Below are 57671 nucleotides of genomic sequence, written 5' to 3'. Positions count from 1 at the left end.
AAAAGGAAGTTGAATAAAATGAATGTTTCTGTTGTAACTTCATTCTGAATATAAGGTTTACAAAAATGAAAAAACAAACTGCAGCGCAACTACTTATCAGCAGCGCACAAATGAGTGCCGATATTCGCTATTTGTGCGGCACTGAACCGCCGGAAGCGGCATTGCTCATTAAAACCGGACGCAATATTACACTCATCATATCCGAAATGGAATATAGCCGGATGAAACGCGCTGTAAAAACCGGTGTGCGCGTCGTCTATCCCGAACAGATCGGTTCAACCTGGAAGGCCGGCGCCGGCGACTGGATAAAAAAAACTTCCGGCGCAAGCCGGCTTACGGTGCCGTACGCATTTCCTGCCGGACTCGTAGAAAAACTCCGCACGGGGAAATACACGGTCGAAATACAAACCGCACCGATCTGCCCGCAGCGAGAAATAAAAACCGCCGACGAAATAACGGCGATACAAAACAGCCAGCGCGCCGCTGTTGCCGCCATGAACACCGCCGTTAATTTAATTCATACCGCCATACCGGATAACAATGGAATACTCAAAATCGGGGGGAAAATTTTAACCGCCAAAACCGTCCGCTGGGAAATCATCCAGATACTGCTCGACCGTGATTGCACCGCGAACGACACCATTGTCGCCGGCGGCAAACAATCCGCCGATCCGCATGAACGCGGCGACGGACCGCTCTATGCCGGTACACCCATCGTCATCGACATATTTCCGCGTTCCATCAAAACCGGCTACTGGGGTGACATTACCCGCACTGTCTGCCGCGGACCCGCCGCGCCGGAACTCAAAAAACTCTATAACGCTGTCCGCGCAGCGCAAACGATTGCTCTCAACGCCGTGTGTGCCGGTGCGTGGACCGATGATATGCACAACGCTGCTGCCAAAGAAATGCAGCGCCGCGGCTATAAAACCGGCGCCGTTAACGGAACACCGCAAGGATTTATACACGGACTCGGACATGGCGTCGGTCTCGAAATTCACGAAGCTCCGCGCGTTTCATCCGCCGTTCATCAAAAACTGCGCGCCGGGCAAATCATCACCATCGAGCCCGGACTTTATTATCCTGGACTCGGCGGCGTCCGCATTGAAGACACCGTCCTCGTCACTCAAACCGGGTGCAAAATTTTAGCGGCGTGTCCGAAAAAATTTGAACTAATGGGATGAACCGCTCCCACGGGCTGAAGCCCGCGGCTGCCGGTCCTCTGCATAATTATTCCGTAAAAGAAAGCCCGGCGCGGATCGCCCACTATTTGTGATAGCGAACGGCGTGTTGCAGGCGCTCAACCATTGCGGCGTCCGGTTTCCGGCACATGCCCGCATGAATTCAATGGCATCATCTGTATAAACATCCGAGCCGTAGCGAACGGGGTCAAACGGCATTGGTTCCGGCAACGAAAAAAACGAGCCCCATTTTTATCTGCCGTTCCGATAATCTTGAGTTCTTAATCTTCAACAATTTACACGTAAATAACGACCAATTTTCTGTCAATCATCTATGCCAGCCCCTTATTTTTTAGTGTAACCACGAATGGACACGAATTGTCGCGAATGTAAACTCAACACATAGCATTGACTCTACGAGTCAATCTCTCAGTCGATGCGCGAAAGAGTGCAAAAAATGAAGGCGCATTTCATACACGGTTGCATGGTGCTCTGGTTGAATGTTTCATGACGGCACGCTCTGGTCGAATAGTCATTTTACACGTTATTTAGACAGCACATTTTAAAAGCCTGTCATGGCCAGGCGGCTTACCAGTGCACAAAAATATAGAGACGGGGGAAAAAGTTTGAAATGCGTGCTAATGCGTCATCACCTGACTGTTTTCCAGTCGGTCGAGTTCTTCGCCGGTCAGGTTCGGTTTCAGGCTGAACACAAATTTATCAATCTGGTAAAACCGCTGCCGGATTTTGACGGTAAATTCAACCGTTTGATTCGGCTTTTGCACGGCGAAGCGGTTGGCGGAACGCTGTTTCAGCCATTGAAATGAATCGGAAATTTTATCGGTCTCGATATTAAATAATTTGAAGTCCACCGACGCCGGATCCACATCAAAACCATCTGAATGAAACGCACTGCGGTGAGCTGTTGTTGCGCCGAGCGCCCGAAAGTACAGGGTATAAAGTCCCGGTGTTGTAAACTGGATTTTATACGTTACATAAGCAGTGGATGATTCAGGTATCGGCGCGCCGCCTGTAACTGCCTTGATAGCGTTTCCATTACCGGCCAACGCATTCGGCACAACCTGCCATTCGGATATGACCGTTGCGGCAATATTTTTATCTTTTTCACTGACAGAAAAATCTTCGGCCTCAAACGCAACAAAGTCCGCTTTTTCCATCTGAATGATTTCCGAAATTCCGGCTGTAGAGAGCAGGGTGGCGGTAGAAATAATGAATGCAATTTTCATATGAACAACTTTCTGTTAATGGGTTACGTAAAGAGGGGGTTATTTGTCATCAGAACATTCGTAATAAAAATTAACAATTATTTAAAAGACCGTTTTTACAGGCGAATGTGCATACGCTGAACCGGTGTCCCATAAAGTTTTCAAGGTGTGCGCTGCGAGTTTCGGCTGGCGGCTTCTGGTGAAAACGCCTTTGCGGTTGAAGATCACGCGCGTGAGGGTTTGCCCAACCCGGAAGTCCGCGAAGTTCCATACATGTGCGCCGATAAACCACGGTTTCCGGCAAAGCGCTTCATATTGAACTTTGATGATTTTTGATTGAAATTCTTCACTGAACATAACTTCCGGAAGATGGTGTTTTCCGCTGACGGCATCGGCGCCGAATTCACTGAGAAGGATCGGTTTCTTAAATGTATCGTAAAAGTCCTGGAGTTTATCAAGAAGCGGCTCCAGTCCGTCCTCAATCCGGGCGGTATAGTCATACCAGCCATAATATTTATTAATACAAAGCACATCAAAAAGGTGTGCCATTGGATTGTCCGCCGGGTCAATATGCATGGCATAAGTTAACGGCCGGGATGTGTCGTGCCGGCGGACTGTTTTTATCAGTGTGTTATAAAAATGGAGGCAGGCATTTTTCTTTTTTTCATTGTCAAGACAGGCCGGTGAGTTCGGTTCATTGGCGAGCGACCACATGATGACTGACGGATGGTTGCGGTCGCGCTTGATGTGTTCTTCAGTAACAGCAACCGCTTTTTCAAGAATGTCTTCACGATAGAGGCGCGGGCCGAGTCCGACCAGCGGGTTTTCAGAGATTACTAAAATCCCATGCTCATCGGCAATGTCCAGCCATTCTTCCGCGTACGGGTAATGCGATGTACGGAATGAATTTGCGCCGACCCATTTCATCAAATCAAAATCTTTGATAATCAGCGGTAAATTAAGCCCTTTCCCAATAACATCGAAATCTTCGTGTTTGCCGAATCCTTTAAAATGGACAGGTTTACCGTTAAGCAGAAACTTGTTTCCAACCACCTCCACATTCCGGATTCCGAACCGGGTGCGGTAACAGTCAATTATTTCACCGTTTTCTTCCAGAATGATTGTTAGATTATAAAGATTTCCGCAACCGATATCCCATAGCTTCGGATTTTTTATCTTAAGTTTAATATCAGCGATTGCAGTATCTTTCAACGGTTCTGAAATTTCCTGCCCGTCAACAACAAGACGGACCGTCCCGGTAAACGGAGCGGCACATTGTATAAAGCAGGTAATGTTTGCCACATTGTTGCTGTGGGATGTTTGAATGTGAATGTCTGTCAGATAATTTTCTTGAACAGCATAAAGATAGACCGACCGGTGAATTCCAGAGAACGGGAAAAAATCATATGCAACCGGCGGGAACGAAGTGCTCCATCCAGTGCGTAAATCTTCTGTGCTCATTGTTGCCGGCGGAAGACTGTCAACATGCAGAGTTCCATCCGCCAGAACAGTGAGTCGATTCGGCTTCCCGAATTTTACGAGCTTCGTAATTTCAAACTCAAACGGCAGATGCGGGCCGGTGTGGCTTCCAACCCAAACTCCGTTTATCCATACATCGGCGTTTTGGCAGACGCTTCCGAGCCAGATAAAAATTTTCCGATGTTTCCATGATTCTGCGACAAAAAAATCTTTCTGATACCACCCTTCAGAAAAGTGATTATAAATATCCAGGTTCTGTTCATTCCAGCTTCCCGGGACGCCCAGTTTTCGAGGAGCCGGAAGACCGGTGAAAAATTTATATTCCCGGCCGGCTCCGTCAGATGTTTGGAAATCCCAGAATCCATCGAGGCTGTTTACTTCACGTATTTCATTCTGTTGAGGACGCAGCATTGCAGTTCCTTATAAGGTTTTAAATTAAGTTTTTACGATCATGGTTATTACAAGCATGGCTTATGCTGATTCCATAAATAAATCGTAATAATGTAGACAGTTGATTTCAAACCGAGCGAGTGGACTAAATCCTGCTGCTGTTTAAAAACATCCGGCAGTGCGCCGGTGCCGAAGCGGTGAAAAATATTCAGGTGAATCATTGTGCGCATTCCTTAATTTCCGGGAATTTTCCGGACGGAAAACAGTCGCCGGTTTTTCCCATCCACTGACTCAGCCGGTGCTCAAGGTCGCGCCGGATTTCCGCCAGTGCCGGATCATGGATCCGGTTACAGGCTTCCTGCGGGTCGAGATACAGATCGAAAAGTTCCGCCGCTTCACGGTTTTCATACCAGCCGATCTCTTCCATGATTTCTTTTAGCGGACCGTCGTGACGCAGCAGCGGGCCGGTTTCCGGGTGCCGGAGAACAAGCTTGTAGCGTTCGGTCCGGATTGCGCGCAGCGGATTGAGCGGCTCGTGATACGTCTGTTCCGTAAAAATTTCATCGTGCAGTTTTTCGGCATCACCGGTTATGAGCGGCAGCAGACTTTTTCCTTCCAGCCATGCCGGTTTTTCAGCGTCGAGAATTTCGCAGACGGTGGGATAGATATCGAGCTGTGAGACGAGCGGTTCAATCACTTTACCGCCGGAAAGTCCGCCGGGCCCGCGCAGCATCAGCATGACGCCGGTGCCTTGATCGGACAGCGTTTTTTTGCTGCCGGGAAATTCGATGCCATGATCGGTAGTGAGAATGACGAGCGTGTTTTCTGCAAGGCCGTATTGTTCCAGCGCATATAAAACGCGCCCCATATATTCATCCATAATATTCACGCCTTCGGCATAACTGCGCATATCCTGGCGGACTTCCGGCAGATCGGGCAGCCACGGCGGCGGCGCTGTATAGCGCCAGTCCAGTTTCTCCGGGTCATAGTAACGCGTTTTGCTGAATAGTGCAGATTTATCGTCGATGTTCATTTCCGGCCGCGCGCGATTGTTCCGGTGCGGTTCGTCAATGCCAACAGAAATGAAAAACGGACGATCCTGTCCCCGTTGTTTTTCGGCGAAAAACCGTTCTACATGATCGATTGTTTCCGGATAAAACTGTCCCGACGCTTCGCGGAAACCTGCATTTAAATCCCGCTGATATCCCAGCGGAGACATATCGGCGTGGTGTGCCTCGTGCTGAACACCGGCAAGTACGGTTTCGTAGCCGAGACGATTCAGGAAATGAACCAGGTGTTTATTGTAATCATCAAATATCCAGCCTTGTCCGGGCAGACCGAACATTCCAACCTGATGCGGATATTGCCCGGAGAGCAGGGCGGCGCGGCTTGGTCCGCAGGTTGGTGCCGCCGAAAACGCTTTGCGGAACAGTACGCTCTGTTTCGCAAATCTCATTAGATGCGGCGTTTCTACCGGAACGCCGTACGGCTGCACCCAGCGTCCTGCATCGTGCGCGTGCAGATAAAGAATGTTGATGGACGGGTTTTTTATTTTTTTACTCATATTATTTTTCTACCGGAACAATTTCTATTTCCTGAACAGAGTTCCAGCCGTTGATGTTGTTTCCGTTACCTATCAGACGGACAAAGCGCGCCGGCACCGGATTGAATGAATATTTTTCGAACCCGGCGGTTTTGCCGTCGCTTTCGCCGTTAAAAATTTCTTTCCACGAACTTCCGTCCCGCGAAGTTTCCAGTGAAAAAAATGCTTTCCGGCGCGCACCGTTCTGCCAGGCGATTTTTACCGCCGTGATTTCTGTGGTTTTGCCGAGATCAATCGTCAGTATTGCGCCGATGCCTTCGCCGGCCCAGTAGGTTTTTAAGTCCCCGTCGGCGGCGTATTGCGCTTCCTGTCCAGTACTGCTCCGGTCGGCGGAAATCTGTTCATACCAGAGATATGTGTTGCGTTCAGCCGGATACGGTTTAAGCAAAACAACGTTCTGGCTTTCTTTGATGTACTGCCGTTTTAAAAACGACGCAAGCGCCGGCAGCGGCAGCATTGTTTCCGGCGCGCCGGAGTTTTCCGGCAGAGTAAATGCTTCGCCATTTAAAAAATATTCCGGCGCGCCGGCTTTATAATTCAGCATGCGGCTTCCCGTTCCGGCAGAAAATTCTCTGCCATTCCACGCCGCATCGACCCCGGCGGCTATCAGAATGTTTTCCGGCGCGGTCCACAGCGTTCCGTCGTTCTGTTCATGTAACGAGGTTTGCAGCAGCGCGTTGTCAAGATAAACGCGGTTGTCGGTCATGCTGTGATTTTCCGGCGTCAGCGCCGCTAAATCCGGCGCCGGAATTTCTGCACAGTCTGCCGGCAGGCTGCGCGAAACGGCGTAGTTACCGGAGTTTCCAATCCAGAACAGAGTATCGGAATTTTCATCGATACAATGCTTGATTGCGGTACCGCTGTTGGCGCCGGAAACAAACCAGTCTCCGGTTTTCAGGCCGGTAATTAAAAACCATGTGTTGCCGGATTCTGCCGGAAAAGAAACGGCGAAATCATTCTCAACCGGTTTATTTCCATCCGGAAACAGCACATACCAGTTTTCAATTTTTGCGCCGGTAAATCCGGGTGTCGAAATTTTTTCGACGGGCAGGGGCGCGCCGAAGTCTGCATCCATAATCTGCATCACATTCAGGAAACGGTCGAGTTTCGCCGGTGTCACCGGCGACATCATCAGCCGCCAGCCCTGTGAAAATGAATCGCTGTTTGCATTGGGGATTGTCTGTCCGAAAACGGTGTGCGTCCCTGTTTCACCGCCGGTATTTTCCATTGTAAGATTCCCTGCGCTGGGCAGCAGCGTTGAACAGAAAACTTTTCCGGAGCAGCTGTTGCGCCGGTTTGTAACGGTGAAACCGTCCGCACGGATTTCCGCCGGGTCAAAACTCTGGAACAGCCAGTATTTTTTATGATCCGGATTGGCGGTCTCCATGCGGTCATACACCAGCAGCGCCGCCGGCAGTCCCGGGCGGTTCAGGTTCAGGGTGACGAAGCGCCGCTGATAGGGTTCAATTTTTTTGCTGTATGCTTCCGTCAAATCAACACTCATCGTGCTATAAAACGGACGTTGTTTGTTCGGCCCGAAATCATGCGCCAGCATCCGTCCATTGCGATAATCCGCCAGCAGCGATTCATACGTTTGCGGTTCTTTGGCGTAGTTCAGCAAAGCCTGTCCGCCGTCATTGCCGCCTTTCGGGAATGTTTCGTCCGGGTCATACGCCAGCATGACGTTATGCGCGATGGAGCGGTTGTTAATGCTCCAGTTATATGCCGAGCTGTAACTGCCGCCGCCGTAAATCCCGGTATCAATCGCCAGATGGCCTTTATAATAAATCTGAAAATGTCCGGCATCGACATGATCATGATTACCGAAAAAATATCCGGCGCCGTTCATTTTTATAACGGCACTTTCACTGTCGCTTCCAAAATCCCAGCCGGTACGCACAACCATGCCGCCGAGCGGTTCTGCGAAATATCGCGTCAGTGGCAAATCTGAAAATCCGGTAGCGGTTTCTGCCGCCGGGTCATAAAACAATAGGAAATCAATTGATTTGGTTCGCGCTAATATCGTAACAGAAAGACGCTGCGCCAGATAACGTACATACGGATCATTATAATAATTGGATTCCAGTAGAGCCCGATTTTGAACATTAAACAAGCTTTTGGCCTTCGCGCTGTCACCATCAATAAATATTCTATTATCCGGACACAACGTATAGATCCATTCATACGGGACAAACTGCTGTTCTCTGCTGTAGACATGAGTTCCGTTCATGCGCCCAAAAAGCCATGCCGAGTACATTTCCCAGTGAAACCGGTATGGACCGTAATGACTTCCCTGATGATGCCGGTGTGACTGATAAAAAAAGTTGCGCGGCGGAACCATACGGTTGAAAAACCGGTCGGCACAAATGTTATAAAATTCCGGTTCTTCATCATACAATGCTATTCCGGCCGACAGCAGGTCGCGCAGTAATTGTGCTTCGCCGGCGTGTCCGGTGATGTCACTCTGCTTCTCCGGCGGCCAGCCGATTTCCATAACCGCCGCATTTGTTTTTATCCCCGCGATAAGAGCCGTTTTATCAGCACTCGTAAGCAGGGGGTAGCACCAGTCATATACCAGTGCAGTACAGAAAATGGCATAGCCGTGGGCACGGGTGACGGCTTTTGCTTCCGAAAAAACAACATCATTATGGAATGCACGGATATTTTTAATTGCTGCCAGGCCGTTGATCGAATCCTGTTCAATCGCATACCGCATCGCCTGTGCTGAGATTTGCGTCAACACTGCTTCATTGTAAGCGCCGTCCAAAAGCAGAATATCTGCGCCGTCTGGTGAGGTCATTTCGGTAATCTGTTGCCACGCCGTCGCAAATAGGTCATCACCATGAATCCATTGCTTTAATGCATCGCAGCGTTCTTCTGTCAGCAGGAGGCGGGGATGTGCGTTTGCAGGGACAACGGGAATGCCATCATTTTTTTGCGTATCCGCCGGTATGATGCAAACCATATAGCCCAGCGTTATGCACAATGTTCCTAACTTATAAAAAAACATAAATCATTCCCCTGTTCTGATGCTCAGCTGAATTCGTAACATACGGTAACGTTTCGACAATCGGGTATTCGTTTTAACTGTAAAATACACGTTAAAATTCGAAGCATGATTTGTGAAAGGACTTTGTTATGAAGCGGCAAGAATCAACCTTACCGGAAATTTTTACTGGTTTCTAATGGTCGGCCCCGGGACCCAGTCGGGGTCGATCGTTATGGTACGTGGCGATACCGGAATGCCTTTTTCGTTCTGGTTAATCATACTGCAGACCAATTCGACCGCGATACGTCCAACTTCTTCCGGGCGGCCATCGGCATGAGCTATTGGATAATTTCTGTGAATTCCAAACGGACAGGCGAAACCGATATCGTCCGGGATGCGGTAACCCAGCTTTTCCAGTTGCAGCTGAATGCGGTGCCGTGCACCGATGATTGCATCAAATTTATATCGCTCTATCCATTGTTTTAATTTGACTGGATTTAAATCGAAATCGCGAAAAATTTTCGGAAGTTTTCGCGATTTCGATATCATTTCCCAAGAGGCACAATAGGCACCGGAATAGCGGTTTTGAGTGCGGGTGTCCTGATCGTCAAAAATGATCAGTCCGGGGCGTCGGTAACCGGCGGCCTGCAGTTTTTTCATACAAATCAGCATCGCTTTGAATGTTTCAGTGGCGACGACATTGAAACGCGGTGCTCTCAGTGAAAAGCCATAGGTCACCACGCTGAATTCCGACCAGTCGAATCCTTCAATTACGGTGTTCGATTTTTCCTGCGGCCCAAGGATCAGCCCCTGAATGCCGCGTGCACGTAACACATCCGCCGCGCGCTGAGGGGAAAGCTCCGGTGCCCTCAGCCAGAACTCTTCCACTTTATATCCAAGTGTTGTCGCGCCGGCAGTTGCGCCTGCAAAAATTTTCTGATGATGGGTTTTGCCACGCACCACGGATGGTTTTGTGGAGTTATTTATATAAGCGATCACGCCGGTAAAATTCTTTTTCTGTTTGCCGGTGCGATAGGTGGCCAGAGCTTGCAGTGCAGGGTCAGGCATGAATCCAAGTTTTTTTGCAATGGCTTGAACATTTTCACGCGTTTCAGCGGAAAGGCGCGGCGAGTTGCGCAGCGCCAGCGATACCGTCATGACACTGACGCCCGCTTCTGTTGCAATATCGCGCATAGAAATACGTTTTGAGTTCATCGTTTGCCATTCGGGATTATCTGCTCAGTGATCAGTGTTTTCATAAAGTCTAATATCTTTCTTTGCAACGAAATTAAAATCTCCGGCGGTTTGAATGCTGGCAATATTCCGGAAGAGGTTAAATATGTAAATAAAATAACGTGTTTTACAATTAAAACAACATGGCGCTTCACGGAATAAGTTGAAAATCTAAACTGGCACATAGCTAGAAAGGAATGTTTGATTAGATGAGGGAATCGGAATTCGCACAATAAAGAAAATTAAATTTATTACGCGTGAATAAAAAATCATGGATTCAAGTTTCAGCATTCAATCAACTTTAAATCCGCCGGCATGGTGCCGGCAGGGATAAAACAGGAAAGGACATAGAAATGAAGAAGATAGGATTGGGAATAATTATATTATACTCGGCAGCGATTGCGCTGGCAGACGTTGTAATTGTGCCGTTTGAGGCAGATTTTACAAAAATGGATCCTCAAACAAATGCCGCTGTATTTACTGTCCTCCCTCATGCGGATATCACATTAACCTCAACGTCAACGGGTCTCACAGCAACTACGACGAGCAAACAAAGTTTTGCAATTGCCGTGGACACATCCGGCGCATCCTTGGATGCAAAAGGATTTACAATAGAAGCAACATTTTTTGGCAATCAAGCTTCACAACATCAAATGCGATTGTTTGCCTTAGGCGACAATTTGACCGTTAACGGTGGATCAGTCGGATATCAGGCCAGACTTACTAAAGATATATTATATATATTGAACGGTGCAACCGAAGTTGCCCAATTTACGTGGGATGGAGGGGCCGCCATTAGAAAGACAACACAATTTGATCTTAGCCTGACCGGAACATACGACGCATCCGGCAGCCTGACCCTCTCTTTTACAGCCAAGTGCGGTGAATTAAGTGAAACACTGGTGTGGACCGATACGAATCCGGCCACGCCGACTGGAGATTATTTCGGAGTCAGTGGGCGGTTTTTCAATACGGATGAAGATCTTACAATTTCCGGGTTTTCGGTTGTTCCGGAACCATCATCCGTAACATTATTACTGTTTAGCAGTACCGCATCGCTTTTTATCCGGCGGGCGATGCGCTAAAACTGTAACAAGAACAGTTATCCCCGCGTTTCGACGGATCGTTGCGCGGGGTTTTTTATAGGTGTAAAAACAGCCGGTTTTACAATTAAAGCAGGCGCGTGCTTCCGTTGCCGGAAAAGTTTCATCACCATCAGAAAATAATATGCAGCATTTAAGAAACAGTCTTAAAAAATTGTGGGGCAGAATTGTCACTCCCGTTGGTCGTTGCTTTCGCGAGCAAAAGCCTCTCTTCGAGTCCTGTCTGCCATTTATGCACCGGAATGGGCAGACAGGAATGTCTGCCCCGCTGATTTTCTTCATTCTCTTTGCCGGCGCGGCATTCGGCATGTCGCGCGCGCCGGGAAAAGTGATTGCGGAGACGTTCGATGCGTCGTGGACAAACCGCTGGGCGGTTGAGGGCGACAGTGTTGTTACGGCGGCGGACGGACAGATCAAGGTTGAAAAAAAATTTCCGGAACAGGTGAATACGGCGACGATCTGGCTGAAGCAGAAGATTCCGGCGGATTTTGTGATTGAGCTGACGGCAGAGGTGTTTGAAACAGAGGCGCCGAACGCGGCGAATTTGAATCTGATTTTCAGCGCGCACGAAGCGGACGATTCGCCGGTGCAGTTTACCCGTTCCGGCGATTATCCGGAATATCATAAATTTCCGAATTATATTTTTACGCTGGTCGGCGGCATTCGGCCCGGCCATTCGCGCGTCCGGAGAAATCCGGGATTCAACCTGCTGAGCGACCGGCAGGATATCCGTTCTGAACCGGGACGTGTGTATCGTATTAAAGTCGTCTGCAACGCCGGCCGCATTCAGGCGTTTGTCGATGACATCTACCTTCATGATGTGATTGATCCGCAGCCGCTGCCGGGCGGCCGGCTGGCGCTGCGCACCTGGAATTCGACAGTTGCGTGGCGGGATATAAAAATCCGGCCGTTGAATGGAAATGAAAAAGGAGAAACACTATGTCCTTAACACAGCCGGGAATTATTGAATACATTGTAATTTTCACCTATTTTATCATGCTGCTGGCTGTCGGTTGGGTGATGCGCAAGCTGAACTCTGATGCCAGCGACTATTTCCGCAACGGCTGCCGCGGCACGTGGTATCTGGTCGGCGCCAGTGCATTTATGACGATGTTCAGTGCGTGGACATTTACCGGCGCCGCCGGAGTGGCCTTTGAAAGCGGCTGGTCTGTTGCCATCATTTACATTGCCAATACTATCGGGTTTCTTCTGAACTTTCTTTTTATTGCTCCATGGTTCAGGCAACTGCGGTCCATTACAGCACCGGAAATTATCCGCAAGCGTTTTGATGTTGGGACACAGCAGTTTTACGCCGGCTTCTCCGTCATCACGCAACTGTTGGTCGGCGCACTTCATTTATACGGCCTCGCACTCTTCAGTTCCGCGATTTTCGGATTTGAAATTTACAGCATTATCATTGTTATCGGGCTCGTTGTGCTTTTTTATTCACTAACCGGCGGCAGCTGGGCGGTGATGGCAACGGATTTTCTGCAGGGATTAATACTGGTTCCAATGACGTTATTAGTCTGCTTCCTCTGTCTGCAAAAAACCGGCGGTTTTGGCGGATTCTTAAATATGATTAACGCACAGGGGAGGGGCTCGCGCCGGATTTCCAGATTATCAACCCGCCAGGGCGATTTACGGCCTCGCAGTTCACCTGGATGTGGGCGATTGCCATGCTGCTGAAAACTGCAGTCAGTAGTAACTCGATGCAATCGGCGCCGCGCTACTTTGCTGTAAAAGACGGCCGCGAAGCGCGCAAAGCGGCGCTGTTTGCAGCTGTTTTAATGGCGCTAGGCGCAATTATCTGGGTGATTCCGCCGATGGCGGCGCGGCTGCTGATTGCCGATCAGGTGATGGCGGTGAATATTGCCAAGCCGGCGGAAGCGTCATTCGCGTTAATCAGCCATGCGCTGCTGCCGAACGGGATGGTCGGCTTAATGGTGGTTGCCATTTTTGCGGCGACGATGAGTTCGATGGATACGGGGCTGAATCGTAACGCCGGAATTGTGACGGAAGATATTTATCCTGCGATCTGCCGTCTTTTAAAAAAAGAGCCAATGAGCATGGTCCGGCGATTACGGCTCGGACAGTTCGCTTCCTTTTGCTTCGGTATAGCAATTATCGGGCTCGCTCTCTATTTCGCCGGTCAAGATGGCAAAGGGATCTTTGAATTCATGCTGAACATCGGCGCCATGCTCGGCATTCCGCTGACGGTTCCGATGATGCTCTGCCTGTTCTTCCGTCGCGTGCCGCGCTGGGCAGCAATTGCATCCGTGGTTGCCGCCTTGATTCCGTCGGCGCTCGGTTTTTATAAAATCAGTGTGTTCGGGCTGACCTGGAATTTTCAGCAGCAGGTTTTCGTTAATATCGCCGTTGGGAGCATTGTGTTTTTTGCAACGGCTCCGTTCTGGAAAAAAGAAACACCGGACTATCAAGCACAGGTGGATGAATTTTTTACGGTCATGCACACGCCGGTTGATTTTGAGAAAGAAGTCGGCAAAGCGAACGACGGTATGCAGCTTCGTCTGCTCGGAGGATTTGGAATGGTCATTGCCGGATTTATTGCGCTGCTGGTATTCGTGCCGAACCCGTCGGCCGGACGCCTCGCCATTCTTATTGTGGCCGCATTCATTGGAATTGTTTCCGGATTAATGCTGCGCGGCGCGCGGCGCAATGCCCGCAACGCAACAAACTCTTAACTCCAAACTCTGAACGCTTAACTATGAACCTCGAACACATCGTCTTCAGCAAGCAGTTGTACGGCGCGCCGCTCGAAGAGAGCGCCGTAAAACTCGCCGCCGCCGGTTTTACCGGTTTTGAAATCACCGTGCGCTCCGGCGAAAATATTGAACCGGAGTGCGTGGCGGATGAACTGCCGGCGCTCGCCGGAAAACTGAAAAACACCGGCATGAATATCGCTATGATTACCACGCAGATAAATTCGCCGGACGCGCCGTTTGCTGAAAAAATCCTGCGGACTGCGGCATCGCTCGGCATCCGTCAGTATCGTCTTGGCGAATGGAGATATGAGGGCTTCGGCACACTGCGCCGGCAGCGCGACACCGTTAAAGCACAGCTCAGAGACATTGCAGCGATGAACCGTGCTGTTGGAATTCAGGGCGTATTTCAGAATCACAGCCATAAGTTTTTTGGCGCAGTTCCGGCGGATCTCGATTATGCGCTCGGCGATCTCCCGCCGGCGGACATCGGCGTCTATTACGATCCGGTTCACGGTGTGGTTGAAGGCGGCAGTTCCGGCTGGCTGATGGGAGTGGATATTCTCGCTGACCGCATCGCCGCGCTCGGCGTAAAAGATTTTTACTGGTTCAACGATAAAAGCGGCTATGCCGGCGCGCGCCTGCACAGCATGCGCCTCACCAAACTCGGCACCGGCAATGTGCCGTGGGAGGACATCGTGCAAATTCTGCGCCAGATTCAGTTTGACGGACCATGCTCATTCTACGGCAGCGGCCGCGCAAAAAACGGACAGGGCGCCGCGATGTCGCTTGACGAACTGATTCAAATGCTCGCCGGCGAGCGCCGGATATTCATTGAACTTTGCAATGCAGATACAGAATAGGAACTGATGATGAAGGATCGCCGTAATGTTGTTTTACTGCTGCCGGACAATTCGCGCCGGCATGAGGTCTGGACGCCGGAAGCTGCCGCGCGCGCCGAAGAACTCGGGTTTAATGCAACCTTTGCTCCCGAGCCGTTCAGGCCGGAATCGATCCGTGGCGCCGATGCGGTGATTACCAGCTGGGGCTCGCCGAAATTCGACCAAAGCTGGCTGGATGCCGCCGATAAACTGCAAGTCGTCGGTCACGCCGCCGGTTCGGTGCAGCGGATTGTCACGCCGGAATTTTTTGCCGGCGGCATTCCGATTGTCTCAGCAAATTCGGTGATGGCGGAATGCGTTGCGCAGTGGTCGTTGATGATGACGATGATTGCGGCGCGCCGGATGATCACCTATTGCAACTTCGGCGACCACCGGCATTTAGCCTGGAATCCGCCGCTTGCGCCGCTCGGGTTGCACCGCCTTACTGTTGGCATTTGGGGTTACGGCGAAATTGCACGCTATCTCATCCGCATGCTGAAAAATACCGGCGTAAAAAAAATTCTAGTGGCCAGCCGCTATCTTTCCGTGGAAGAGGCGGAAAACGCCGGCGTGGAAAAAGCAGCGCTTGATGATGTACTGAAATGCAGCGACATGGTGCATCTGCTGACCTCGCTGACCGAAAAAACGCTTGGGCGCATTACCGGCGCGATGCTTTCAACGCTGAAAGACGGTGCTTCGTTAATCAACACCGGCCGGGCACATCTGATCGAAAAAGGTGCGCTGATGAACGAGCTTCGTTCCGGTCGCATCTTTGCGTATATGGATGTGTTTTATGATGAACCGCTGCCGGAAGATGATGAACTTCGTACGCTGCCGAATGTGGTGCTTACCCCGCATAACGCCGGTTCCGGCACGCGCGATCTGCTCGCGCTCACCGTGCTCGACGACATCGACCGCAAATTTAAAGGACTGCCGCTGCTGCACGAAATGACGCAGCAGCGCGCATCCGCGATGACCATCGAATATAAAAGCTTAATTACCGGCGTTCCGGCATAGACAGAAAAAGGAGTTATGAATGTCTGATCAGAATACAACCTTGACGAAGAAGATTGAGGATTCTAAAAAAATTATTCTCGAAGCGTATGAGAAATTTCCGCTGGAAAAAATGCGGATTGCCTATACCGGCGGCAAAGACAGTCTGCTGGTTCTCTGGCTGGTTCATGAGGCGATTAAGGGAACCGGGCTGAAAATGCCGCGCTGTTTCTGTATCGACGAAGGCGATATGTTTGATGAAGTCCGCGAATTCATTGAGGAGAGCAAGGCGCGCTACGGCATCACGGTAGACATGATTCACAATGCCGATGTTTCATCGCACGCCGAAGACGGACTCGGTTCAGAAGTCCGCGTTGCGGATTTAAATGAGCGCAATCAGCGCGAAGTAAAACGGCTCGATTACGAAGAGGAAACATTCACGTATGAGCCGGAATCCTACGTCGGCAATCATTTGATGAAAACTGTGACCTGCATGGTGTATCTGGAAGATAACGAAATCGATGCGTTTTTTGAAGGTATCCGCTGGGATGAGCAGGGCGCGCGCGCCAATGAAATCTATTTCAGCCCGCGTCCGGCAACGGAATTCAACCGCGAGCATACGCGGATTAATCCGATTCTGCATTTTACCGAACGCGATGTATGGGATGCGCTGCGTGAAAACAATGTGCCGTTCTGTAAACTGTATGCTGACGGGTACCGTTCACTCGGTGCACGCGTGACGACGAAAAAAATTACTGAAACACCGGCGTGGGAACAGGATCTGGAAAATACCACCGAGCGCGGCGGGCGCCGGCAGGATAAAGAAAACCTGATGGAAAAGCTGCGCAAGCTCGGATACATGTAAAAGGATTTTTGCAATGGATGACCGTCAAGGAATGCTGGAATTCACGTGCAGCGTGGAACGTCTGCCGAACGGAAATACGCTGATTGCCGACGCCGGCGCGGAGAGCGGCAGCGGCAGCGAAATTATTGAAGTAAATCCCGCCGGCAACGTCGTCTGGCGTTCCGCTCACGGTTACCGTTTCGCGCATACCGCGCGCCGTCTGCCAAACGGCAATACAGTGATTGCCGACACAAGCAACAACCGTATTCTTGAAGTTAATCCGGCGGATGAAATTGTTTGGTCGTCCGACGACTGGACCGGCGGCACCGGAAAAATGTCAAACGGCAGTCCGCTTCATTATCCCAACAACATTTGCATGATGGATGCCGGAAAAATGCTGGTGACAAATCGCAACTCGAACGGTTTTGTCATTGTTGATTGCGCCGGAAATATTTCATTAGAGTCACAGGGCGAATTGAATCATCCGCATAACTGCGAACCGCTGCCGGATGGAAATTTTATTGTGGCGGACAGCGATGAAGACCGCGTACGCATGATCAGCGCCGCCGGCGAAACGCTGTGGGAATATGCCGCCGGATTACGCTGGCCGCGCGATGCAAACCTGCTTGAAAACGGTAATGTTCTGATTGCTGATTCAAAAAACAGCCGCGTGCTTGAAGTGACGCGTGCCGGTGAAACCGTTTGGGAATATCAGCTGCCGTATTTCGCAAATATTTATGAAGTGCAGCGCCTGCCGAACGGCAACACGCTTTTTTCAGATCAGCAGCATCAACGTGTGGTTGAGGTGAATCCCGCCGGCGATGAAGTCTGGCAGTTCCGTAATTACCGGCGCGAAAAACCGGTGTATGAAAAAGTGACGAACGGCTTTTTTAAACAGCGTGATGAAAACGGATTTCCGGCGGACTGGACGCTGGCGACGCGCCTCTCCGAAGGCGGCGGAAAAATGATTTGGGGCGAAAGTGCTTACGGGAAACCGGTGCCGGGACTGGAATATGACCGCGCCGGTGCGCTGTGCTGTCAGCAGTCTGTGAAGGTTGACGCCGGACAGAGTTATCGTGTCGGCTGCCGGCTGAAAACCGAGGGGATCAATTCCGGCATGGGTTGCATTCAGGTTGCCTTCAAAGATGAATTCGACGGACTGCTCGGCGATGTAACGCAGGCACCGAAGGGCGAACTTTTTGCCGGCGATACCGACTGGACACAGGATTCATTTGAAATCACCGTGCCGGAAAGTGCTGCGTTTGCCGACATTCGCATCTTCATTAACGGCGCCGGGAAAATTTTCTTCAACGAAATCCGCATGACGCCGGTTGTATAAAACAAAATGGAGGGTGTTATGAAAAAGCCAAATCTCATTTTTATCATGCCCGATCAGTTCCGCGCCGATTTTTTGCCGGTATACGGCTGCCATGCAATCGCTACGCCGCATCTCAATGAGCTTGCGGCACAGTCCACCCACTGTTTATGATCGGGCGTATTCCAGTGCGCCGATCTGTGTTCCGGCGCGTGCGGCGCTGCTGACGGGATTAACGCCGCTGCGCAGCGGCGTTCTTTCCAACCATCAGTGGCTGCGTCCGGACTTGAAAATGATGGGCATGAAAACGTGGCCGGATGTTTTGCGCGATATCGGCTACCGCACCGCCGCCGTCGGCAAAATGCATTTTCATCCGTTCGCATTGATGGTCGGATTTCCGGGGTCGCAAGAATACTGCCGGAATTTTTTAGAAACACATATGCGCGCATGGCACGCGCTTGATTATACAACCTTTACTGAAGAAGAACGCAAAAATATTCGCGTACAATATGCAGGCAATGTGAAACAGCTCGACGACGAAATCGGACGCATTATTCGTGCATGCAAAGAAAAAGGAATCTGGGATAACACACTTATTATTGTCAGCAGCGATCACGGCGATCATGTCGGCGATCGGGAAATGGTCGGCAAAAGCGATTATTTCGAGGAATCCATTCGCGTGCCGCTGATTTTCAAAGCGCCGGCGCAAACAGAAGGACGACGTCTAAATTCTCTCGTTGAGCTTCAGCAGATTCCGCCGACGCTGATAAAATATGCCGGCGCTGAAATTCCGGCGTGGTGGGACTATGAGCCGCTTTACGAAGATGAGCGCGAAGACGCGTTCAGTTACGGTGTCATTTCCAACTGCTGCATGGTGCGCAAAGGCCCGTGGAAACTTGTTGATTACGACGCAGGTTTCAGCGAGCTGTATCACCTTGATTCCGACCCGCAGGAACTGAACAACCGGATTGACGATCCGGAGTGTCAGCACATCCGCATTGAATACGGCGAAGCGCTGCGCAAGTGGATTCATAAACAATCGTTCCGCGCGCACGAAGACAAATTTCTTATGGCAGATGGAGGACTCAGCGAAGATTTCTCTTTTGCCCGGCGCGGCTGGGTATGGGACTATCCGGATCCGGCATTCAAAGGCTTGTTATAATTTGAAAAATCGTTATATAAGGTAGAAAGGAGAGTTTTATGAGAGCCATTATGGTAATGTTTGATTCGCTGAACCGGCATATGCTGCCGCCGTACGGCTGCGATTGGGTTCACGCGCCGAATTTTCAACGCCTGGCGGAACGGACAGTTGCGTTTGAAACCAGTTTTGTCGGTTCCATGCCGTGCATGCCGGCGCGGCGGGAAATTCACACGGGGCGTTATAATTTTCTGCACCGGAGCTGGGGTCCGCTCGAGCCGTTCGACGATTCGATGCCGGAAATTCTGAAACGCGCCGGAATTTATTCACATCTGTGCAGCGATCATGCTCACTACTGGGAAGAAGGCGGCGCAAACTATCATACCAAATACAGCACGTGGGAAATTGCGCGCGGACAGGAGGGCGATCCATGGATTGCCGACCTTTCCGGTGCAGTAAAACCGCCGGAAAATCTCCATCCGAATCAGGGGGTTGAACTTGGCAGTCCAAAAGAACACGTCGCTCAGGATTGGATCAACCGTCAATTTATCAACAACCGTGAAGAGTATTATCCGCAGAATGTGGTATTTCATCAGGGATTGCGTTTTCTTGAAACCAACCGGGAGGCGGATAACTGGTTTTTGCAGATTGAAACATTCGATCCGCACGAGCCCTATCAGGTTCCGGAACGCTTTAAAAAACTGTACGACGACGACTACACCGGCCCGTTTTACGACTGGCCGCCGTACGCGCCGGCAACAGAAGACGAGGAGACCATCCGGCACATGCGGAAAACAAATGCTGCGCTCATCAGCATGTGCGATGAGTCCCTCGGCCGTGTTCTCGACTTTATGGACACGCACGATATGTGGAACGACACCATGCTGATTGTGAATACCGATCACGGCTTCCTGCTCGGTGAACATGACTGCTGGGCAAAATGCTGGGCGCCGTTCTATAATGAAATCGCCCGGACGCCGCTGTTTATCTGGGATCCGCGTTCCGGAATTTCCGGCGAACGGCGTACATCGCTTGTACAAACCATTGATCTTGCGCCGACGCTGCTCGACTTTTTCAATCTGCCGGTGCCGCCGGACATGCAGGGCAGGCCGCTTCGCGGCGTGATTGAAAACGATACGCCGGTACGTGAAGCCGGACTCTTCGGGATGAACGGCGGACACATTAATGTCACCGACGGCCGCTATGTTTATATGCGCGCGCCGGAAGCAGGCAAACCGAATGCACCGATTTGTCAATACACATTGATGCCGGCACACATGCGCGAACCGTTCACACTGGAAGAATTGCGTACCGCCGAAATGGCACCGCCGCTCAGTTTCAGCAAAGAGTGTCCCGTCATGAAAATATCCAGCGACCGCTGGAAATGCCGGCACAACTTCCGCACCATGCTCTTTGATATTAAAGCCGACCCGCAGCAGCAGCATGAACTCAATGATCCAGCTCTCGAGCAGCGTATGATTGATCTGCTGATTCAGTGTATGCAGTCAAGCGCCGCTCCGCCGGAACAGTATCTGCGGATGGGGCTGGAGTAGAGTGGATTATAGGGAATCGCAGTCACATTTTAGACAGGGCCGCGTAGACGGAATTGTCTGCGTCACGGTAAAAGGCCGGCTAAAAGTTAGGCCGGGACAGCTGAGTTTGATCTGACGTGCTGCCTGAAATTACAGGCCGGGCGGCCTCACGCGGCGCGCCGGTTGAGTCAACCGGCGTACTGATTCAAAATATAATCATTGAATATTTGAATGAGCCCCTGCCGCGCGAGTGCAGTGCGATAGAGTTTCGGCGAGTGATCGGGTCCGAAAAGTGTATAGGCGGTTTCGCGAATGATGCTGTTCGCCGGTTCCGCCGGAAGTGTGTTGAGCGCAGTGGAATCACCTTTAGCTAGCCGGAACGGGATGATGACGTTGAGCTCGATAGCATTTAACCGGCTTTCCCCGACGAGTTCCGCAGAAGCTTCTCTGCCGGTCCAGCCAATATGATTGGTCCAGAAATTGTTTTTAAACTGCAGAAAATGTGATGAGGGTACTGCAATCATATTTTTAAAAATTCCGCCGGCGACCCATTGTGCGAGTGCACACAGCCGCCGGACGGGATGATTGAGCGGACGGACACCGGCAAGCCGCCAGTCGGTTTTTTTCAGTGGTATCACATCTTCCCACCGGTGTTCTTCGCGCCACCATTTATCCCAGAGGCGGCGCAGCTCTTTTTTTGCTTCGTCCGTCCAGCTGGCGGCGGGCTGTTTGGGCAGCAGGCCGGAAACTCCAAGCAGAACGGCATAAATTTTTTCCCAGTCGCCGGATGTTTTTTCAATTAAGGTGTTCACCGGCAGCCGGCGCGCAAGCTGTTTGAACGGCGCTTTATTGTGTTTGTAGCCAAGTGCGCCGGCAACTTCTTCGTAGAGTGCCTGCGCCTCACCGTGTTCTGCAATCTGCCGCGCGATGTGCCGTGTTTTATTTTTCAACCGTTCAACGCCGGCGCTTTCAAGGATTTCGATAATTTCATCCGGTGTGCCGCCGAATTCGGGAAGCCGGCCCCGCAGGTTCGGTTGGAGATAAGGATACGCCGCTGTATCAATACTATTGAGATCCACCGTGCATTGTCCGGCGAGCGCAATATGAACTGTATCCGCCGGAAACAGTGTTTCGTCCGCTGCACCGGCAAACCAGGTGATGTGAAAGCGGACGTTTGAATAACGCAGATCATCTGCATGTCCGTGATGTTTCCAGCCGGACGGATGAACGTGGATTTCAACATCGCCGGAAATCCGGCGCTGTGAACGTCCAATTAAAAGCACCGCGCCGGTGAAGTCGGGGCCGGCTTCCAGATTCCACCGGCCGGCATTTTCAACAGTGACGATTTCTCCGCGCGTCGTTTTCAGTTCCGGCGGACGCAGTTGTTTATCGAACCACAGCGCCTGCAAATGACGTTCAGTATAAGGAAACCGGCGCGCCGGCGTTTCGCAAAGTTCGTTGTTTTGAAAAAGACTTTTATATTTTGCGGCGCGAAAAAAGAGATGTTCCGGAATGGAAGGCGCACTATACATTGAATTTATTCCTGGCCGGCGTTTGGGAAATCAAAATGACGCTCAAAAAGCTCTTTGAATTTTGCGGCGGTTGCAGCCTCATCCTCGCCGGAGACCTGAATGGTTACCGGTGTGCCGTGATCGAGACCAAGCATCATCAGTTCAAGTGCGGAGCCGAGATTGCACGAGCCGGACGGCGCACTGATTTTAATTTTGCCGGAATATTCAACCGCCGCCTGTGTAATCACCGCCGTCGGACGGCAGTGAATTCCGGCTTCGTTCTGAATGACTGCCTTTATCTCAACCATGCGCAAAGTATGCCCGCCGCCGGAATTTTTGCCAGCCTTCAAATTGAATAATTTGCAACCGCCGGCAAAAGTAAATATGTTAGCTCTTTGCCGCATGGCGGCCTTTTGCTAAAATTACATTCAGTTCAAGTCCGAAGGCAGAATGATGATGGAAATTTTAAAAATCTTGTTTTTAATCAGTTGCGGATTTTGTTTGCTTGCCTGCAAACCGGCGGTGGAAACGAGTCTGTTTTCCGGCGAACATGCACTGGCTGAAACAGCGGCGCTGGTGAAGATTGTGCCGCGCGAGTCGGGTACCGGCGGTGCGCGGCGTGCAGCGGTGCATCTGGAAACGCGCATGCAAGAAATCGGCGTTCCGGCGGTGATCGATACGTTTAAGGATCAGACGCCGGCCGGCGAAATGTATTTCCATAATGTGGTGGGCCGGCTGCCGGGAAAAACATCACGGCTGATTGTGATCGGCTCGCACTTTGACACAAAAAGCGGCATTGCACCGGATTTTCAGGGCGCGAACGATTCCGGATCCAGCTCCGGCGTGCTGCTTGAAATGATTCGCGTTTTAAAATCGCGCGCACCGTATGAAACGGAATTTATGTTTGCATTTTTTGACGGCGAGGAATGTCTCAAGCAGTACAACATGATGACCGACGGACTGCACGGCAGCCGGCGCCTGGCAAAAGAAGTGTATACCGCCGGCGGTGCGCAGTTTGTTGAGGCAGTCATTATTCTTGATATGATCGGCGACAAAAATCTGAATGTTACCATACCGCGCAACAGTTCGCGCAAGCTGACAAAAGAGCTGTTTGCCGCTGCCGATGAGCTCGGACACCGTGCAAAATTCGGACTCGCGCGCGGCGATATCATTGACGATCACGTTCCGTTCCTCGCGCTTGGAATGCCGGTGATTAATCTGATCGATTTTGAATACGGCTCTGCGCCCGGACTCAACGATTACTGGCATACGCCGGAAGATACGATGGATAAACTCTCTGTCGAAAGCCTGCAGATCATCGGTGACACCGTTTTGCGGATGATCGAACGGCTGCAATAGGTACCGCCGGCGCCGGCATTCAGGATGGAGTGTGCTTATGCAAAAGCTGTTCCTGATGCCGGTTTGTTTCCTGCCTCTATTAAATAACGCCGGTTATTTTCCGGCGCGGCGCATGCGAAAAAAATCCTGCAGCAGGGACCGGCATTCGCCGGCGAGCACGCCGGTTTCAATTTCAACGCGATGATTCAAATCGGCGTGATCCAGAATTTCAAATTTAGAGCGTGCCCCCCCGCGCTTCGGGTCGTCCACGCCCCACACCACTTTTTTGATGCGCGCAAGCACGATTGCGCCGGCGCACATCGGGCAGGGCTCTTTCGTTACGTATAAAACCGAATCAGTGAGCCGCCAGTTTTCAACGGCGGCGGCGGCCTGCGTAATGGCGAGAATTTCGGCGTGTGCAGTCGGGTCTTTCAACAGTTCGGTCTGGTTATGCGCTTTGCCGAGAATTTCACCGTTGCGCACAATCAGCGCGCCGCATGGCACTTCGCCGGCTTCCGCGGCACGTTCCGCTTCGCGCAGCGCCATGCGCATGTAAATGGTGTTTTCAGAGAGAGAGTCCATAATTTGGAAGCCTAAAGTCTAAGGGCTAAAGTCTAAAGCCTAAAAGACGGGATGCATGGGATTTATGTGAATTATGAACGCCGAACCCTGAACCTTGAACTTTCTGACATATTTAATTTGTGACCCGCCGGTCAGTTTTGTAGGCTCTGCCGCCATATGATACAACCGGGGCTCAGTAAAAAAGATCTGCGGCGCAAAGCAATTTTGCGCGCGGCGGCTGAGGTATCGAAAGACCGGCGTTATGACGAGGTGAAGCTGGAGGAGATTGCGGCGCAGGCCGGTGTCGGTAAAGGCACGCTCTATCTGTATTTTAAGGACAAAGAGGATTTGTTTGTTGCACTGATCGGCGAAGGAACGCGCGAAGTTGCGGCGCGGATTCGCGAAATTGCGGATTCACCCGGTGATTACCGCGCGCGGTTTTTGCAGTATGTTAAGGAAATGTCGCAGTTTGCCCGGCGCCGGTTCGGTCTGATTCGCTTAATGCAGCAGTCGTCAAAAAATTCCATTGAAAAAAAGGCGGAGCCGTATTTCCGCGAGAGCGAAGCGGCGGTGTTTTACCTGCTTAAAAAGGGTGTCGCGGAAGGCGCGCTGCGTGATGATATTCCCCTGGCGGAACTGCATTGCCTGCTGGTCGGTCCGCTGTTTTTCAGAAATCGCGTGCGGGAGCTGCGCGGGCGCAGAGTGGATCTGGATTCGCTGGTTGAAAATATCTGGTCGGTCATCACGCATAAAAAGGCGGGAAGTTATCAGCCACGAAAAACACGGAAAGGCACAAAAGGGTTAACCGCAAAAGAACGCGAAAAAAGATCAGCCGGATCAGTCTGATCTGACCGATTATTTAAAATAATGCAGTTTTGAGATGATGAAAAAGTTTGTGACTAAAAAATATTCTGCCGGCGCGGTGCTGCTTCTGCTCTGCACATCGTGCGCGCTGTTGCCAAAAAAAGAACGCGCCGCACCGGACGATCTGCCGGATGCCTGGCGTGCGGAGTCCGCCGGAATTGCCACGACCAACGAATGGTGGAAGGCGTTCGGTGATGAGCAGCTGAACCGTTTAATGGAACGTGCGCTGGGAAACAACCTGACTATTGAACAGGCGGCGGCGCGGTTGCGGCAGGCGGAAGCGGCGGCGGTTAAATCCGGTGCGGCGCGATTTCCATCGGCTGATGGATCGGCCAGGGCGGGCTCGGAGTACAGGCATACCGACCGCGCCGGAACGGTGACAACGGATGACTATCAGCTCGGTCTCTCCGCGAGTTACGAAGTGGATTTATGGGGGCGCGTGGCATCGACGCGGCGTGCGGCGCTGTACGATCTAAAAGCGAGCCGGTTTGATCTGGAAACGGCGGCGATGACAATTGCGGCGCAGACTGCCGGAACCTATTTTGAATGGCAGTATCTGCAGTGCCGGCTCGCCGTGCTGAAAGAGCAGTTGAAAACAAACCGGCAAATGCTTTCGGTGGTGGAAAAGCGGTTTGAAACATCGCAGTCGAGTTCGCTGGATATTTTTCAGCAGCGCCGGCAGGTTTTTTCGGCGGCGGCGGCGCTTCAGCCGGTCAAAGCGGCGCTGAGCGCCGCCGGAAATGCGCTCGCGGTTTTAATCGGTGAAATGCCGCAGACGGAGTTGAATTTAACGGTGCTGCCGCTGCCGGCAATTCCGGCATGGCCGGATGCCGGGATTCCGGCGGTACTGCTGGAACGCCGGCCGGACCTGCAGGCGAAATGGGCGCTGCTGGAGTCGGCGGATCATACGGTGCGCGCGGCGCGCGCAGACCGTCTGCCGGCAATTACGCTGACGGCATCGGCGTCCTATCGCGATGATTCGATGAACGGTCTGTTTGATAACTGGGTGAAAAATCTTGCCGCCGGTGTAACGGCGCCGCTGATCGACGGCGGGCGCCGGCGCGCCGAAGTCCGGCGCGTAAAAGCGGTGGTGGATGAGCGCGCGGCGGCGTATCGTGCAGCGGTTTTATCGGCCTTCGGCGAAGTGGAAAACGCATTGACAGCGGAAAAATATCAGCAGGAGTATGTCGCAAAAATCCGGCGGCAGTACGGTGCGGCGGAGTCGGCGGCGGAAGAGGCATACCGGCGCTACACGCGCGGACTGGAGAGTTATTTTGATGCGCTGACCATGGAAACAATCCGGCAGAATCTGGAGGTGACTGTGCTGGCGGCGGAATATGAACTGCTGACAGACCGCATTCAGCTGTATCGTGTGCTCGGCGGCGATTGGGGGGAAATTTTGAAAGGGATTAGGGAATAGGCATTAGGCACCAGTTTGAAAACCTAATGTCTGGTGCCTATTGCCTCGTGCCAAATAGTTTTTAAGGAGAAACGATGACAAAAAAACAACGTATGATCGGACTTTTAACCGGCGCCGGAATGCTGCTGTTCGGATCGATCAGCGGATGGCTGTTTTATAAGAGCAAACCGGTGGCGCAGCGCACGCGGATGTCGACGATGATTCCGGTGGTGGAAGTAACGGAGCTGACGCGCGTGTCGGTGCCGGTGTCAGTGGACTGTATGGGCACAGTGATTGCTGATCGCGATGTTTCAATTCAGGCGGAGGTGGCGGGACGGATTACCGGCACGCTGCCGGGGCTGGTGGAAGGGGTTTTTGTAAACGCCGGCGATGTGCTGCTGACGATCGACCGCAGCGATTATGAACTGGCGGTGCAGCAGGCGGAAGCGGCACTGCACGGCGCGCAGAGCGCGCTGCGGCAGGAGGAGGGCCGGCAGGCGGTGGCGAAACATGAGCTGGAACTGATCGGCGAAGGCCGGAGCATGGACGATGCGTATCGAGATCTCACGCTGCGTGAACCGCAGTTGAAAGCGGCCCAGGCGGATCTTGACGCGGCAAAGACAAAACTGGAGAGAGCAAATCTCGATTTGCGGCGTACAAATATTGCAGCGCCGTTCGATGCGGTGGTACAGAGCGTGGATGTGGACCCCGGCGATTATGCGTCGATGAACCGCACGCTGCTTCAGCTTGTAGCGACAGACCGGTTTTTTGTGCGCGCATCGCTGCCGTTAAATGCCCTGTCACTGTTTCCGGAGATTGAAAACAATTCATATCCGGCGGAAATTATTTTAACAGACGGCACGGTGCGCTCCGGCACGCTTTATAAACTGCTGCCGGACTTAACAGCGCAGGGACGCATGGCGCGGATTCTGATTGCAGTCGCCGATCCGTTTGCCGGCGCCCGCCCGTTGCTGCTCGGTGAAGTGGTGCGCGTGAAGCTGACGGGACAGACAGAGGAGAATGTCTGTCTGATTGAGCGCACAGCGTATCGCGACGGTTCAAACGTCTGGATGGTGGACGCGGAAAATAAAATGCACATTCTGCCGGCAGAGTTTGTGCAGGGCTATGAGCAGCAGGTGCTGGTGCGTGTTCACTTTAAAGAGGGCTGGCAGCTGGTGAGTTCAGATATTCCGGCGCCGGTGCAGGGTATGGAGCTCCGCATTCATAACGCACCGGAAGGAGCGGCGGAATGAGAATACGCGGTCCGATCGCCTGGATGGCGAATAATCCCGTCGCGGCAAACCTGCTGATGCTTACCTGTCTGGTCGGCGGACTGATCGTATTTTTTCAGGTGACGCAGGAAGTGTTTCCGTACGCGGAAGAGGACATTGTCACGGTGAGCGTGCGCTATCCCGGCGCTACGCCGGCGGAAGTGGAGCAGGGCATCTGTCTCGCGGTGGAAGAAGCGGTGCGCGGCATCGAAGGCGTCAAAGAGGTGATCGCCACGGCGAATGAAGGCTCGGCGTCGATTTCCGCCGAAATTCTGGACGGCTCCGACCGCATGAAGGTTTATCAGGACATCAAGAGCGAAATTGACCGCATCACCACCTTTCCGCTCGATGCCGAAGAGCCGCAGGTCTCCTTGCAGGTGCGCCGGCGCGGCACGATGGATCTTGTTCTTACCGGCGACATTCCGGAAGTGAGTCTGCGTATGCTGGCCGAGCAGGTGCGCGACCGCCTGCTGCAAAATCCGTATATTACACAGATCGACCTCGCCGGCACGCGCAACTTTGAAATCAGCATCGAAGTCTCGCAGGAAAATCTCCGGCGCTACGGATTAACGCACCGCAGCATCGCATCGCAGCTCTCTAACGAAGCGGTGGAGCTGTCCGGCGGCGGGATTAAAACGGACAGCGGCGAAACGCTGCTGCGGATGAAAGAGCGGAAAAATTTCGGCTATGAATTTGAACAGGTCCCGGTCGTTACCTCCGAAGACGGCACGCGCATTCTGCTCGGTGAAATTGCCACGGTGATCGACGGTTTTGAAGACAGCGACCGCTTTGCCTATTATAACGGCCGGCGCGCCGTCATGCTCGAAGTGTATCGTGTAGGTGACCAGACGCCGGCGCAGATTTCCGGCGCCGTCGCTGAAATGCTGCCGCAGATCCGCGCCGAACTGCCGGACGGAGTGGAAATTGCCGTTTTAAACGATCGTACCAAAATGTTCTTTCAGCGCGCCGCACTTTTGCTGAACAACGGCTATATGGGGCTGCTGCTTGTTGTTCTTTTTCTCGGCATCTTTCTCGAGATCCGCATTGCGTTCTGGGTGATGATGGCCATTCCGGTTTCATTTCTCGGCTCCGTCATTCTCATGCCGCTGTGCGATCTGTCCATCAATATGACCACCATGTTCGCATTTATTCTCGCGCTCGGAATGGTTGTGGATAATGCCATCGTTGTCGGCGAAAACTATTATTATTATCAGCAGAACGGTATGCCGCCGGTTGATGCGGCCGTCAAAGGCACCCGAGAAGTGGCTACGCCGGTAGCCTACAGTATTCTCACCAACATTGTGGCCTTCATGCCGCTGCTCGTGCTGCCGGGTATGATGCGCCGCAATATGGGACCGCTGCCGCTCATTGTTATTTTTGTCTTCATCTTTTCGTGGATTGAATGCATTTTCATTCTGCCGGCGCACCTGTCGCACGGCCGTCTGCGCGGCGAGAAACGCGGTCTAAATGCGTGGATCCACCGGAAGCAGCAGAAATTCAGCGGATGGTTTGAGCGGTGGGTTAAAAATAAATACGGGCCGTTCCTTAATTTCTGTTTAAAACACCGTTACCTCGTGGTCGCATTTTCGGTCATGCTGCTGCTGACCGTCTCCGGCTACTGGGCCAGCGGACGCCTCGGGTATCAGCTTTTCGCCACGATCGAAAGCGATTTCGCACAGGTTTCTCTCGTTATGCCGTACGGCACGCCGGTGGAAAAAACGGCGGCGATTGCCCAGCGGATTGTCCGCGCGGCACAGGAGCTGGTTGAAGAATCGGGACATCCCGAACTGTGCGAAGGAATTTTTTCGGATGTCGGCCGCGGCGGTTCGCATCAGGTCAATGTTCGCGCATATCTCGCGGATGCCGAAGTGCGTGATAAAATTATGAGCACCACCGAATTTGCAGCGTGCTGGCGCGCAAAAGTCGGGCCGATTCCCGGTATGCGCTCCGCCCGTTTTTCTGCCGACTCCGGCGGCGGTCCCGGCGCCGGTTATGCGCTGACGGTGGAACTCCGGCACGAAGACGTTGATACCCTTGAAACCGCCGCGCAGGAGCTCGCGGTGGAACTGGGCGAGTTTCCGCGCGTCACCGATATCGATGACGGCGTTCTGCAGGGCAAACCGCAGTTTGACTTCACGATGCGCGCCGAAGCCGCCAGTCTCGGACTCACTGCCGAAGATGTCGGACGCCAGATCCGTTCCGCGTTTGAAGGCACCGAAGTGCTGCGGCAGCAGCGCGGACGTAATGAAGTGAAAGTGAAAGTCCGTTATCCGGCGGAAGAGCGCCGGCGCATGTACAATCTCGAAAACTTTATTTTGCGCACGCCCGACGGCGGCGAGGTTCCATTGCTTGAAGTGGTCGACATCGAAAAAGGCTACTCCTACACCTCGATCCGGCGCCGCGACGGATTGCGCACGCAAACCATCCGCGCCGATGTCCGGCCGCGTTCCCGCACCGGCGAAGTCATGGCGCTGCTCGATAACACCGCTCTGCCGAAACTTATGCGTAACTATCCCGGACTTTCTTACAGCTATGAGGGATTGCAGAAAGAAAGCCGCGATAGCCTGGCCAGTTTGCGTGTGACCCTGCCGCTGGTTCTGATCGCAATTTATGCGCTGCTCGCGATTCCGTTTAAAAGCTACTCGCAGCCGCTGATCGTTATGGTCAGTATTCCGTTCGGCGCCATCGGTGCGGTGCTCGGTCATGTTATTATGGGCTATTCGATGACGATGAACGGGCTGGTCGGCATGCTCGCGCTCGCCGGTGTTGTCGTCAACGGCGCGCTGGTCCTGATTGATTTTGCCAACGCGCGCCGGAAAACTCACGACAATGCGCATGATGCTGTAGTCTCCGCCGGCATTCAGCGGTTTCGTCCGATCATGCTCACCACATTAACCACGTTCGCCGGACTCGCGCCGATGATCTTTGAAACCTCGCGGCAGGCGCGCTATCTCATCCCGATGGCCATTTCACTCGGCTTCGGCCTGCTCTTTTCAACCACCATTACGCTCGTGCTCGTACCGGCGCTCTACATGATCACCGAAGATATTAAGCACGGCATTCATAATTTCTTCCACCATCAGCATGAAAATTAAACGATTCTCATCCGCCGGCGAATTAATCGCACACGGCCTGGAGACATTCCGCAAACTGTTTCCGGCGTTGTCCGCGCCGGACGGGCTGATGCTTTCCGGCGGAGAAACACCGCTGGAACTCTACCGGCGTTTTGCCGGCGAAAAAATTTGTACGCAAGGAACTCTGTTTCTCAGCGACGAACGTTACGTTCCCGTTTCAGACCCGCAAAATAATTACGGAGTGATCGCGCCGTTTTTTGGCGCCAGCCATATTGTTCGCGTCCGGACAGAACTGCCGATTGATGCCGCGGCAAAAACATTTGAAAACAATTTGCGCCGGATTCAGCATATTCCGTTCGGCCTGCTTGGTTTGGGAACTGACGGTCACACAGCATCACTGTTTAATCTGAACGATGCAGCGCTGCGCGATGAACGGCTGGCAATTCCAGTCATTAAATTGAAAAAGCCTGACCGGATCAGTGTGACTCCGGCGCTGCTGTTCCGGATAAAAAAAATTGTTATCCTGGCCACCGGCCAGGCCAAGCAGCCGGTGATTGAAAAGTTGTTAAAAACACCGGAAACTATTCCCGCCGGTGTCGCCCTTGCCGGCCACCCGGATGTCGAAATCTGGACGGATAATATGAAATGAAGCTGATTTGTATTGATTAATTCAAACCACGATTCGCACCGCGTGGAGCAGACATTCCTGTCTGCCCCATATTTATCGGCGCGACCTTTTGCAAATTAAAACGAAACTGCTCTTAAATGTTCATCTGCGGTAAAAATTTTGCGTGCTTCGCAATTGTTTGTTGAAAAATTCTCCCTGTTTCTTCTGTATTGAAATCCGTTTATATCCGTATCATCCGCGGTTAAATAAATACCGGTTAAATTGATCTTGATATAAGTGAACTTTATTCACCGTCTTCGGGCTGGTCAGAAATTTCATCGCCGTCTGCCGGCAATGTTTCACGCTCGCCGGAAAGATCCACCTTTTCAATGCGGCTGAAACGGCTGGTAATTTTGCGGGCGGAGGTTTGAACTTGCGATACCTCTGTATTTGCGAGGTCAATGCGTTTTGCCAAACTGTCCATGCGGGTTTGAAACCGGCTGAAATCTTTGGCGAGCATATTGAGGTGCTCCTGAATAATATGCACCTGCTTCCGCGTTTTCTCGTCTTTCAGCACAGCGTTCGCAGTGGTCAGCACCGCCATCATCGTTGTCGGCGATGCCATCCAGACGCGCGCCCGCTGCGCTTCCTGCACGAGGTCGGGATGGTGCGCATGAATTTCGGCAAAGACAGCTTCAGCAGGAATAAACATCATGGCGCCGTCGGCAGTTGCGCCGGGAATAATATATTTGCCGGCGATGTCTTTAATATGTTTGCGGATGTCGGCCTTAAATTGAGTTTCCGCCGCACGGCGCTCAGATTCCGGCTGCGAGATATCGGTCATTTTTTGAAAATTTTCGAGCGGGAACTTGGAATCGATGCAAACGGTGCCGGTGGGCGGCGGAAGTATCAGCACACAGTCGGCGCGTACGCCGTTGGGAAACGTATATTGAAAGGCATAGCTGTTCGGCGGGAGAATGTTTGAGATGAGTGCGTTGAGCTGTACTTCGCCGAATGCGCCGCGCGAACGTTTGTCTGCAAGCACTTCCTGCAGACTGACGACACTGCCGGAAAGTTCGGCGATTTTTGCCTGCGCCTTATCAATCGTGATCAGCCGTTCAATCAGCTTTTCCATTTGCGTCTGAACAGCCTCTTCGCTTTTCCGTCCGCGCGCCTCGACCTGATCGGTGAGGGAGGTTAAGTTTTTGGTGAGCATGTCAATCTGGGCGTCCTGCCGCGCCGTACTGCGCAGCGCGCCGGCAAGCTGAATGAGGATCAGCATAATCAAAACCGCGAGAAACATAAGGATGATCAGTTGCATGCAGGCACTATGAATCAATCATGTTCAATATTCAATTTCCAAAATTTAACACTCAGTGAACAATCGGAGAGTGAAAATTGATAATTGAACATTCAGCATTCCCGATGCATACTGCTCCCGCTTTTTAATTATGAAACCACCAAAACCATCCGGACATTTCAGTAAACGGCACCAGGTGCCGGACAGCAGTTTTTATACGCAGCAAATCCCGGAAAAGCCGCTCGATGATTTATTGCGCGAACAGTCTATTTCTCCGGCACAGAAGTTGACGTCGCGACACAAACCGCCGCGCTTGCGAGAAAGCAGTAACCGCGTCGGCGTATATCATATCTGCCTTCTGTGGGTGCGCGCCATCATTATTGTTGCGGCAATCGGCGGCGGAGTAATCATGGTAAAAACCATTACCAGGCACCTGGAAAACCCGACCGAAGCACAGAAGCAGAGATGGGCGGAGCATGCCCAGCGGTTACGTGAGATCGGCACCGGCGGCGCAGTCGCACAGCAGTTGGAAGTGATCGATGCCGAAAGTTTAACTGCCGGAATTGAACAACAGATGATCCGGTGGGATGCGGCGAACCGTAATTTGAATGCGGCAAAAGCGGCGCTTCAGCGCAGAGGCATAGAAGGAGAAGCGGTTGAACGTTTACAACAAACTCTGCAAGCCTCGCCGGAAAACCGCGAAGCGCTGCAGCTGCTGTTCACTCAGCTGCTCCGTGAAGAAAAATATGCCGAGGCCGTTCCGCTCGCAGTAAAATTGATGCATCAAGACAGCTCGGATGTCAATATGCAGATCCGCTTTCTGCAGACGCTGCAATATGCGGATTACACCGCCGCCGCGATCACCGTCGCCCGCCGTCTGCTCGAACTGCGGCCGGACAGCATTCCGGTACTTGAAATCGCAGCACAGTTGCGTATCGAAGATGATGATCTGGACGGAGCGCTCGACGTTTATCAACACATTCTCAGTCTGGATCACCGCAACATCACCGCGCTGCGCGGTGCTTCCGCTATTCTGAGTTCGCGCGGTGACTGGACAAACGCTGCACCGCATTATGTTGATCTCGCGCGCAACGCACCGGACGAAGAATCGTTCAAGTGGCTTGCGATCAGCTATGCACAGCTCGTTAACGCCGAGCGCGCCGTTAGCTATCTCGGTCAGGCCGCCAGCCTTTACGGCAGCCCGGTTGTCGCCGGCTGGATTCAAAGCCCCGGCTTCGACCCCATCCGCGAAACCGATGAATTTCGTGTTTATGTCGACTTCCTCGCCGATGCCGAAACCCGCCGCGCGATTGAAACTCTCCGCCGGCATGAAATTGAGCGTCGCCGGACAGATCGTATTTTCCAAATCGAGATGCCGAAACGCCCGAGCCTGCTCGATTCGATGAAAAACTGACCGGCGAAAGGAGCCTGAATGCAACCGGTACGGCGCCCGCTCATGGGAATTGCTTTATCTATTGCCGCCGGACTCTGGCTTGAACAGGTTTTTCAAATTCATCCGCTGTTATTGCTCGCCGCCGGTTTTTTTCTGCTCATGGGTTGCTTCTGGGAAACAGACGCGACGTCCTCGTCGCGTCTACGTTCAGCTCCATCGGTTTTTATCTACCTCACATTTTCCATTCTTGCCGCCGCAGTGATCGGCATTCGCACCGAGTTTAAACCGGCCGCATTACTGCACGCCGAAACAGCCGCAAGCCGGCAGCACATTCGTGGAATTATCATGGACGATCCGGCGGACATGGATGGCCAAACCGTGTTTCGTCTGCGCGTCAGCGCGGTAAATTTTACCGGCGAATGGCTTAAAGAAAACAGTGCCGTTCAGATTTATCTGAGCCGTCCGGCGCAAGCGCCGGCGTACGGTGAAGAATGGGAGTTTGCCGGCAGCTACACCGCATATCCAAAAACATTCAGCGGGCTCTCCGGTTATTTCTCTGCGAGTGACGCGATGTGTCTTGCCGCCGCAAAAAACAGATTTCTTGCGCGCTGTTATTCCGCGCGCCGCGCCGCTGCAAAAATTATTGCGGCGGAAATGGAGGGTGCACAGGAAAATCTGCGTCTGCTCGAAGCACTGCTGCTCGGACTCCGCCGCTCACTGCCGGATTCATTGTACCGCGCATTTTCATACACCGGCATGTTTCACATTTTTGCCATCTCCGGGCTGCACGTCGGCGTTATGGCGGCGATCCTGGCCGGCGCGCTGAAAACCGCCGGAATTTCGCGCCGGTGGTGGGGAGTTTTTTTAATTCCGGCACTGTTCATTTATGTCGCTTCCACCGGCATGAAGGCCAGCGCACTGCGTGCTTTCACCATGGCATCCATCTATTTCCTGGCGCTGCTGTTCGGTCGCCGTCCCGATGTGCCGTCGGCGCTCGCCGCCGCGGCCATTATTCTGCTCGTCATCGGTCCCGAACAGATTTCTGATCCCGGCTTCCTGCTCTCATTTATTGTAGTTTGCGGTCTCGTCATGGTGCACAGCTTTGTCATGCGGCGTATCCGCCCGCACTGGACTGCGGCCTTCAAAACATCCGGTGCGCGAATGTTCAAAGCCGCCGGGCTGCTGCTCCTCACGTCCATCGCCGCGTGGATTTTTTCCATGCCGCTCTCCGCACGTTATTTCAACACCGTCTCGCCTGCCGCCATCGCCGGCAATCTCGGCGTCATACCGCTCACGTTTGTGATCGTGCTCACCGGTTGTTTTTCGCTGCTCACCGGGATCATTTTTCCACCGGCGGCACTGATGTTCAATCACGCCAACCGCATCTTCACCTCCGTTCTCATCGCCGGAACCCAATGGCTTGCCGCTGTTCCCGGCGAGCGGTTTTTTGTACAAACGCCGCCGGCGCTCAGCGTGATCTTATGGTACGCCGGATTTTCATCTCTTTTTACCGGACCGGTGCGGCTGCGCAAAATTTCCATCGCGCTGATTGGTTGTTCCGTACTGCTTTGGCCGGCGATCAATTATGCACCGGCGAAACAGATCGAACTCCATCGTCCGGTGGATTCCGCTATTGCCATACGTACGCCGGATCGCGGCTGGATTCTTGCCACTGCCGGCAGCCGCTTTCAAACTGCGCGCACCGTTCGTTTTTTGCAGCAGCACGGGGTCAATCATCTCGACGAGCTGATCATCACTCACCGCAATGCGGCGCCGGAAGCGGCTGAACAGCTGCAGGAAATATTTCGTCCGCGTTCTGTAACACGCGGAACAGGCATTAAACTTGTCCGAGAATAATCTGCAGCGCCAGATTCGCCTGCATATGAGCAGCGATGCCGACGCGCGGCGCCATCAGCCCGTGTTCCGGAGACAAACCGGTTTTTAAATCGCCGACAATGTACACATTTGCAGACAGCTTTTTCACACCGATTGTTTCGCCGGCGCCGCACCCCGCCATGCCGGATGCGCCGATAAACGGAATTCCGGCGCACTGCGCAGTAAATTCCTGCAGCAGCATCGCTTTCTGATCGGCGCGGTCAAACGCCTCAATCATTACATCCACGCCGGAAAAAATCGGCGATACATTTTCCGGCATAATTTTTTCAGCGTACAGTTCTAAAGTAAGATACGGATTAATCCGGCGCAGATTTGCGGCCAGCGCATCGGTCTTCAGTTCGCCGAGCTGATCCATAAAATAATGCTGACGGTTTAAATTGCTCGGTTCAACGCGGTCAAAATCGCCGAGAATCAGTTTTCCGATTCCGGAACGCGTCAGCGCGACCGCAACCGCTGAACCCAGTCCGCCGAGTCCCGCGATCCCCGCCGTTGCCGCTTTCAGTTTTTCATGCACCGCCGCGCCGTGCCGTTCAATCAGAACCGCATCCCACTCCGTTTTCGTCAGTTTTGTTTTCATTTCATCGCAACCTTATTTAGAGTGGTGGGGCAGACTTTCCAGTCTGCCCTGCACAGACAGGAATGTCTGCGCCATATGCAGTTTTGTTTTCATTTCATTGCAACCTTATTTAGAGTCGTGAGGCGGACTTCCCAGTCTGCCTTGCACAGACAGGAATGTCTGCGCCACATTCAGTTTTGTTTTCATTTCGGCGCAAATCTGTTTATGGTTTGCAACATGAAAGCAAAAATCGGCTGGATTGTCATTCTGTTTGCCGCATGGAGTCATTTCGTTTTTGCCGCAGAAACAAAAATGACTCAAACGGCTCTGCCGCCGGCGGCAGAGGGGAAACAGCTCGTTTATGAGATTCCGATCAAAGAGCAGATCAGTCCGTCGCTGCTGTACATCATCCGGCGCGGGGTTACCGCCGCCGAAAAAAATCACGCCGATGCAATTGTATTTGTGATGGATACGCCCGGCGGACGCGTCGACGTCACGCGCGAAATCATCGCCATCATCCGCGACATTAAAACGCCGGTGTATACATTCATTGAGCGCGACGCCTATTCCGCCGGTGCCATTATCGCGCTCGCTACACCGAATATTTATATGGCGCCCGGCAGCGTTATCGGCGCCGCCACGCCGATGATGATGAGCCCGGCCGGCGGCGCGCAGGATTTAAATGAAGAGGTCAGCGAAAAAATGAAATCCGCCGTCGCCGCCATGGTGCGCGCCGCTGCAGAGCAGGGCGGACACGATCCGGCGCTCGCTGAAGCGATGGTGCGGCGTGAAATGGAATACAGCATCGGCACCAATGTTGTCAGCAAAGCCGGTGAACTGCTCACACTCACCGCCAGTGAAGCCGCCGGAATTTTATCCAAAGGCACCGTTGCGGACGTTCCGGCACTGCTCACCGCCGCCGGAATGACCGGCGCCGAAATTGTTACGCTTGAAGTCACCGGTGCCGAAAAACTTGCGCGCATCATTTCGGTTGCGGCGCCGATTCTTTTAATGATCGGACTGGGCGGAATTTACCTTGAGATTAAAACACCGGGGTTTGGAATCTTCGGTATCGGCGGAATTCTTGCGCTCGCGCTTTTCTTTTTTGGACACCATATCGCCGGACTGTCCGGCATGGAAGATATCGTCATATTTGCCGTCGGCGTTATGCTGCTGCTGATTGAAATTTTTGTCACACCGGGGTTTGGCATACTCGGCATCAGTGGCATTGCGCTGATCATTCTTTCACTCGTCACCGCCATGAGCTGGAAAATGCCCGGCGAACTTCTGCCGGCAATTTCCGGCGGCGGAGCCACACTGCAGACTGCACTCATCAACCTCGCCATCGCCTTCGCCGGGTTAATCATATTTGCCATTGCCGCCGCCAAATGGCTGCCGGAAGCGCGTGTTATCCGGCCGCTCATGCTCGGCACCGACTCAGAAATTTCCGGCGGTGCTGTGCGCGAACGCACAGATCTGATCGGAAAGGAAGGCATCGCGCTCACGAACTTGATTCCATCCGGGCGCATCCGGATTTCAGGTAACGATGTCAACGTCATTTCACGCGGCGAATTCATCGCAAAAGACACCGCCGTAAAAATCACCGCAGTGCATGGCAGCCGGATTATTGTCGAAAAAATTTAATAAATTGTTATCTTTTTTGAAAAAGGATTTTTATTATGCCGTATAGAAATAAAACATTTGTATCTTTCGATGCCGATTCTGACATGCATTATTATCGGTTGATGACGGCATGGAAACAGAATGATGGTTTTTCGTTTAACTTTTATGATGCGCATGATTTATGCCAAGCGCGAGATTCTAGTAAAGAAGAATCCATTAAAGCGCAATTAGCTGAACGATTGAGAAACTCTAAAATGTTCCTTTTATTAATCGGTGAAAAAACTAGATATTTACACAAATTTGTACATTGGGAAATAGAACAAGCAATAAAACGCGAATTACCAATAATAGCGATAAATTTAAATGGCAAACGATCTTTTGATGCAACACGGTGTCCCCCAGTTCTTTCCGAAAAACTTGCAATTCATATTAGTTTTGGGTGTAAAATCGTTCAACACGCCTTGGATAATTGGACTAGGGCGTGTTAACACTATTGCATTTATTTGCGGATGGTTGTAAAAATGCCGCATGAAACTTACGCAGAAACAATATGACCGGATAGCCGATGCGTTTCCGACGCAGCGCGGCAATGTCTCTTTGGATCATCTAACCGTGATGAATGCCATTCTCTATGCGCTCGAAAACGGCTGTAAATGGCGGGCGCTGCCGGCGGAATTCGGCAACTGGCATACCATTTACACCCGCATGAGCCGCTGGGCAAAAGCCGGCGTACTGAACCGGATTTTTGTTCAACTGCAGGAAGAGGCTATGCTTTATGTCCGGATCGACGCCATGTCACTGGACAGCACCAGCGTCCGGGTTCACCCGGATGCCTGCGGGCCTGCAGGGCGTTGAAAAAAACGGCCCGCAAGCCATCGGGCGGTCACGGGGCGGACAAACCGCAAAGATACATCTGGTTGCCGCAACTGCTCGTCAGGCAGTAATTTTCTGCTTGTCTGCCGGCAACGAGGGTGACGCGCCGTGGGGCAGAGAACTGCTGATGCGTATGGGCAGAATCCCGGAACCATGCCGGCTGCTTATGGATCGTGCGTATGAAGGGGATGAAACCCGGGAACCGGCTCAGGCGCCGGGGTTTATACCCGTTGTTCCGCCCAGCCCGAACCGGAAAAACCCATGGGATTACGATACAATAATCTATAAAAGACGGAATGAGGTTGAGCGACTCATCCGGCGGGTGAAATCCTATCGCCGGGTATTCACCCGGTATGACAAACTGGATATTATGTTTTTAGGATTCATTGTCTTCGCGTTCATCGTGGAATTCTTACGTTTGTGTTAACACGCCCTAAACAAAAAACGCTGCAAATTAATCGCGCTCCTGACAGGGCTGACTGTCAGATCAAATTGAGACTAATATGCTTTATATAAGAACCAGAGTCCGGTGAAGATTAAAAATCCGGCCAGAACTCTGGTTAATGCCGTTTCAGACATCCGTCGTAATAAACAGAGGCCGAACAACGCGCCGCTGATCATGCCGCACATGCCGGGCAGTAACAGGTTCAGATCGTTCATTTCCAGATTGCCCCGGTGCAGAAACTGAACCGCCCTGATTGCATTTCCCAGTGTAAACAGCAATTGAGTTGCTGCGACAAAGGTAAACCGGTCCAGATTCCGGTTCAGCAGAAAACTGACGACCGGCGGTCCGCCGGTTCCGAATGCGCCGGTCAGCAGTCCGCCCGCAATGCCGCATGGAACGCCGCCCGCAACCGGATGCCAGGTTTTCTGTATCTCTTTTTTGCGACATCCGGCCATGATGCGCTGAATGGCGGCGAATATCATTAAGCCGCCCAGCAATGCGCTCAGAAATTTTTCGTTAACGGAAAACAATAGAATTCCTCCGAACGGCACACAAATGAGATAGGTGATTAACAGCGGAATCAGACCGTTCAGGCGTACGTGATGCCGCAGCTTATACAGGAGATACAGATTTAATAAAAAACTCAGCGGCGCCAGCAGAATAGAGGCTTCTTTAATGTCCATCACCAGGCCGAGCAGCGCAATGGAGACAATCCCAAACCCGAAGCCGGTGACGGAGTGCGATAATCCAGAAATAAAAAGAGCCATGGTGAAAAGCACAATGGAGAAAATACTGTATGAATCCATGAGAGACCTGTTTATTTTTTAAGTAACGGAGATCGATTTCTTCGGCGCTGTGCCGTGTTATGGAAGAAAAAGGCGCTGGAATTCTTTCAGCGGCAGTTGACGGCCATAAGGGGTTTGTTCGTAAATTTCTGCATAAACGCAATTGCGGCCGGCTTTGCCGTAAAGTTCAATCAGTACATCGCGGGCATTGTCTGCCGCCTGCCGGTTTCTGGCACCCCAGATTTCATCCAGATAGCGCCGTTTTTCCATCCATGACCACTTATTGATGTTATTGAAATCCGGATGCCGTTGAATCCATGGCAGCCACTCGTAAAACTGAGATGTATGGCAATCGAGCAGTTTAAATTTATCATTGATGACCGGATCAATATTAACCGCAACATCAGGCCGGACCGGGCGCGGATCGGTAAACGGGTCACCGCAGTGTGCGTAGACCGGATTGACGGCCGGCGGCGGCGTATCAGGACAGTAATTCGGCACCTGCACCAGAAATGATGTGTCCAGCACCAGCTGAGCTGTGGTGCGATGATCCGCATGGTAATCACACAACCGGTGGGTAATCACCGCATCCGGAGAAAAATTACGGATAATCCGGGTAATTTCAGCCCGGTTGTTTAAGGTGTTTTCCAGTTCTGCGTCACGGTTGTTCATTACCTGATATTCGGTCAACCCCGCCAGTTTTGCAGCGGCCTGTGTTTCAGCATAGCGCCGGGAGATCAGTTCCATGCCGCGCTGGATATGGTGCCCGGCGCTGCCGTCCGTTAACGAAACAAATTTTACTTGATGCCCGGCGCTCGCGAGCTGGATCGCCAGTCCGCCGGTATATACATCCGGATCATCCGGATGTGCGCCGAAAATTAAAAACCGTCTGGCGGTGCTCATACAAATATTCTCCTTCAAATTTAAATCCGTTTTGTACTCATACAGATTGTTTTGCGCATACTATATTCATTTTGCAGATTCAGATTTTTTCATTTCAACTGCCCCGGCTGGTTGCGCGGCTGGCCGGTACTGCCGCGCACAACGAGTTCTCCGCGCATCCATGATTCCTGAATCCGGATATCATTTCCGGCGGTACCGGTGATCATCCGGTGAACCCATCGGGCGGCGGAGTAGCCGAGTTTTTTATTTGGAACGCGCATGACCGTGAGCGGCGGATTCAAATAGGCTGCTTCCGGCGCATCGTCGAATGCAATCAGCGATACCTGCTGTGGAATTGAAATTCCGAGGTGATAAAATGCATGCATTGCGCCGATCGCTGCGCGTGAGCCCATCACCAGCAGGGCGGTAATTTCCGGTTTCCGGCGGAATAAATCTGTCACGCAGCTATGTCCAAATACCAGACCGTCAATTTCATAATCAGCCTGAATAATATAATCAGGATTTGGCTGGAGTCCGGCGCGTTCCAGTGCTTTTCGGTAACCATTAACGCGCTTTGTGCCGATCGGCGTTGACAGTACGGCGATATTCCGGTGTCCGAGCTGCAGCAGATAGTCAATTGCCTGTTCGGCAGCCTGAGAGTTGTCGATTGACAGTTGCCGCTGCGGGTTACAATGGTCAGTCAGCAGGCTGCAATATGGAAATTCATGGCGGTCAAGTTCCCGCCAAAAAAAACAGTCTTTATTGATGTTAATTAAAACCGCCCCGTTGACGTTCCGCTTACCAAGCTGTCGTTGCAGCGTTCCGTTATTCAACTGTTCAGCGCTGTCGTTAAGGATTGAAAATTCCAGTTCATGCTCCTGCAGATACTCCATCATTCCCTGCATTACAGCGATCGTGTAGGGGGTAAAGCAGTTATCCTGTATGCCGGTCGTCTGTAATACCGCGCAGATATTCGTACTGCGCGAGACGAACGGGCGCAGGGTAAAGTCCTGTTCGGCAGCTTTCCGGCGGACGAGTGCGGCGGTTTCAGCGTTAATATTCGGAGAATTATTCAGCGCTTTACTGATGGTTGACGGGCTGAGATTTAATTCTTTGGCTAGCGTATAAATAGTTGTTTTTTTCATTTCTTCCCGAAAATACACTGTATTCCTATTCAATTCAATAGCAGTTAAAACTTTTCAGAAACATTCGTCAACAAACTAAAATAAAAAATCAATATTATCATAAAAATTTTTGCACCATTGTATTGACATGATGATAAATAATTAATACCTTTCTTGAAATTGGATGATATTTTATTTATGAAAATGCAATTTACATAAAACGAAACATTATTAAATAAAGCATACAGCTATCAAGAATGGCACCCGTACTCTGGCGAGGAGAAAGGAAAAGATGAGATCGAATTATATGCTGCCGATTAAGAAGAATCTTCTTTTGCCCTTGTGTGTATTGTTTTATACAGCTTTATTCGGATTTTCGTTCGAATTTTCTTCAGTGCAAAAACCATTGCAACTGCTTCTGCACCTCTCATTTGAGAATGATAATTATATTGAATATTCTTTTACCGGTGCGGCTGCGTATGCGGATTATCCAGAGTTTGCAGAGGGATACCAAGGCCGGGGGCTTTCCGTTTTCCGAAAGGGCGAAAACGTAATGATTGCGGATGTGGATAATCTGGACAAAGAGCAGGGGACACTCTCGTTCTGGTATCGCCCGGAATCGCTGGATCTTACAGATATTGATCTGGGGCTTTTTCTGTGCGGAACAGAAGAGTTTAAAAATCCCAATGTAATGAAAGTTTTAATCACGCGGACAGGTCAATTGCGATTTGAGATTGATCATGAGCAGGCGTGTCTGACCAGTGTCCGGAGCTGGATTCCCGGTGAATGGGTGCATATTGCCTGTTTGTGGAATTATAAAGAGGGGTTACAGATTTATGTAAACGGTGAAAAAGTCCGGGAAAATCCAAAAACCTGGACACCGCGCAAGAACGGTCAGATCCATATTGGACGATCTGTGACCTGGCGCGGTGAGCATTATGCGCGCGGCGTGATTGATGATGTGAAAGTGTACAATCGTCCGCTGACCGCCCAGGAAGTAAAAACAGAGTTTGCGGGACAATTAAAAACGGCGCGCGCTCCGTTGCAGGAAAAAACAGTTCAGGATGAGGTTCCTAAGCGCCTGTTCAAGCTGTCATTTTTAACCGGTAACGAGGCGGATGAATCAGCCGGCGCCTCCCGGCCGCTTACTATACAGAATATAAAAGCAGCGCCCGGTCTTATAGGAAACGGCGCACAGCTTGATAAAAATTCACAGCTCGATTTTTCCGGAAAAGATAATATTTCCAGCAGAAAAGGTTCGGTTGCAATGTGGATTAAGCTGAACTGGGAGCCGGAAGGAAACGGCTGGCATATCAGCCGCGCCGGCGCCGATGCGGAAGGTGAGCGTCATACAGTATTCACTGCCGAAGCGGGCAGCCAGCGTCTCCGGTTCCTCCTGTCGAACTTTATCCGGCTTAAATGGTCGTCGGGTAATGACATTTATGCCAGCGGAAACCGGCAGATTATGAAGGATACCTGGCACCATTATGTGATCACCTGGGACAGCGATTCCGGTTTGGCTCGAGTGTATCTTGACGGAAAGTTTTTATGTGTCTCTTCTATTTTCGAACCGCTCAGGAAACCCATTACGAAATTCAGTTTTGCTGAAATCGACGGTGTTCTGGATGAAGTGTCAATTTACAATTATGCGCTGAGTCATGCGGATGTAATGAAGATTTATTACCAGGAGGCGGGGCTTAATATTGATCTGCTGGATTATGCAGCATTCGCCGGGAAAGATAATTCTATACGTCTGAAATTTATTAATGGCGGGGATCAACAGGTGGATACTTCTTTCCAGATGATGATTCATCCTGCCGGAAGCAGCGCCATTCAGACTGAAGAAATTCCGGTGACGCTGGATGCGGGGAAGGAATGCGTCATTCCCGTTAACGTTGCGCCTCCTGTTGCCGGGCTTTACCGGTTGAATCTATTGAATTCCAGCGGCCGGCAGATCCGGTCGTATGAAATTGTTGCAATCGATCAATCGCCGGCTCAGCTAGCAAGACCGCCACTGGCTCCCGGAGAAGCCGCTGCAATGACGCTGATTGAACAGATTGACTGCACAGCCGATATTGGGCCGGAAAAATACCGGGACGACGGACATGTTTCAGTTCAGTACAAAACGGTTGGGGCTTATCGCGAAGCGCTCAATGAAGCATTCAGTGGATTTGCCTACCGGATGGAGCCATTAAAAAATCCCGGCAGACCGCACTGGCTGGAAATTTATTATCCGGATGATGCCGCCCGGACATTCATGGTGGCAGTGTTTCAGGAAAAGGATGGTCATGTCAGTGCGCAAGGACTGGATACGGTGGGAATCATCAGCGGAGGTGATCACCTGTTAAGCGGAACAATGCAGATGAAGCGGCTTCTGTTCTGGCCGGATTCAACCAATATTATGGTCGGCTGTTATAACTACCATAAATATGAAGGACAAAACGGACCGGCATTGGCTGAAATCCGTTTATATGAAAATGCCGGCCCGCTGCCGGAACGGCAGGTTGAACTGGCTGGAGGTTTGCCGCGCCGGACGATCGGGCTGTGGGACGAGGATCCGTCGATGGGAGGGACAGAATGGTTTAACCTTGTTTCTCAATATGATCAGGTTCGCTTGAACAATTTCTGGGAAACAAAATGGAACCGGACCATTGATTATCTGAATTACAGCGGACAGAATTTGTGGCACATGCTCGTAACCAGTTACGAGGGGGATACAGCGCTTAACAGCAACCAGATTTCAGCATCCTGGCGGATGTCATCCCGCGGCTGGATTCCCGGCTGGGCGGATCTCGGCGCGTTAATGCTGAACCGCAACGGGACTGTATTTTACGCCGCCTTAAACAGCCAAACCACGTATAAAGGCGGGAAAATGCCGGGAGCGATCGCCAAGCTGATTCCGGAAGAGTATTTGCGCACGAAAAACACGATGGAAGAGATTATTTCCGGAGACAATCCTCTAATCGTGGATTGCATCGCTGCGGATGATTATTTCGCAGACAATTACGACCCATTGAATCCGGTCGTGCAGAAAGCGTTTGAAACGCAGGTGCGCTTGTATGCTGAAAAATTCGGGCAGTATTCCAATTTTGGCGGAGTTAATTTTCTTCCCAGTAACCATGACAACAGAGGGCGACCGTATTTTGCTGATTTGCAGCAAGGATACAGCGATTATAATATACAGCGTTTTGAAGCGGACACCGGAATCAACGTAGATGTGGATGCATCTCTTCGGCGCCGGTTCAGCGCGCGGTATGACTGGCTGATGCAGAATGCGCGGGAAGAGTGGATTAACTGGCGCTGTAAAAAATTCCGCGAATTTTATAAACATCTCGCCGGAATTATCCGCAGCTATAATCCGGACGCAAAACTGCTTATCTCGCTGGCGGGATATAACGGTGCGTTTGCGATGGAGAATCGCGACTGGCCGCTTTCGGACGATGGATTGAACCGTTACTGGAAAGAATGCGGCATAGACTTTGCGCTTTACAAAGATGATTCAGATATTGCTCTGCTTCCTGTAATTACGCCGGAAAGCGGCCGTATCCGGCCGCACAGATTTGAAGCGACGTACCGGTATGACTGTTTTAATCCGGCCGTGGATGCGCTGGTGTCGTCACACAAGGAACGCGGTAAATTTATCTCCTATTTTTCAAATCTCGAATTCCTGCCGTGGCACGAGATCGGAATCCCATCCTACTGGTGGTCTTTCGGTGCGTGGGAGGGCCGGGTGAACGGTCCGATTCACGCATTTGCAAATGTAGTTCCTTCTCAGGAGTACATGCGCGAATACATGGCAGACACCTTGGCCAATCAGGATGCGCACCGGATTATTCACGGCTGGTGGGGCTGTCCGGATAACGGCGGCATTGATGAATTTTCAAAATTTTATGCCAGCTACCGTTCGATTCCGGCGTTTGATTTTATGGATCTGCCCGGAGCTGAAGATCCGGTGAGAGTCCGTTATTACAATGCCGGAAATCAAAGCTGGATCTATTTTGTCAACCGCCTGCCGAATGCAATGCCGTGTGTGTTGCGCCTCACGGATAACGCGCCGCTGAGAGCGACGATCAGCAATCGCGAATTTACAGTAAACAGTTCCGGTGAATTCGAAATTACACTCGCGCCGTTCGAAGTACTCTGTTTAACGCGAACTCAACCCATCATGCCGGAAAATTTCGCCTGCCGTGTTCCGGCGGAAATGGGTGAGATGCTTAGAACTGTGATAGAAAAAATGCAGACGGCATATAGCGCAATGCGCGTTGAACCGGAAGAGGCCGCCATTTTGGAAGCGCTTCTTCGCAAATTAAATCTGGCGTATATCGCGGGACGTTATGCAGAAGTTGGGCATCTGCTGCAAAGCATTCCGGCGCAGAAAATCAAAGCGGCTGAAAATATCACCAGAAGCACCGTTGATTTCAGCGCCTTCACTGCCGGCGCGGTTTCAGCCGTGGCAGGCTGGGATATCACTGTAAAGGGCGGCGGGAGCGCAGTCATTGCAAAGAACGGCGCAGGTGTCAACGTACTGCGGCTGAATTCAATCGCGACTTCAGACGTGGCGATGCTCAGTTCACAGCAGACATTTAAACTGTCCGACGCCTGGTCGGTTTCAGTTGACTTCGCTATGACGACCAACGGCGCCACCGGTCCTGTTTTCTTTGGCGTATATAATGCGGCTGTGGTGGACGCGGATGGTCTTACTGGAGGGGAAGCCGGGAATACCGGCGGCACCGACGTGCGGGGCGCGACTGCAATGATGACCCGTCCTACCGGTAATGTCTCACTAATTTACACAGACAATAATGAGAGAAAAAATCCGGCGCAATTGACACTTAACGGCGGCTTAGATGTGACGGGCGCTACGCGCTACACATATACGGTTGAGTGCGATGGCGTCAACGTAACCGCGACGCTGAAAAACGGCGCTGAGACGATGGTGTCGACCACGCGCACGATTGGATCGTTCGGTTCAAATATTTCCGCCGATGCCCTGAAATTTGCACTCGGAGATGTGACAAACAACGATACAAAAGGATGGAACGCTGATGTATACAGTATTGAAACAGCAACATTTTAAAAAGAGGACTGCAGGGTTCAGCTTATAAAAGAAACACTGCATTAAATTGATGAATTTTGAAAAACCAATCGCGCCTGCAGCATTTATATTTCCGGTACATCCGAGGGACGGATGCCGGCAGATAAATGGCGCAGGCATAACTACAACCAACCCAAAAGGAGGCAGGAATGAATAAAAGTATTCGTTTACTTGCAACAGTAATCGCGGCAACGGTTGCCGCACATCACGGATCAGCCGGAATGGTTGATTTCAGCACCTTCACTACCGGCGCGGTTTCGACCGTAGCGGGGTGGGATATCACTGTAACAGGCGACGGGACCGCCGTCATTGCGACGGACGGCTTGGGTGTCAACGTACTGCGGCTGAATTCGGTCGAGAATACAGACGTGGCGATGCTCAGTTCACAGCAGACATTTAAACTGTCCGACGCCTGGTCGGTTTCAGTTGACTTCGCTCTGACGTCCACCCCCGCCACCAGTCCTGTTTTTATGGGCATATATAACGCGACCGTGGTGGACGCGGATGGTCTTACTGGAGCGGAGGCCGGGAATACCGCCAGCACCGACGTGCGGGGTGCGACCGCACTGCTGGCCCGTCCTAACGGTAATGTCTCTTTAATGTACGCAGAAAATAATGAGAGAAAACTTCCGGGATGGGCGACGCTTGCCGGCGCTTTAGATCTGACAGGTGCTACGAAGTATACGTATACGCTTGAGTGCGACGGCATCAACGTGATTACGACGCTGAAAAATGGCGTCACGACAATGCTGTCGACCACGAATGCGATTGGATCTTTCGGTTCAAATATTACCGGCGATGCTCTGAAATTTGCGCTCGGAGATGTGATAAACCACGAAACAAAAGGATGGAACGTTGATGTATACAGTATTGAAACAATCCCGGAAGCGGGAACGGTCAGTTTATTAATTATTTCAGCAATTACCGGACTTGCCGGCCGTAAATTGATTGGCCGGTAGAAGGGAAAAGTCCACCGGTGTTTTTAAATTTCAGGAGAAAGTCATGAGGAAGCTGAAACAGATACAGACAGTTTCTTGCCTGCTATTTGCCGGAGTTTCAATCTTCGGGGCACCGGTGGATTTTAATAATTATACGATCGGGAAAATTGCATCGACCGGTACGTTCTCAACCAATCTGCTGGATTCGGCAGGAAGCAACTCCGGATTTGTGCTTAATGGAACCGGGAGTTACGAATTGTCGGTGGAAAGTGCCGGCGGAGGAAAAAATCTGCAACTGATTTCACGGACGGCACCTTCCACCGCGTGGATTGCCTCGGAGAAGCCGTTGGCGCTGGACGAAAACTGGAAAATTTCAATTGAGTTTTCGCTGAGCGGCTCACCAAGCGGACCGGTATTGTTCGGCTTGTATGCCGCCGGTTCAACCGATAAAAAAGGCGCGTATGCCGAAAAAAGTCTGTTTTCTTTCGGCAGCAGTGATAATCGCGGAATTGCGACCGTTGTGCAGGCAGTGATCCGTCCGGCCGGTAACTTTACATTTAATTTCATAGATTCGGGCGGTGTCCCCCGTTCTCCGGGGGATGCCCCGAACGTTGATTTGCAAGGCCGGACAGCATATCGGATTGAATTCGAATGCGATGCTAAAATCATCGTCGCCACATTGCGGCAGGCGGACGGAAAATCGCTGTATCAGCGCCGGATTAATATTTCTGATGCCGCCGGGCGCGCAATTCGTGCAGTAGATTTTGCCGCTGGAGATATTATCAACAACGGCACCCTGGGCTGGAATATTAGTATTTCAGGCATCGAGTTCACTGCGAACTGATTGCGGCAAAACAGAGGCAAAAAATAAGCAATGCTGTTAAGGGCATACGGAAGGATTTTGTCTGAATGAAAGCAAATGAGCTGCTGGCATGCCTGGCGCTGCCGCTGTTGCCGGCGGTTGCGTATGAACGTCCGAATATTCTTTTAATCGTTGCAGATGATCAGGGCAGCGGTGATATCGGATATAATAATCCCCTGGTGCATACGCCGAACATTGACCGTCTCGCCGGCGAATCCGCGGTATTCACCGATTTTATTTCCGCTCCGGCCTGTGCGCCGGCACGCACCGCACTGCTGACAGGGCGCAATCATTTTCATGCCGGTGTATGGGGCGTGCGTTCGCGTGCATACATTAATCGCGACGAAGTCTTACTGCCGGAATATTTCCGGCGGGCAGGATACCGCACCGCACACTTTGGAAAATGGGATACACGTGCGCCGGAATTCCGCACATATAATACCGGATACACGGAAAGCGGAGTTCTTGTTACAGAATACGCACATCAAAATCCGGTGTTAGATTTTGACGGAATAATGCAGGAGTTTTCCGGTTGGACCAGCGACATCCTTGCAGATTTAACCATCCGGTTTATTGAACGGAATGCTGCCGCCGGAGAACCGTGGCTGGCTGTAACGGCATTTATTGCACCGCATTCACCCTGGGTTTCTGCGCCGGAATTTTCCGCGCCGCTGCGGCAAAAAGGCTATTCAAAACCGCTGGCGGAACTGTACGGAATGATTGAACAGATGGATGCCGCCGCCGGAAAAATTTTTACAGCGCTTGACCGGCTTGGACAAACGGATAACACACTGGTTATTTATATGAGTGATAACGGCGCCACGCCGGTTTGTCCGCGTACCGGCGGCACGCCGATGGATGGCGCTGATTGGGAAAACCGCAATCCGTTCAATCTGCGCGGGCGTAAATCTGAGCTTTGGGAAAACGGAATCCGCGTGCCGTTTTTTGTACACTGGCCGGCAAAAATTCCGGCCGGCGAGCGGGCACAGCTCGGAGCGGTAGAGGATATTCTGCCAACCATCCTCGACCTTGCCGGCATTTCAGATGAAATTGTGCCGGGACATCTGCCGTTTCAAGGGCTGAGCTTAAAGCCGGTGTTAATGAATCCGCAGCTGCCGGATCAGGAGCGGGCATATTTTCGTCTGCCGATTGCACCGCCGGGTATGCCGCTGCCGATGGAACGTGACAGGATCGGTATAATTAACGATCTTTCCGAAACGGATTATACAAAAGATGTTCATGCTGTACTTTATACGCCGGAATATAAATTCCATCATCTGCCGGGCGGTGCAGTCGAGTTGTATGATGCCAAAACCGATGCGCCGGAATCGAATAACCTTTCCGGTAAATTGCCGCAGCTCACCGCAGCATTCGCGGAGGACTGCCGGCAGCAGTGGAATCGTCTGGTGAACAGTTCACGCCGTACATTAACCATGCCGTACTTTTTGATCGGTGATCCACGCTATAAAAACACCGCCAGCGGCAACCTGACAGATTTTATTCTGCCGGATACCATCCCGGGGGATGCACCATTAAAAGTATTCGGCAATGCCCGCTCACCGTATTCTTATCACGGCAAATCCGGCGGATTTGCGGCACCGGAAGACTCTGTTGTGTTCGGAGCAGAAGTGATTACTGCCGGAAAATACCGCGTGATCGTAACGGGTAAAAATTTCTCTAAAAGCCTGCCGATTGTGTTGAATGTTGTCGGAAATAAAAGTGGAAGCGGCTGCCAGCCTCTGGCCAGCGGCAGGGATGCCGCTTCCACATTTACAACTGGAAAAAATTGTGGTGCAGGCATTCCTGCCTGCGAAAAGGGCAGGCAGGAATGCCTGCCCCACATTTCCACCGATACCGAACTGGATTTCGGCGAATTGTTTTTTGACGCGGGGAAACACGAACTGCATTTTTCTGGAACCGGTGAAAAAGCTGATGCAGAAGAAGCTCTTATTACACTGATAGAATTCCGTTCCTCAGAAAAAATATTGTCTGATACGGAGTGTTTTCTAAAAGGGATGACGGATGAGCAAAAGAATTTTTAATTGCACTGCCGTTGCTGCCATGGGAGCACTTTTTGCCGGTTGTTGTAAAAAAGAGTATACTGAACAACCGAACTTCATTGTTTTATTGGCGGATGACATGGGGTACGCCGATTTAAGCTGCTTTGAGTCAGAGAAAAATGTAACGCCTCAACTTGACCGGATGGCGGCGGAAGGAATGAAGTTTACTTCATTTTATGCGGCGGCGTCCGTCTCTTCTCCGTCGCGTGCGGCTTTGATGACTGGACGATATCCTAAACGCGAGGGGCTGCATATCGGAGTGTTTTTCCCGGATTCAGCAAGCGGAATCGGACCGGCGGAAACGACGATTGCATCATTGCTCCGTTCGGCAGGATATACAACCGCCTGTATCGGGAAGTGGCACCTTGGACATCGCCCTGAACATCTGCCGACCTCAAACGGATTTGATCTGTTTTTCGGTGTTCCTTACAGTACGGATATGGACTCCCATGACAGTCCTGAGGCAATGGCGGCAAAAGTCTCTGTAACAAATCTTGATGAGACCTGGCGGAGCAGCCGTAATGAAAGCTGGCGGCAATGGGATATCCCGCTCATCCGGAACACAACTGTTATTGAGCAGCCGGTTGATCTTACCGGATTAACACAGCGGTTTACCACCGAGGCAATTTCATTTATCCGCAAAAGCCGGAAGCATCCATTTTTTCTTATGCTTGCGTATACGACGCCTCACGTCCCGTTATTCGTCTCAGAATCATTTTATGAGCCGGATGTTGACAGTGCCTACCGTCAGACGATTGCAGAAATTGATGACTCTGTCGGACAGGTTTTAGAGGAATTGAGAAAAACAGGATTAGATAAAAACACATACGTTATCTTTACTTCCGACAACGGCCCCTGGCTTGAAAAAAAACATCATGGCGGCAGTGCGCATCCATTTCGTGCCGGAAAACGTACAAGCTATGAAGGCGGACACCGCGTGCCTTGTATTGCCTGGTCGCCGCACTATATTCCGGCAAATACGGTTTGCGACCAACTGGCGACCCTGATGGATTTTGTGCCCACATTCACAGCACTTGCTGCTGCTCCGCTGCCGGAAGATAGAGTATTTGACGGGAAAAACATCGTCGCACTGCTGTCCGGGGCAAACGATGCTCAATTACCGCACGATACATTTTTTTATTACGCATCCCGTGGCGCAATATCCGGTGTCCGGCATGAGAATTGGAAGCTGAAATTCGAAAACAACCAGCCGGAACTTTATAACCTTAGTACAGATATTGGCGAACAGAATAACCTGGCTGCGGTGTATCCGGAAAAAGTTAATGAATTAAAAAATGCGATGCTGCTGTTTGACCGGCAGCTGGAAGAAAACTGTAAAAAAGAAAGGTATTTGCAATGAGTATATTTACCCGCAATGAAAATAATCCGGTGATTGCTCCGCAGGATATGCCGCCGGATGTAATGTATGTGCTGAATCCCGGCGCGATTAAACACAACGGCGAATATATTGTGATGATGGATGCCGCTGTAGCGTCCGGACCGATTGTGTTCTGGCTGGCGCGCAGCAAAGATGGTGTAAAATTTACAGTGGATCCGGAACCGGTGGACTGGCCGGGCTTTGAGCCGGGTTATACTGAGAAGTGCGTGTATGATCCGCGCATTACAAAAATCGGGGATGACTATTTCATTATGTATGCCAGTACTTCTATTGAATACGGCATCAGTCTCGGATTAGTGAAGACAAGAGATTTCGTAAGTTATGAACGTATTGAGCAGGAACGCACGCCCGCACCGATCCGCAACGGCGTTTTGTTCCCGGAAAAAATTAACGGACGCCACGTGCGTCTCGACCGTCCGATGGGCGACCCGCGCGGGCCGTCAATGATGTATCTCAGTTATTCAGACGATCTGGTTCATTGGCGTGATTCAGTTCCGTTGATGGATGTACGCCCGTCGCTATGGGACCGGCATAAAATCGGCGGCGGTGCGGTTCCGCTTAAAACGGAAAAAGGCTGGCTGGAAATTTATCACGGCGTCGGCGACACCTGTAACGGGCTGATTTACTGCCTTGGTGTCTGCATGCTGGATTTGAACGATCCATCGAAAGTGATTGCTCGCGGTGAAGATGCGGTGCTGTGGCCGGCGGAACTGTATGAGCAGGTCGGCCGCGTGCCGAATGTGGTGTTCACCTGCAATGCAATTCCGGAGGATGACGGCAGCGTGAAAATTTATTACGGTGCGGCGGATACCTGCATCGGTCTTGCCGAAGCGCAGCTCGGCGATCTGATTGACGCCTGTTACCGTAAAAACCGGCACATCACAAAAGTGTTTGGAGCACAATAATGATGAAACCGGCGAATGATTTCCGTCGAAACTTCTCCAGCGGTCTATGAAATACCGAATCAGATCCTGAAAGCAGCTTTATTGGGAGAGTGAAAATAAAAAAAATAATTCAGCGCCGGATTTTTTCAGGTCAGACCGCGGATAACGCGGATATAAACGGATGGAAAAATTTAACAGAAGGACGCAACGGAACGCGAAGGAATCTTTTTTTTGATGGAGGGTCGCAGGCCTCTGCGACCGCGGATGCCGAGGCCGGCATCCCTCCAGTCATTCATCGTTCACCTTCATTTCCTTCTGTAAAAAGCCTCCTTCTTCTCCGCGCCTTTGCGCGCAGATTTTTTCCGCGCAAAGCTGCTGAGCTCATTTCATCTATTGCCTCGTGCCTCTTCCCGATTTCATTTTTTGGGAAAACGCCGGCATTAGCGTCGATTCGTGTTAATTCGTGGTTTGAATTTTATCCGTTTATATCCGCGTTATCCGCGGTTCAATCTCTGCGAAACCGCAAAACAATCGCCGCAGAATTTTTTTTGGCGACGGCGGCCTCGTCGTTCGCGATGTCCGGCACAAAAACAGAAATGCCGGAACGCCCGAATATTCTGTTAATCGTAACGGATGATTCCGGCTACACCGATCTCGGCTGTTACGGCGGTGAAATTGATACGCCGAATATTGATGCGCTGGGTCGCGCCGGAATGCGCTTCCGCAATTTTTATACGAACGGACGGTGCAGCCCGACGCGTGCGTCGATTATGACCGGCCGTGACTGCTCGGCAGTCGGTTTTGCTGCCGGAACACTCGGCGGATGGGATCGTGAACTGCAGCGTCCGGCATATCGGGGGCGTCTGTCCGGCGAATTCCCGACAATTGCCGAAGTCATGAAATCCTCAGGATATCACACCATGATGGCGGGCAAGTGGCATCTCGGCGGCAGTCTGATGAAAGACAATCCGGCGCTGCAGGAACAGTGGAAAGCGGCGCATCCGGGCTGGGAATTAACGCCGGCGGAAATTGATGCGGAATATAACACGCTGCCGCTGCAGCGCGGATTCAACAAATTTTTCGGCATGATTGAGGGCGAAACGCATTTCTTTTTTACGCCGGAGGATCCGCAGGATTATGTAGAAGGCAATTGGCCGGCAACGATTCCGTACGACAAAATCTATTCCATGTTCTGTTACATCGAAAAACAGAATCCAAGGCGCTATAAAAGTACATTCACGCCGAACCACGGGAGAACCGCTAAAGCGTTTTATGATACGGACGGTTTAACAGATAGAGCTCTTGAAATGATTCGCGGCGCAACCGCAGAAAAAAATGCTCCGCCGTTCTTTATGTATTTGGCGTATCGTGCGCCGCATAAACCGCTGCAGGCGCCGCAGGAGATCGTTGAGAAATATTTAAAGCGTTATGATAATCTCGCCGGGGTTGAAAAGAGACGCGCAGAAGGGTTGGTGCGTGAAAATCTTCTTCCAACGGACGCGCACTATCACGAATTTGCAACCGCTGCCGGATTTGCCACCAACGGAATCGTTGCGCTGAAAACGCCGGAAAAGATTGAAGACTATAAACTCACGCTGGCGGTTCATGCTGCGATGCTGGATGTGGTGGATCAGAATATCGGCCGCATCGTGGATGAACTGAAAGCGCGCGGCGAATTTGACAATACGCTGATTATTTATCTCTCCGATAACGGCGCGGCGTCGCATGTCGCGGATATTTTAAACAAACCGTATTATGGCTGCAAATCGCTGCTGTGGGAGGGCGGATTAAAAACGCATCTGATTGCGCACTGGCCGGAACAGATTAAAGCCGGCAGCATCACTGACTCTATCGGCTGGGTCGGCGATTTTCTGCCGACATTCCTTGATATTGCCGGTGGAACCTATCCGAAAATTTTTAATGGAAAAGAGATTCCTGCACCGGATGGCCGCAGTCTTTTTCCGGTGTTTAAAGGCATAGAGATTTCGCCGCCGGAAATTCAATTTTTTAACGACAAAGGTCAGCAGGTGATCATTCAAAACGGGCGGTGGAAGCTGATTGTCGAGCCGAACAATTACAACATCTCGTCTAAAATTCCAGGGATACAATATGAGCTGTATGACCTGCAGAATGATCCGGCGGAATTTGTAAATCTCGAACAGCAGTTGCCGGAAAAAGTACAAGAGCTCGCATTACTGGGCATTACGTGGCAAAAAAAACATAATATTGTGGACTACGGAATTATTAAAAAAGAACTCGGAGAATAGATATATGTTAACAGGCGTATGATCGACCCTTGAGACATTCGTCATCACTGCACACAAGCGATAAGACAATAGAAAAAATATGAATTATAGCAAAATAGACAATATAACAAAAAATGCGGGTACCTTATCGTTCTGGAGGAAAACCGCCTTTGGCGTCGGTGGCACCGCGAATAATCTAATGCAGAACAGCATTAACAATATGGCCAGCCAGGTGTTTAATATTTTTCTCGGTGTAAATCCGGCGCTGGTCAGCCTCGGGATTTTTGCCGCGCGCCTCTGGGACGCATTCACCGATCCGGCGATGGGCGGAATTTCGGATAATACGCGCAGCCGTTTTGGACGCCGCCGCCCGTACATTTTCATCGGCGGGATTTTATCCGCACTGACGTATGTGCTGCTTTGGCGTGTGCCCGGCGGCTGGGACGAAACGGGCTATTTTTTATGGTTTATGATCGGCTCGATCCTGTTTTATACCTGTTATACAATTTTTTCAGTACCGTTTAGTGCTCTCAGCTATGAACTGAGTCCGGATTATAATGAGCGTACGCGCGTGATGGCGTTTACAGCCTTTTTTGCGGCACTGGCAGGGATTTCTATTCAATGGACATTCCGGTTGACACAGATGGACTGTTTCGAAAATACGCTGGACGGGATGCAGACGATTTCCCTGTTCTTTGCAGGAATTATGATTTTCGCTACTGCGATTCCGGCACTGACTTCAAAAGAACGGTTTGTGCGTAATCAGCGGAAAGAGCGAATCCCGCTGATTTCAAGTCTGCTGACGACATTAAAAAACCGGGTATTTCTTCTGCTGATCGGTGCTGTCATCTGTGCGTGTCTCGGACTGTTCATGATCGGTCAGCTCGGAATATACATTAATCTGTATTATGTATTTCCTGACAATGCAAAAGCCGCTGCAACGTATATGGGACTTGGCGGCATGATTTACCATTTAAGCGGCGGTATCACCGCAGCGCCGATTATCAGCTGGATATCATCAAAAATCGGCAAAAAGAAAACACTGATCGGCGGGCTGATTCTGGCGATGGCCGGTTCGGCGCTCAAGTATGTGATGTATGTTCCGGAATATCCGTGGCTGCAGTTTGTTGCTGCCATAATGATGTCGCCGGGACTTTCATGCCTGTGGATTCTCACGCCGTCGATGGTCGCCGATATTTGCGATGAAGATGAATTGCATACCGGAGTCCGGCGCGAAGGCATGTACAGTGCGATGTACAGCAACGTGATGAAAATCGGTGTATCGGTTGGGTTGCTGTTTGTCGGCGTGATTCTTAACGCCAGTGGATTCGACGCCAAACTCGGCGCGGCACAATCGCCGGAAGCCATTCAGTCAATGCGTATTTGCTTTTCTGCCATTCCGGTGGCAGGGCTGTTGTTAGCTATTTTATTTGTCAGCCGCTATCCAATCTCGAGTGAACGCGCCGCTGAAACACGCCGGAAACTGGAAGCGCGGCGTGCAGTCTAAATCTGGAGTGTAGTATAATGAAAAAACCGAATATCCTGTTTCTGTTCACCGACCAGCAGCGTTTTGACATGATTGCGGCGCTGGGCAATCCCGTTATAAAAACGCCAGCACTGGACCGGCTGGTACGCGAAGGCACCGCCTTTACGCGCGCCTATTCGCCATCGCCGGTTTGTATTTCCGGCCGTTGCAGCCTCATCACCGGACTGCCGGCACACGTTACGGACTGCACCGATAACGTTCCAATGCCGCAAAACCTCTCCAGCTTTATGGAGCTACTGAACGGCGGCGGCTATCAGACACACGGCATTGGCAAAATGCACTTTTCGCCGGACCCGCTGCGCATGTGGGGTTTTGAAAGCCGCGACCGGCATGAAGAGGTGTGGGGTGCAAGCGACAACGACTATGCCGCCTGGCTGCGCGAACACGGGTATTCATATGTGATCGAAGACGGCGGAATGCGCAGCGAATATTATTATATTCCCCAGCCGTCACAGTTTCCGGCAGAGGCGCACCAGTCAAGCTGGGTTGCCGACCGCTCGATTGATTTTTTA

At 51.6% G+C, this 57671-nt stretch carries 45 protein-coding genes and 1 pseudogene; 32 read left to right on the top strand and 14 right to left on the bottom strand.

What is annotated here, in order from left to right; translation table 11 throughout:
• The first annotated feature begins 65 nt into the window (after window positions 1-65).
• Complete coding sequence (locus tag WC959_00230) at window positions 66-1184, top strand: Xaa-Pro peptidase family protein (protein MFA5687573.1); 1119 nt, start codon at window positions 66-68, stop codon at window positions 1182-1184.
• Between the two features lie 635 nt (window positions 1185-1819).
• Here WC959_00230 and WC959_00225 read toward each other — a convergent pair.
• The 6 genes from WC959_00225 to WC959_00200 all read right to left on the bottom strand — a co-directional run bounded on the left by WC959_00225 (window position 1820) and on the right by WC959_00200 (window position 10083).
• On the bottom strand, window positions 1820-2428 hold the full coding sequence (locus WC959_00225; protein ID MFA5687572.1) for a hypothetical protein: 609 nt from the start codon (window positions 2426-2428) through the stop codon (window positions 1820-1822).
• Between the two features lie 81 nt (window positions 2429-2509).
• A complete protein-coding gene (locus tag WC959_00220) occupies window positions 2510-4297 on the bottom strand; it encodes a glycoside hydrolase family 2 TIM barrel-domain containing protein (protein MFA5687571.1) in 1788 nt (595 codons plus the stop codon).
• Between the two features lie 47 nt (window positions 4298-4344).
• Window positions 4345-4506: a hypothetical protein gene (locus tag WC959_00215; GenBank protein ID MFA5687570.1), complete on the bottom strand. Its 162-nt coding sequence runs from the start codon at window positions 4504-4506 to the stop codon at window positions 4345-4347.
• Window positions 4494-5840: a sulfatase gene (locus WC959_00210; protein ID MFA5687569.1), complete on the bottom strand. Its 1347-nt coding sequence runs from the start codon at window positions 5838-5840 to the stop codon at window positions 4494-4496. The genes WC959_00215 and WC959_00210 overlap by 13 nt, the downstream gene beginning before the upstream one ends.
• 1 nt (window position 5841) lies before the next feature.
• The gene (locus WC959_00205; GenBank protein ID MFA5687568.1) at window positions 5842-8889 is read right to left on the bottom strand and encodes a discoidin domain-containing protein; all 3048 of its coding nucleotides are present in this window, start codon (window positions 8887-8889) and stop codon (window positions 5842-5844) included.
• A gap of 162 nt (window positions 8890-9051) precedes the next feature.
• Window positions 9052-10083, bottom strand: a complete 1032-nt coding sequence (locus WC959_00200) for a LacI family DNA-binding transcriptional regulator (protein ID MFA5687567.1) — start codon at window positions 10081-10083, stop codon at window positions 9052-9054.
• Window positions 10084-10454: 371 nt separating this feature from the next.
• On the opposite strand from WC959_00200, the gene WC959_00195 reads away from it, so the two are divergent.
• The 11 genes from WC959_00195 (at window position 10455) to WC959_00145 (ending at window position 20648) form a co-directional block, all read left to right on the top strand.
• Window positions 10455-11186 (top strand): hypothetical protein, encoded by a 732-nt coding sequence (locus WC959_00195; GenBank protein ID MFA5687566.1) that lies wholly within the window; start codon window positions 10455-10457, stop codon window positions 11184-11186.
• 274 nt (window positions 11187-11460) lie between these two features.
• Complete coding sequence (locus tag WC959_00190) at window positions 11461-12153, top strand: DUF6250 domain-containing protein (protein MFA5687565.1); 693 nt, start codon at window positions 11461-11463, stop codon at window positions 12151-12153.
• Entirely contained in the window at window positions 12144-12890 is a 747-nt protein-coding gene (locus tag WC959_00185; GenBank protein ID MFA5687564.1) for a hypothetical protein, read from the top strand. Before WC959_00190 ends, WC959_00185 begins: the two co-directional genes overlap by 10 nt.
• Window positions 12881-13906 (top strand): hypothetical protein, encoded by a 1026-nt coding sequence (locus WC959_00180; protein MFA5687563.1) that lies wholly within the window; start codon window positions 12881-12883, stop codon window positions 13904-13906. Before WC959_00185 ends, WC959_00180 begins: the two co-directional genes overlap by 10 nt.
• Before the next feature lie 23 nt (window positions 13907-13929).
• Window positions 13930-14787 carry a TIM barrel protein gene (locus tag WC959_00175; protein MFA5687562.1) on the top strand — a complete coding sequence of 286 codons (858 nt, stop codon included), beginning with the start codon at window positions 13930-13932 and terminating at the stop codon, window positions 14785-14787.
• Between the two features lie 6 nt (window positions 14788-14793).
• The gene (locus WC959_00170; GenBank protein ID MFA5687561.1) at window positions 14794-15822 is read left to right on the top strand and encodes a hydroxyacid dehydrogenase; all 1029 of its coding nucleotides are present in this window, start codon (window positions 14794-14796) and stop codon (window positions 15820-15822) included.
• 19 nt (window positions 15823-15841) lie between these two features.
• Window positions 15842-16663 (top strand): phosphoadenosine phosphosulfate reductase family protein, encoded by an 822-nt coding sequence (locus WC959_00165; GenBank protein MFA5687560.1) that lies wholly within the window; start codon window positions 15842-15844, stop codon window positions 16661-16663.
• A 13-nt stretch (window positions 16664-16676) separates the two neighbouring features.
• On the top strand, window positions 16677-17981 hold the full coding sequence (locus WC959_00160) for a PQQ-binding-like beta-propeller repeat protein (GenBank protein ID MFA5687559.1): 1305 nt from the start codon (window positions 16677-16679) through the stop codon (window positions 17979-17981).
• Between the two features lie 18 nt (window positions 17982-17999).
• Window positions 18000-18131, top strand: coding sequence for a hypothetical protein (locus WC959_00155; GenBank protein ID MFA5687558.1), 132 nt, complete (start codon window positions 18000-18002; stop codon window positions 18129-18131).
• Complete coding sequence (locus WC959_00150; protein ID MFA5687557.1) at window positions 18097-19119, top strand: sulfatase-like hydrolase/transferase; 1023 nt, start codon at window positions 18097-18099, stop codon at window positions 19117-19119. The genes WC959_00155 and WC959_00150 overlap by 35 nt, the downstream gene beginning before the upstream one ends.
• A 38-nt stretch (window positions 19120-19157) precedes the next feature.
• Complete coding sequence (locus WC959_00145; GenBank protein MFA5687556.1) at window positions 19158-20648, top strand: sulfatase; 1491 nt, start codon at window positions 19158-19160, stop codon at window positions 20646-20648.
• Between the two features lie 167 nt (window positions 20649-20815).
• Here WC959_00145 and WC959_00140 read toward each other — a convergent pair whose 3' ends face one another.
• Window positions 20816-22159, bottom strand: coding sequence for a DUF2851 family protein (locus WC959_00140; GenBank protein ID MFA5687555.1), 1344 nt, complete (start codon window positions 22157-22159; stop codon window positions 20816-20818).
• A gap of 5 nt (window positions 22160-22164) precedes the next feature.
• Window positions 22165-22446, bottom strand: coding sequence for an HPr family phosphocarrier protein (locus tag WC959_00135; GenBank protein MFA5687554.1), 282 nt, complete (start codon window positions 22444-22446; stop codon window positions 22165-22167).
• Window positions 22447-22588: 142 nt separating this feature from the next.
• On the opposite strand from WC959_00135, the gene WC959_00130 reads away from it, so the two are divergent.
• The gene (locus WC959_00130) at window positions 22589-23497 is read left to right on the top strand and encodes a M28 family peptidase (GenBank protein ID MFA5687553.1); all 909 of its coding nucleotides are present in this window, start codon (window positions 22589-22591) and stop codon (window positions 23495-23497) included.
• A 93-nt stretch (window positions 23498-23590) separates the two neighbouring features.
• Here the strand turns inward: WC959_00130 and tadA are convergent, their stop codons facing one another.
• The gene (tadA, locus tag WC959_00125) at window positions 23591-24058 is read right to left on the bottom strand and encodes a tRNA adenosine(34) deaminase TadA (protein ID MFA5687552.1); all 468 of its coding nucleotides are present in this window, start codon (window positions 24056-24058) and stop codon (window positions 23591-23593) included.
• A gap of 156 nt (window positions 24059-24214) precedes the next feature.
• Here tadA and WC959_00120 point away from each other — a divergent pair, with 156 nt between their 5' ends.
• The 5 genes from WC959_00120 to WC959_00100 all read left to right on the top strand — a co-directional run bounded on the left by WC959_00120 (window position 24215) and on the right by WC959_00100 (window position 31294).
• Window positions 24215-24883, top strand: a complete 669-nt coding sequence (locus WC959_00120; protein MFA5687551.1) for a TetR/AcrR family transcriptional regulator — start codon at window positions 24215-24217, stop codon at window positions 24881-24883.
• Window positions 24884-24917: 34 nt separating this feature from the next.
• Window positions 24918-26321: a TolC family protein gene (locus WC959_00115; protein ID MFA5687550.1), complete on the top strand. Its 1404-nt coding sequence runs from the start codon at window positions 24918-24920 to the stop codon at window positions 26319-26321.
• 74 nt (window positions 26322-26395) lie between these two features.
• Window positions 26396-27553: an efflux RND transporter periplasmic adaptor subunit gene (locus tag WC959_00110; protein MFA5687549.1), complete on the top strand. Its 1158-nt coding sequence runs from the start codon at window positions 26396-26398 to the stop codon at window positions 27551-27553.
• Window positions 27550-30666, top strand: coding sequence for an efflux RND transporter permease subunit (locus WC959_00105; protein MFA5687548.1), 3117 nt, complete (start codon window positions 27550-27552; stop codon window positions 30664-30666). Before WC959_00110 ends, WC959_00105 begins: the two co-directional genes overlap by 4 nt.
• Window positions 30656-31294 carry a 6-phosphogluconolactonase gene (locus WC959_00100; GenBank protein MFA5687547.1) on the top strand — a complete coding sequence of 213 codons (639 nt, stop codon included), beginning with the start codon at window positions 30656-30658 and terminating at the stop codon, window positions 31292-31294. The genes WC959_00105 and WC959_00100 overlap by 11 nt, the downstream gene beginning before the upstream one ends.
• Window positions 31295-31556: 262 nt before the next feature.
• On the opposite strand, the gene WC959_00095 is transcribed toward WC959_00100, so the two are convergent.
• Entirely contained in the window at window positions 31557-32534 is a 978-nt protein-coding gene (locus tag WC959_00095) for a DNA recombination protein RmuC (protein MFA5687546.1), read from the bottom strand.
• Window positions 32535-32703: 169 nt separating this feature from the next.
• On the opposite strand from WC959_00095, the gene WC959_00090 reads away from it, so the two are divergent.
• On the top strand, window positions 32704-33966 hold the full coding sequence (locus WC959_00090) for a hypothetical protein (GenBank protein ID MFA5687545.1): 1263 nt from the start codon (window positions 32704-32706) through the stop codon (window positions 33964-33966).
• Window positions 33967-33984: 18 nt separating this feature from the next.
• Entirely contained in the window at window positions 33985-35802 is a 1818-nt protein-coding gene (locus tag WC959_00085; GenBank protein MFA5687544.1) for a ComEC/Rec2 family competence protein, read from the top strand.
• Here WC959_00085 and thiF read toward each other — a convergent pair.
• Window positions 35783-36418 (bottom strand): sulfur carrier protein ThiS adenylyltransferase ThiF, encoded by a 636-nt coding sequence (gene thiF, locus WC959_00080; protein MFA5687543.1) that lies wholly within the window; start codon window positions 36416-36418, stop codon window positions 35783-35785. The two genes, WC959_00085 and thiF, sit on opposite strands and share 20 nt — an antisense overlap.
• 216 nt (window positions 36419-36634) lie before the next feature.
• Here thiF and WC959_00075 point away from each other — a divergent pair, with 216 nt between their 5' ends.
• The 3 genes and pseudogenes from WC959_00075 to WC959_00065 all read left to right on the top strand — a co-directional run bounded on the left by WC959_00075 (window position 36635) and on the right by WC959_00065 (window position 39320).
• Complete coding sequence (locus tag WC959_00075) at window positions 36635-38041, top strand: NfeD family protein (protein MFA5687542.1); 1407 nt, start codon at window positions 36635-36637, stop codon at window positions 38039-38041.
• Window positions 38042-38076: 35 nt separating this feature from the next.
• On the top strand, window positions 38077-38508 hold the full coding sequence (locus WC959_00070) for a TIR domain-containing protein (protein MFA5687541.1): 432 nt from the start codon (window positions 38077-38079) through the stop codon (window positions 38506-38508).
• Between the two features lie 40 nt (window positions 38509-38548).
• Window positions 38549-39320 (top strand): annotated as a pseudogene (locus WC959_00065) (IS5 family transposase).
• A 71-nt stretch (window positions 39321-39391) separates the two neighbouring features.
• Here the strand turns inward: WC959_00065 and WC959_00060 are convergent.
• From WC959_00060 to WC959_00050, 3 genes are all read right to left on the bottom strand, one after another.
• The gene (locus tag WC959_00060) at window positions 39392-40144 is read right to left on the bottom strand and encodes a sulfite exporter TauE/SafE family protein (protein ID MFA5687540.1); all 753 of its coding nucleotides are present in this window, start codon (window positions 40142-40144) and stop codon (window positions 39392-39394) included.
• A gap of 57 nt (window positions 40145-40201) precedes the next feature.
• Complete coding sequence (locus WC959_00055; GenBank protein MFA5687539.1) at window positions 40202-41026, bottom strand: PIG-L family deacetylase; 825 nt, start codon at window positions 41024-41026, stop codon at window positions 40202-40204.
• An 89-nt stretch (window positions 41027-41115) separates the two neighbouring features.
• On the bottom strand, window positions 41116-42150 hold the full coding sequence (locus WC959_00050; protein MFA5687538.1) for a LacI family DNA-binding transcriptional regulator: 1035 nt from the start codon (window positions 42148-42150) through the stop codon (window positions 41116-41118).
• A gap of 271 nt (window positions 42151-42421) precedes the next feature.
• Here WC959_00050 and WC959_00045 point away from each other — a divergent pair, with 271 nt between their 5' ends.
• The 9 genes from WC959_00045 to WC959_00005 all read left to right on the top strand — a co-directional run.
• Window positions 42422-47206 carry a LamG-like jellyroll fold domain-containing protein gene (locus WC959_00045; protein MFA5687537.1) on the top strand — a complete coding sequence of 1595 codons (4785 nt, stop codon included), beginning with the start codon at window positions 42422-42424 and terminating at the stop codon, window positions 47204-47206.
• 167 nt (window positions 47207-47373) lie between these two features.
• The gene (locus tag WC959_00040) at window positions 47374-48183 is read left to right on the top strand and encodes a hypothetical protein (GenBank protein ID MFA5687536.1); all 810 of its coding nucleotides are present in this window, start codon (window positions 47374-47376) and stop codon (window positions 48181-48183) included.
• 43 nt (window positions 48184-48226) lie between these two features.
• The gene (locus WC959_00035; protein MFA5687535.1) at window positions 48227-49006 is read left to right on the top strand and encodes a hypothetical protein; all 780 of its coding nucleotides are present in this window, start codon (window positions 48227-48229) and stop codon (window positions 49004-49006) included.
• A gap of 65 nt (window positions 49007-49071) precedes the next feature.
• Window positions 49072-51066, top strand: coding sequence for a sulfatase-like hydrolase/transferase (locus WC959_00030; protein MFA5687534.1), 1995 nt, complete (start codon window positions 49072-49074; stop codon window positions 51064-51066).
• Window positions 51047-52444, top strand: coding sequence for a sulfatase (locus WC959_00025; protein ID MFA5687533.1), 1398 nt, complete (start codon window positions 51047-51049; stop codon window positions 52442-52444). The genes WC959_00030 and WC959_00025 overlap by 20 nt, the downstream gene beginning before the upstream one ends.
• On the top strand, window positions 52441-53388 hold the full coding sequence (locus WC959_00020; protein ID MFA5687532.1) for a glycoside hydrolase family 130 protein: 948 nt from the start codon (window positions 52441-52443) through the stop codon (window positions 53386-53388). Before WC959_00025 ends, WC959_00020 begins: the two co-directional genes overlap by 4 nt.
• 527 nt (window positions 53389-53915) lie before the next feature.
• Complete coding sequence (locus WC959_00015) at window positions 53916-55634, top strand: sulfatase-like hydrolase/transferase (GenBank protein MFA5687531.1); 1719 nt, start codon at window positions 53916-53918, stop codon at window positions 55632-55634.
• A gap of 79 nt (window positions 55635-55713) precedes the next feature.
• Window positions 55714-57120 (top strand): MFS transporter, encoded by a 1407-nt coding sequence (locus WC959_00010; GenBank protein ID MFA5687530.1) that lies wholly within the window; start codon window positions 55714-55716, stop codon window positions 57118-57120.
• 17 nt (window positions 57121-57137) lie between these two features.
• On the top strand, window positions 57138-57671 hold a 534-nt coding region (locus tag WC959_00005), incomplete at its 3' end, for a sulfatase-like hydrolase/transferase (GenBank protein MFA5687529.1).

The sequence above is a fragment of the Kiritimatiellales bacterium genome (genome assembly GCA_041656295.1).
Taxonomy (GTDB): domain Bacteria; phylum Verrucomicrobiota; class Kiritimatiellia; order Kiritimatiellales; family Tichowtungiaceae; genus Tichowtungia.
This window is presented reverse-complemented; position numbering and strand designations above follow the sequence as displayed.

Coding starts and splice junctions, on each gene's coding strand:
- WC959_00075 (MFA5687542.1), top strand. CDS start 36,635: ATGAAAGCAAAAATCGGCTGGATTGTCATTCTGTTTGCCGCATGGAGT.
- WC959_00045 (MFA5687537.1), top strand. CDS start 42,422: ATGAGATCGAATTATATGCTGCCGATTAAGAAGAATCTTCTTTTGCCC.
- WC959_00220 (MFA5687571.1), bottom strand. CDS start 4,297: ATGCTGCGTCCTCAACAGAATGAAATACGTGAAGTAAACAGCCTCGAT.
- WC959_00110 (MFA5687549.1), top strand. CDS start 26,396: ATGACAAAAAAACAACGTATGATCGGACTTTTAACCGGCGCCGGAATG.
- WC959_00115 (MFA5687550.1), top strand. CDS start 24,918: ATGATGAAAAAGTTTGTGACTAAAAAATATTCTGCCGGCGCGGTGCTG.
- WC959_00225 (MFA5687572.1), bottom strand. CDS start 2,428: ATGAAAATTGCATTCATTATTTCTACCGCCACCCTGCTCTCTACAGCC.
- WC959_00060 (MFA5687540.1), bottom strand. CDS start 40,144: ATGGATTCATACAGTATTTTCTCCATTGTGCTTTTCACCATGGCTCTT.
- WC959_00150 (MFA5687557.1), top strand. CDS start 18,097: ATGAGCTTGCGGCACAGTCCACCCACTGTTTATGATCGGGCGTATTCC.
- WC959_00175 (MFA5687562.1), top strand. CDS start 13,930: ATGAACCTCGAACACATCGTCTTCAGCAAGCAGTTGTACGGCGCGCCG.
- WC959_00020 (MFA5687532.1), top strand. CDS start 52,441: ATGAGTATATTTACCCGCAATGAAAATAATCCGGTGATTGCTCCGCAG.
- WC959_00145 (MFA5687556.1), top strand. CDS start 19,158: ATGAGAGCCATTATGGTAATGTTTGATTCGCTGAACCGGCATATGCTG.
- WC959_00030 (MFA5687534.1), top strand. CDS start 49,072: ATGAAAGCAAATGAGCTGCTGGCATGCCTGGCGCTGCCGCTGTTGCCG.
- WC959_00130 (MFA5687553.1), top strand. CDS start 22,589: ATGATGATGGAAATTTTAAAAATCTTGTTTTTAATCAGTTGCGGATTT.
- WC959_00215 (MFA5687570.1), bottom strand. CDS start 4,506: ATGCGCACAATGATTCACCTGAATATTTTTCACCGCTTCGGCACCGGC.
- WC959_00010 (MFA5687530.1), top strand. CDS start 55,714: ATGAATTATAGCAAAATAGACAATATAACAAAAAATGCGGGTACCTTA.
- WC959_00195 (MFA5687566.1), top strand. CDS start 10,455: ATGAAGAAGATAGGATTGGGAATAATTATATTATACTCGGCAGCGATT.
- WC959_00105 (MFA5687548.1), top strand. CDS start 27,550: ATGAGAATACGCGGTCCGATCGCCTGGATGGCGAATAATCCCGTCGCG.
- WC959_00090 (MFA5687545.1), top strand. CDS start 32,704: ATGAAACCACCAAAACCATCCGGACATTTCAGTAAACGGCACCAGGTG.
- WC959_00165 (MFA5687560.1), top strand. CDS start 15,842: ATGTCTGATCAGAATACAACCTTGACGAAGAAGATTGAGGATTCTAAA.
- WC959_00160 (MFA5687559.1), top strand. CDS start 16,677: ATGGATGACCGTCAAGGAATGCTGGAATTCACGTGCAGCGTGGAACGT.
- WC959_00200 (MFA5687567.1), bottom strand. CDS start 10,083: ATGAACTCAAAACGTATTTCTATGCGCGATATTGCAACAGAAGCGGGC.
- WC959_00180 (MFA5687563.1), top strand. CDS start 12,881: ATGCTGCTGAAAACTGCAGTCAGTAGTAACTCGATGCAATCGGCGCCG.
- WC959_00230 (MFA5687573.1), top strand. CDS start 66: ATGAAAAAACAAACTGCAGCGCAACTACTTATCAGCAGCGCACAAATG.
- WC959_00070 (MFA5687541.1), top strand. CDS start 38,077: ATGCCGTATAGAAATAAAACATTTGTATCTTTCGATGCCGATTCTGAC.
- WC959_00040 (MFA5687536.1), top strand. CDS start 47,374: ATGAATAAAAGTATTCGTTTACTTGCAACAGTAATCGCGGCAACGGTT.
- WC959_00140 (MFA5687555.1), bottom strand. CDS start 22,159: ATGTATAGTGCGCCTTCCATTCCGGAACATCTCTTTTTTCGCGCCGCA.
- WC959_00050 (MFA5687538.1), bottom strand. CDS start 42,150: ATGAAAAAAACAACTATTTATACGCTAGCCAAAGAATTAAATCTCAGC.
- WC959_00120 (MFA5687551.1), top strand. CDS start 24,215: ATGATACAACCGGGGCTCAGTAAAAAAGATCTGCGGCGCAAAGCAATT.
- WC959_00055 (MFA5687539.1), bottom strand. CDS start 41,026: ATGAGCACCGCCAGACGGTTTTTAATTTTCGGCGCACATCCGGATGAT.
- WC959_00035 (MFA5687535.1), top strand. CDS start 48,227: ATGAGGAAGCTGAAACAGATACAGACAGTTTCTTGCCTGCTATTTGCC.
- WC959_00155 (MFA5687558.1), top strand. CDS start 18,000: ATGAAAAAGCCAAATCTCATTTTTATCATGCCCGATCAGTTCCGCGCC.
- WC959_00210 (MFA5687569.1), bottom strand. CDS start 5,840: ATGAGTAAAAAAATAAAAAACCCGTCCATCAACATTCTTTATCTGCAC.
- WC959_00185 (MFA5687564.1), top strand. CDS start 12,144: ATGTCCTTAACACAGCCGGGAATTATTGAATACATTGTAATTTTCACC.
- WC959_00025 (MFA5687533.1), top strand. CDS start 51,047: ATGAGCAAAAGAATTTTTAATTGCACTGCCGTTGCTGCCATGGGAGCA.
- WC959_00100 (MFA5687547.1), top strand. CDS start 30,656: ATGAAAATTAAACGATTCTCATCCGCCGGCGAATTAATCGCACACGGC.
- WC959_00095 (MFA5687546.1), bottom strand. CDS start 32,534: ATGCTGATCCTCATTCAGCTTGCCGGCGCGCTGCGCAGTACGGCGCGG.
- WC959_00190 (MFA5687565.1), top strand. CDS start 11,461: ATGTCTGCCCCGCTGATTTTCTTCATTCTCTTTGCCGGCGCGGCATTC.
- tadA (MFA5687552.1), bottom strand. CDS start 24,058: ATGGACTCTCTCTCTGAAAACACCATTTACATGCGCATGGCGCTGCGC.
- WC959_00135 (MFA5687554.1), bottom strand. CDS start 22,446: ATGGTTGAGATAAAGGCAGTCATTCAGAACGAAGCCGGAATTCACTGC.
- WC959_00085 (MFA5687544.1), top strand. CDS start 33,985: ATGCAACCGGTACGGCGCCCGCTCATGGGAATTGCTTTATCTATTGCC.
- thiF (MFA5687543.1), bottom strand. CDS start 36,418: ATGAAAACAAAACTGACGAAAACGGAGTGGGATGCGGTTCTGATTGAA.
- WC959_00205 (MFA5687568.1), bottom strand. CDS start 8,889: ATGTTTTTTTATAAGTTAGGAACATTGTGCATAACGCTGGGCTATATG.
- WC959_00170 (MFA5687561.1), top strand. CDS start 14,794: ATGATGAAGGATCGCCGTAATGTTGTTTTACTGCTGCCGGACAATTCG.